The sequence below is a fragment of the Burkholderia sp. AU18528 genome, from assembly GCF_002223215.2.
GTDB classification, from domain to species: Bacteria; Pseudomonadota; Gammaproteobacteria; order Burkholderiales; family Burkholderiaceae; genus Burkholderia; species Burkholderia semiarida.
Genome location: NZ_NKFC02000003.1, coordinates 1 through 55,992, shown reverse-complemented (window position 1 = coordinate 55,992; position 55,992 = coordinate 1). Strand labels below are relative to the sequence as shown.

Below are 55,992 nucleotides of genomic sequence, written 5' to 3'. Positions count from 1 at the left end.
ACGGCCGCCCCTGCGCACGCAGCGCGACACGCGCGCCGAGGCTGCGCGAGAAACCGTGCTCGCCTTCGACGATGCGGGCCTCGATCCGGACCTGCCGCGACGGCCGGTCGATCGCGTCGATCAGGCCGGCGATCTGCGCGATGCGCGGCGCGAGATCGGTCACGAACAGCAGGTTCGTGCGCGGATCGGCCGCCGCGGCGCCGCGCTTCGACAGCAGGCGTTGGCCGGTCGCGCCGGCCAGCAGCCGTTGCACGTCCTGCGCGCGCGGATAGTGCAGCACGAACGTACGGCTCGCGAGCGGCTCCAGATCGGCGGCCCGCGCGTGCATGTCGAAGCGCTCGCGTTCGCGCGCAGCCAGCTCGGCTGCCGGTGTGACCCAGATCACGTTGCCGCGCCGGGACATCGCGAGCCCGTGCGTGTCGAGCAGCGTATCGAATGCGTCGCGCCAGCCGACATTGTTCAGACGTAACGTCACCGTGCCTCGTACCTGTTCGCCGACGACGATGTTGAGCCCCGTGAACCGCGCGATCGCGTCGAACGCAGCCGCGAGCCCGACGCCCTGCAGATTCAGCGAGATCCGCCGTGCGTCGTCCGCATCGCCCGGTTGCCGGGCCGCGGCGTCGCTCATCCGGGCCGGCGGCGCCAGCGGGATCGGCGGTCCCTCCAGCGCGGGGCCCGGTGCAGCGGTTTCCGTCTGCAGCGCCGCACGCGCCGCCTGTTCCAACGGCGGCGGGCCGGCGTCCTGCGCGACCGCGCTGTCCATGCCGTCAGCCACCTGCGGCGGCAAGCGCGGCACCGGCACATCCGTGGATCCGGCAGGCCACACCGCCGGCAGCGGCGGCAACGACGCGCTTGCGCCGGCCGCCATCATGCCGGCCCAGATGGCAAGCGCCCCACAACGGTACTTCGTCACGGCCGGCCTCCGTCGTCCAGGACGAGCCGCTGCGATCCGTCCGCCGTCGCGAGCATCACGGCCGCGCGCTCGACGCGCACCACGCGCGCGGCCCCCAACACCTCGCCCGGCGCAACGGTCGTGAACGTGCCGTCGCCGTCGTCGAACAACGCGAGACCGGCACGCACATCGCGAATCGTGCCGGCAAGGCGCGCGGCGTGCCCCGCCGCCTCGGCCAGGCCAGCCTCGCCGAACGGATCGGCGCCGGGCGCAATGGCGCGAACCGGCGTGTTGCCGTCCGCGGCCGATGTCGCCGGCAGCGCCGGAAACACGTCGATGGACATGTCCACCCGCTCCGCCGACACGCCACGCTCGATACGCAGCGCCGACGGAACGGCCAGCACCGGAAAGCGCGCCAGCCCGCCAACCAGATGCAGCAGCGCACTGAAACCGCCATCCGCGGCGATATGCACGGTGCGCCTGCCGTCCGGTGCCGCGCCATCGGCGCGCTGCGGTTCGATCGACACGCCTTGCAGCCCGCTGGATGCGGCCAGATCGGCCAGTTCAAGCATCAGCGCGGCCCACTCCGGCGCCGGCGGCAAGCGATCGTCGCGCCGTTGTGCGGCGGATGCAAGCATGCGTTGCGCGTCGGCCGCACGCGCCTGCGCCGCGGCAAGCAACGCGCGACTATGGGCAAGCCCGCTCAAGTCGGCCGCATTTACCAGATGAATGCCGCCCGCCAGCACGGCCGCGAATGCCAGCACGCAACCGGCGGCATGCACGGCCGCCGGCGACACCCGCGACAGGCGGCCCGGCGCGGCGCCTTCGAGCGGCGCCGGCCAATGCACGAGCGCCGTCATGCGCCACCTCCCGATACCTTCCGCGACGACGTCGCGTCGTGCCAGCGCAACTGCACGGAGAACCGAAAAGGCATCCCGGCCGTCGAAGCCGGCCCATCCGACGCCGGCTTCAACGTGTCTATATCGATGCGCCAGTCGCGCTGCTCGCGCGCCATCGCGGCGAGCCATCGCGCAGCCGCCCGGTAACTCACGGCGCGCGCATCGAGCACGGCGCCGGTGGACGTCATGCGCAGCGCGTCGAGCCGGACATGATCGGCGCGCACCTGCTTCAGGGTCGCCAGCAACCCCGCCACGCGCCGGTAGGGCGCGGCCAGCGCCGCCGCCTGCGCGTCGCGCCGCGCGACGGCGGCGGCGGCATGGGCGGCGCGCGTCGCGGCAGCCACCTGTGGCTGCAACTGCCGCAGCCGTGCCTCCACGCCGGCGCGCTCGGCGTCCACCCGCCACCGCGACAGCACGGCAGCGCCCGTCCACAGCCCGGCGCCGAGCACGCCGAGCAGCACCGCCACACTGAACTGCGCGGCCCGGCGTCGCCGCAACGCCTGCGCCAACCGCTCGCGGTACGGCAGCAGATTGAAGTCGCCGAGTACCGCCTGTACCGCCTGCCCGGCCGCACTCGCCGCGCCCTCGTTTGCCGCCACGTGACCGGCCATCATTCCCACACCCCGCGCAACGCCAGCCCGAACGCGACGGCAAACGCCGGGCCGCCCCGCACGCCGGCGCGCACGCACGGCTGCCCGTCCCAACCCGTGCAGTCGAACGGAACCACCGCCGTGCCGAGCACATCGCCAATCTCTGCGACGGACGTATCGAACCGGGCGATACATCGCTCGTCTCCGGCGACGAGTACGCAATCGACGGCCCCGAGCGTGCGCCGGCGCAACGCGTCGGGAAGCGCTTCCGGCAACGTGCCGGACAGCGTCAGCACCGGGATGGCCGACGGCCCCTCGATCCGCCAGCCGCGCACGCCCGCGTCGCAGAACCACAGCACGGCATAGGCGCGCTGCGCATCGGGTTCGAACTGCGCGGCATAGCGCAACGCACGCAGCACGGCGGCCGACTCGCCATCGATCACCGTCAGGTCGATACCGGCCTGCGCAGCCACGTCGATCCGCCGCTCGAGCAGCGCCAGCGGCGCCACCGCCACCGCGATCTCGCCGGACCGCACGCCGCCGTAGTGCCGCCAGTCGAACGCGAGACTGTCCGGCGCCAGCCCCGAGAGGCGTTCGGCGGCCTGCCGCGCGGCGTCCGCGATGTCGCCGCGCCCGGCCAGATCGAGCGTCGCGGTGCGCATCTCGTCATCGTGCAGCGCCATCACGCCGCGCGCGTCGCACCGCACATCGGACGCCGACAGCCGCGACACGGCCGCCGCCAGCGATCGCGCGACCGCTGCCCAGCGCGCGTCTTCCGGCCCATCCGCCAGCCCGACCGGTTCCCGCTCGAGCCCCTCGACGCACACCTCCGTGCCCCTGCCGCGCCCGCTGACCACGGCGACCCTCACCTCGTGCGCGCCGACGTCGATTCCCGTCGACCGGTGCCTGCCCTGTACAAACCGCGCCACCCATCGTCCTGCCATCCCAGCCTCCCGAGATCGTCGCGGCCCACGCCGCGTTTCCGAGACCTGATTCTGCAAAGCGGCGCGCGCGGCCGACAGTCGGCCAAACGGCCAGAATCGGTTCGCGGCGGCCGTGCACGGACTATGCTGACGGCACGCCGATCCGCGGCTTTTCGACGGGCGGCCCCCGCGTCAGGGCCGGTCTTACCGGGCAGCTATAATCGCGGGACTGTTTTCCGGTATGCCTATGCAATCCACGACTCCTACGTCCCCGCCTCCCGCTCCGGAGCCGAAGAAGCGGCCCTGGTGGCTCAAAGTCCTGCTCGGCTTCGCCGCGATGTGCGTGGCCCTCGTCGTGGCCGGCGGCCTCGTGCTCGGCTACGCGCTCGTCGTGGCCTGGCCGAACATGCCGTCGCTCGACGCGCTGACCGACTACCGCCCGAAGGTGCCGCTGCGCATCTATACGTCCGATCACGTGCTGATCGGCGAATTCGGCGAGGAGCGCCGCGACGTCGTCCATTTCAAGGACGTGCCCGACTCGCTGAAGAAGGCGATCCTCGCGATCGAGGACGCGCGCTTCTACGATCACGGCGGCGTCGACCTCACCGGCATCATCCGCGCCGGCTTCGTCGCGCTGACGAACGGCCACGCGTCGCAGGGCGCGAGCACGATCACGATGCAGGTCGCGCGCAACTTCTTCCTGTCGAGCGAGAAGACCTACACGCGCAAGATCTACGAGATGCTGCTCGCGTACCGGATCGAGCGCGCGCTGACGAAGGATCAGATTCTCGAGGTCTACATGAATCAGATCTATCTCGGCCAGCGCGCGTACGGCTTCGCGAGCGCGGCGCGGGTCTATTTCGGCAAGGACCTGAAGGACATCACGCTCGCGGAAGCCGCGATGCTCGCGGGGCTGCCGAAGGCGCCGTCCGCGTACAACCCGGTCGTCAACCCGAAGCGCGCGAAGGTGCGCCAGGAATACATCCTCCAGCGGATGCTCGAGCTGAACTTCATCACGCGAGAGCAGTACGACGAAGCCTCCGCGCAGCCGCTCGTCGTCAAGGGGCCGGGCCGCGATTTCAGCGTGCACGCCGAGTACGTCGCCGAAATGGTCAGACAGATGATGTACGCGCAGTATCGCGAGGAAACCTATACGCGCGGCTTCAACGTCGTCACGACGATCGATTCCGCGGACCAGCAGGTCGCATACACCGCGCTGCGCAAGGGCATCATGGATTACGAGCGCCGCCACGGCTATCGCGGGCCGGAGGGCTTCATCGAGCTGCCGGCCGGTGCCGACGATCGCGAACAGGCGATCGACGACGCGCTGCTCGAGCACCCCGACAACGGCGAGCTGATCGCCGCGGTCGTGACGGCCGCGAGCCCGCGCCAGATCACGGTCGCGTTCATCGACGGCAGCAATGCGACGATCGACGGCGACAACCTGCGCTTCGCGTCGAGCGCGCTGTCCGCCAACGCGCAGCCGAACCGCCGCATCCGCCCCGGCGCGATCGTCCGCGTGGTGAAGAGCGATGCCGGCAAGTGGTCGATCACGCAGTTGCCGCAGGTCGAAGGCGCGTTCCTGTCGATCGTCCCGCAGGACGGGGCGATCCGCTCGCTCGTCGGCGGCTTCGACTACAACAAGAACAAGTTCAACCACGTCACGCAGGCGTGGCGGCAGCCCGGTTCGTCGTTCAAGCCGTTCATCTACTCGGCGTCGCTCGACAAGGGCCTCGGGCCGGCCACCGTGATCAACGACGGCCCGCTCTATTTCAGCGCCGCGGAAACGGGCGGCCAGCCGTGGGAGCCGAAGAACTACGGCGGCGGCTTCGAGGGCCCAATGTCGATGCGCACCGCGCTGCAGCGCTCGCGCAACCTCGTGTCGATCCGGATCCTGAACCACATCGGCACGAAATACGCGCAGCAATACATCACGCGCTTCGGCTTCGACGCCGAGCGCCATCCGGCCTACCTGCCGATGGCGCTCGGCGCCGGCCAGGTCACGCCGCTGCAGATGGCCGGCGCGTACTCGGTCTTCGCGAACGGCGGCTACCGCGTCAATCCGTACCTGATCGCCGAGGTCACCGATCCGAACGGCGCGATCGTCGCGCGCGCGCAGCCGCTCGTCGCCGAGCAGAATGCGCCGCGCGCGATCGATGCGCGCAACGCCTACGTGATGAACAGCCTGCTGCAGAGCGTCGCGCAGCGCGGCACGGGCGCGCGGACCAACGTGCTGAAGCGCACCGATCTCGCGGGCAAGACCGGCACGACGAACGACTCGCACGACGCGTGGTTCGCCGGCTACCAGCACACGCTCGCCGCGATCGCATGGATCGGCTACGACAATCCGCGCAGCCTCGGCGATCGCGAAACCGGCGGCGGCCTGTCGCTGCCGGTCTGGATCGACTACATGGGTGCGGCGCTGAAGGGCGTGCCGGAGTTCAAGCCGACGGTGCCTGAAGGCGTCGAGTCGCTCGGCGGCGAACTGTACTTCACCGAGTTCACGCCCGGTCACGGCTTCGTGTCGACGGTCGGCGTGCCGCAGGCGCCGGCCGCGCAGGACGTCGACGAAGCGGTGCCGCACGTCGACGAACAGGAAAAGCAGGACATCATGAACCTGTTCCGCGGCCACTGACGCGCGGCCAAGGCCATAAAAAAAGCGCCCGCGGGCGCTTTTTCTTTTGGTACGGCGTTCGGAGCGCAGCGCCCCGGCCGTCACGCGCTGAACGTGATCGGCAGGCCGGCCTGCTGGGTCGCGTATTCGGTGAGCGCCGAGAAGAACTCGGTGCCCGTGCGCGTATCGCGCCACGCGCCGTCGACGAAACGGTAGTGAAATCCACCCGCCTTCGCCGCGATCCACACTTCCTTCATCGGCGGCTGCAGGTTGACGATGATCTTCGAGCCGTTCTCGAACGTCAGCGTCAGCACGCTGCCGTTGCGCTCCAGATCGATGTCGTGATCGCCGTCGTTCGCGACGTCCACGGTACGCTCGACGGCCGCCAGCACGGCCTCGGCACGGGCCAGGTATTCAGTATCGGACATGCTAAACTCTATCGGTTAAATTGTTCAGGGACGATCATGCGAGTCGTTTTCCGGATGAGCGCGATTGTAGCGGCTTTGGCGATTCTTGCCGGCTGCGGTCAAAGCGGCGCGCTCTATCTGCCCACCGTGCCTCCGATGCCCAAGCCGATCCAGCAGCAGAACACGCCGCCGTCGGATGTGAAACCGACCGACGAAAACGCGTCGTCCGACGAGACGCCCGATACGTCCGGCTCGCCGCTCACGCTGTCGCCCGAGTTGTCGAGCAGCGCATCGACCATGCCAGCCCCGGCATCGGGCCCGGCCGCCACGAAGTAACGACGCGATGCCGCCCGCGCGGCGCTCGCAACAAGGCGATGACCTCCCGGTCATCGCCTTTTGTTTTTCCGGGCCGCACCATCACGCACGCACGCGCCGCCATCCCCACGCAACCAGCCGCCAGCCGAGCAGCACGGCGACGATCGCCGCGTAGAGTTTCGGCTGCGCGAGATCGTGCTTGCCGGCACGCATCCACCAGAAATGCAGCACGCCGAACAGCGCGATCGCGTAGATCGCTTTGTGCAGCGTCGCCCAATGGCGACCGAGCCGGCGCACCATCGCGCGCGGCGACGTCGCGGCGAGCGGAATCAGCAGCACGAACGCCGCGAAGCCGACCGTGATGAACGGGCGCTTGCCGACGTCCTTGAGGATCGCGACGACGTCGAACCACTTGTCGAACCACAGGTAGGTCGTGAAATGCAGCGTCGCGTAAAAGAACGCGAACAGCCCGATCATCCGGCGAAAGCGCAGCAGCGGTGCGAAGCCCGTCATGCGCCTCAGCGGCGTGACGGCAAGCGTGATGCACAACAGGACGAGCGTCCACAAGCCCGTCGAGCGCGTGATGAACTCGAGCGGGTTCGCGCCGAGCCGGTCGGTCAGCCCGAGCAGCACGAGGCGCGCGAGCGGATAGAGGCCGGCCGCGAACACCAGCACCTTGGCCGGTGCGAGCCAGCGCGGCGCGGCGGGACGGACCGCGCCGGCCCGCGCCGTGCGTGCATCGGGCCCGGCGCTTGCCGCGCGCGCGGGCGTGAGCGTCGAAGGAGGCATGTCGTTTCTCACCGTCGCACTCAGAAGTTCTTCTTCAGGTCCATGCCCTGATACATCGATGCGACCAGGTCGCCGTAGCCGTTGAACATCAGCGTCTTGCGCTTCGGCGTGAAGAAACCGTCCTCGCCGATGCGCCGCTCGGTCGCCTGGCTCCAGCGCGGATGATCGACGTTCGGGTTCACGTTCGAATAAAAGCCGTACTCGTTCGCGGCATACGTGTTCCAGCTCGTCTTCGGCTGCTTGTCGACGAAGCGGATCTTCACGAGCGATTTCGCGCTCTTGAACCCGTACTTCCACGGCACGACGATTCGCACCGGCGCACCGTTCTGGTTCGGCAACACCTGCCCGTAGACGCCCATCGTCAGCAGCGTCAGCGGATTCATCGCCTCGTCCATGCGCAGCCCTTCCGAGTACGGCCAGTCGAGCACGGGCGTCGACAGGCCCGGCATCTGCGACGGATCGGCCAGCGTGACGAACTGCACGTATTTCGCGTTGCCGGTCGGCTGCACGCGCCGGATCAGCTCGGACAGCGGCACGCCGATCCACGGGATCACCATCGACCAGCCCTCGACGCAGCGCAGCCGGTACACGCGCTCCTCGAGCGGCGCGAGCTTCAACAACTCGTCGAGATCGAATACCTTCGGATGCTGCACCTCGCCCTCGACACTCACACGCCACGGACGCGGCCGCAGCGTGCCCGCGTTCTGCGCCGGGTCGCTCTTGTCGGTGCCGAATTCGTAGAAGTTGTTATAGGACGTGATGTCCTTGAACGGCGTGACCTTGTCGATCGCGACGAATTTCGGGTTCGTTTTTGCCGCGAGCTTCGCCGCCCGCGCGTCGGGGGACGCATACGCGGCAAGCGCCGCGCCGCTTGCGCCGAACAGGCCGCCGGCGGCCGCGAATCCCGCCGCCTGCAATACGCGCCGCCGGTTCTCGAATACCGCGCGCGGCGTGATCTCGCTCGGCGCGATGTCCGCGCCGGTCAGTACGTTACGCAAAGGGCGTTTGATCCACATCGTCCAGTTCCTCCCGCATGCGCGGCGCGCATGCTTCATCAGCGTTCGACCCGGCCCGTCGCGCGCCGTTCGACGCCTCGATCGCCCGCTCGTTACAAAAGAAAACCGCCGGGCACGCGGTGCACCGGCGGTTTGATAGTCGGACGAACGGCGAAAATCTTACAGCTTGCCGTAGCTGTGCAGGCCAGACAGGAACATGTTGACGCCGAGGAACGCGAACGTCGTGACCAGCAGGCCCGTGAGCGCCCACCACGCGGCCACCGCGCCGCGCAGGCCTTTCATCAGCCGCATGTGCAGCCACGCCGCGTAGTTCAGCCACACGATCAGCGCCCAGGTTTCCTTCGGGTCCCAGCTCCAGTAGCCGCCCCACGCTTCGGCCGCCCACAGCGCGCCGAGAATCGTCGCGATCGTGAAAAACGCGAAACCGACCGCGATCGACTTGTACATCACGTCGTCGAGCACTTCCAGCGTCGGCAGGCGATCGGCGAGGATGCCGCGTTCCTTCATCAGGTACGCGACCGACACCATCGCCGACAGCGCGAAGCTGCCGTAGCCGATGAAGTTCGCCGGCACGTGGATCTTCATCCACCAGCTTTGCAGGGCCGGCACGAGCGGCTGGATCTGCTGCGCGTCGCGCGCGACCGAGTACCACATCAGGAAGCCGACCGCCGCGCTGATCACCAGCAGCACGAACGCGCCGAGCGAACGCGTGCCGTAGTGGCCTTCGTAGTACAGATAAAGCAGCGCGGTGATCAGGCTGAACAGGACGAACACTTCATAGAGGTTCGACACGGGGATATGCCCGACGTCCGCGCCGATCAGGTAGGACTCGTACCAGCGCACCATCAGCCCCGTGAAGCCGATCAGCACGGCGACCCACGTGAGCTTCTGGCCGATCGCGGCGCCCGTTTCCGAGCGCGCCAGCAGGCCGATCCAGTAGAAGATCGTCGCGAGCACGAACAGCGCGCTCATCCACAGGATCGCCGACTGGCTCGACAGGAAGTACTTGAGGAAGAACGCCGAATCGGCGCGCGCGAGATCGCCCTGGTAGATCTGGATCGACAGCAGCGACAGCACGGCGATCGACGCCATCATCAGCCGCGCGGGCTTCCAGCGCCAGCCGAGCGCGACGAGCGCCGGCACGGTGCCGATCATCACCGCCTTGTCGTAGTAATCCATGTGCGCGTTGTAGTGCACGAGCGCATAGCCCGCGCCCGCCACCAGCGCCAGGGCGAACAGCCAGTCGAACAGCGACAGGCGCGCGAGGAACGGACGGTCGTCGAACAGCGGCGACGATGCCGACGCCGGAGCCGACGCCGTACGGGAAGAGGAAACTTGCGTGAGATCCATGATCTTACCGGGTGGAATTCTCGGAATCGGAACCGCCGCCGGCAGGCGGGCGGGCCGTCGAAGCCGCACCGGCGGGCGCGGCGTCGCGAGGTGCGGCGCGCAAGGCGGCGCCGGCCGCGTCGCGCGTCTGCACGAATTCTTTCTCGAAATCGAAGGTCTTGCGGGCCGTGGACATTGCCATCACCACATCGACGCCCGAACCGGCGTCCTTCAGCCAGAACCAGAGTCGCCGCTCGCGTACGTAGAACATCGAGAAGATGCCGGCGACCAGCAGCAGGCTGCCAAGATACACCAGATTCTTGCCGGGCGCGCGCGTCAACTGAAATACCGAAGCTTGCACCTGCTTGAACGAGTCGAGCTGCAAATAGACCGGCGATCCATACAGGAAGCTGTCGGATAGCGCGTTGATCGCGTTCTGCACGAAGCGGATCGTGTCGGTGCCCTGCTGCGCGGCCGGCTCGCCGGCACGCTCGCGCGCGATCTGCCACACCTCCCACATCGAGCCCTCGAGCATCCGCAGCAGCAGGCTCGCGGCCTTCTCCTGCTCGCCCTTCGGCACCGAGCGGTCGATGAACGTCGCCACCGCCTGGAAGCCGCCGACCGGCTGGCCGTCCGCCCCGCGGCCGACGCTGTCGTCGCTCGCCGCAAAAAGGGTCAGCACCTTCGATGCGCTGTCCTGCAGACGGCCGCGCAGCGACGCGTCGCCCGGCAGCGAACGCTGCGCGAAGCGCGCGGCGGCTTCGGTGCGCACGGCCGGATCCTCGAGCGCGGCGCGCAGGCGCATCCATTCGCCGATCGAGTCCTGGCTGTCGGCCGGGATCCGCATGTAGCGGAACGGATCGTTCGGGCTCGCGCGCACGCCGGCGAGGAACACGCGCTCGCCGTTCATGTCGACGGGCAGCATGTAGTTGTTGAATTCGCGCGCCTGGCCGTCCTTGCCGCGGATCTTGTACTGCACCGACGGGCCGATGTTGTGAAGCTGCGTCGGCTTCGACGTCTTCGCGCCCGAGCCGAGCCGCTCGTCGAACACTTCCTTCAGCGAGCTGGTCGTCGCGACGCCGCGTACGTCCGGCTTGCCGTTCGCGTCGGCCATGTTCTCGACGTTGATCGCGCGGAAGTCGGAGAACTCGATCGTCTCGCCGTCGGCGCCCGGGACCTGCAGCGGCGCCGAACTGCCGATCGTGCCCTTCACGGGGACGGTCGCCGCACGGCTGCCCGTCATCGGATAGGCCGTCATCTGCATCTGCGAGCCGCCATCCTGGAAGCTCGACTGGTAGATCGACACGCCCTTGTACGTAAACGGCTTGTTGACCTCGACCCGCGCCGGGATCTTCCGGCCGGTCTCGCGATCGATCACGACGATGTCGCTCGCGAACAGCTTCGGCATGCCCGTCGTGTAGTAATCGACGATGAACTTGTCGAGCTGGATCGAGAACGGCAGGTCCTGGATCAGCGAGCCGCTCGGCTGGTTCAGGATCGCGGTCGACACGAACTGGCCCTCCGGCACCCACGCATAGCCGCGGAACGTCGGGTTCGACGCGGACAGCCGATGGTCGGGCGAGATCTCGCTGATCGTCGCGCTCGTGTTGACCGGGCTCTTGCCGAACATCAGCATCTGGAATTTGATCGGCAGGTTGCTGTCGAGCAGGCCGCCGATACAGATCACGACGATCGCGAGGTGCGCGGAGATGTAGCCCCACTTGGTCATCGCGCCGCGCTTCGCGGAGATCAGCGTCGCGCCGTCGGTTTCACGCACGACGTGCTTGTAGCCGGCCTTCGCGACGAACGTGGCGAGCGTCGCCGCGACGCTCGCGCGCGTGCCGGACGCCGTGTACTCGGCCTTGTGGTGGAATGCGCGCAGGCTGCCTTCGCGGACCTTGTCCTTCCAGCTCTTCGCGTCGGCGAGCATCTTCGGCGCGTTGCGGATCACGCACAGCGAGATCGACACGACGAGGAAGATCAGGATCAGCATGAACCACCACGCGCTGTACACGTTGTACAGGCCGAGCGAGCGGAAGATGTCCGCCCAGAACGGCCCGAACTGGTTCACGTAGTTCGGATACGGATCGTCCTGGGTCAGGACCGTGCCGATGATGCTCGCGATCGACAACACCACCAGCAGCGCGATCGCGAAGCGCATCGAGCTCAGCAGCTCGACCGCGCGTTTCGACGCACCGTGACTCGACTTCGACTGCAACCCCGACGTGGTAACGCTCATTCAAACTCCGACTAAGGGGACACGGCCCCCACGCTTACTATGTTCGCTTCGGGGGCGCAGCCCCGATCGCCTGCATGCCCTTCCATTCCGGCTCGGCCCGGCGAGTGCCGACAAAAAAGAAGGGCGAGGCCACCGCAACGACGCGGCGCCCCACCCTTTTCTTGTTCTGACTCCGGCCGCCCTTCGGGCGCCCGGTCATTCCATTCGCGGCGGACCGCTCAACGCAGGCCCGCGATGTAATCCGCGACGGCCTTGATCTCGGTATCCGACAGCCGCGACGCGATCTGATGCATCGCCTCGTTGTTGTTGCGCGCGCCGGCACCCTGCTGGAACGCGGTCAACTGCGCGACCGTGTAATCGGCCCATTGCCCCGACAGACGCGGGTACTGGACCGGGATCCCCTGCCCCGTCGGCCCGTGGCAGCTCGCGCAGGCGGGGACACCCTTTTCCGCGATGCCGCCGCGATAGATCTTCTGGCCGATCGGCACGGCCGCCGCATCGCGCGCGGTACCGAGCTTCGTCGTCTGCGACCCGTAGTACGCGGCGACATTGCGCATGTCGTCCGCGCTCAACGCGCTCGCGAATCCGACCATCACCGCGTTGTTACGCGCCGGCCCCTTCGCGCCCGGCTGCGCCTTGAAGTCGTTCAACTGCTTGACCAGATATTCGGGATGCTGGCCGGCAAGCTTCGGGAAACTGCCCGACGCGCTGTTGCCGTCGGCGCCGTGACACGACGCGCAAACCTGCCCGGCAATCGCCTTGCCGCGGTCCAGATCCGGTTTGGCCGCATCTGCCGCGTTTGCCTCCGCTACGAAACCTACGAACCCTGCTGCAACCTGAAGCACCATCAGAGACTTGCACAGTCGATTCATTCGCACACCCTGTTTCGTCTTGTGGGAATTTGAGGTTCTGCAAAAAACGACGGCGTTCAGTCTACCGCAGAAGCCACATAAAAGCGCGAGGCAGGCGCCCGGTGGCCTTCGGTAAAACCGCCGTATTGTACAATATCGTGCTGAAAGCTCCCGCGCCTATCGGGGCTACCCCGCCTCCACCAAGCGGCTCGCGCCGCCCGTCCTTCCGGTTCCCATGGCCTTTCTGCTCCATCAAGCCCGCTTCTACACGACCGTCAACCATCTGCGCGACCTGCCGCCGACGGTCCAGCCGGAAATCGCGTTCGCGGGCCGCTCGAATGCCGGCAAGTCGACGGCGATCAACGTGCTGTGCAACCAGAAGCGGCTGGCCTTCGCGTCGAAGACGCCCGGCCGCACGCAGCATATCAACTACTTCTCCGTCGGCCCGGCCGCCGAGCCCGTCGCGAATCTCGTCGACCTGCCCGGCTACGGCTATGCGGAAGTGCCCGGCGCCGCGAAGGCGCACTGGGAGATGCTGCTGTCGTCCTATCTCGCGACGCGCTCGCAGCTCTGCGGTCTGATCCTGATGATGGATTCGCGCCGCCCGCTCACCGAGCTCGATCGCCGGATGATCGAGTGGTTCGCACCGACCGGCAAGCCGATCCACACGCTGCTGACGAAGTGCGACAAATTGACGCGCCAGGAAAGCATCAACGCGCTGCGCAACACGCAAAAGGGGCTCGACGCGTATCGCGACCAGGGTGTGAAGGGCAAGCTGACGGTCCAGCTGTTCTCGGCGCTGAAGCGCACGGGGCTCGACGAGGCTCATGAACTGATCGAGAGCTGGCTGCGGCCGTCCGTCGCCGACGAAAAAGGCGAGCCTGTAGCACAATGAGCGGGCAACGCGCGGCTGGGATCGGCCGTGCGCACCTGACGGCACCTGCGAATTCGGCCGGCTCATAAAAAAACCCGCCGTTGAACGGCGGGTCAAACAGCCTAATCGAAAAACGACAGGCACCCGCTCAGGGAGGAGAAGCGGGGAGCTGCACGCAACGCGGGCCGCTCGATCGCTATCATATACCAACGATCTCGAAAATGACCTAAGGGTTCCGTAAGGTTCTTCTTGCCCTGATTTCTGCCAAATCGCCATGAGCTTCCATCCGCTTCATCGTCCGCGCCGGATGCGCCGCGACGACTTCTCCCGCCGCCTGATGCGCGAAAACCGCCTGACCACCGACGACCTGATCTACCCGGTGTTCGTCGTCGAAGGCACCAACGAACGCCAGCCCATCCCGTCGATGCCCGGCGTCGAACGCGTGTCGGTCGATCTGCTGATGCACGTCGCCGAGCAATGCGTCGAACTCGGCGTGCCCGTGCTGTCGCTGTTCCCGGCCATCGAGCCGTCGCTGAAGACGCCGGACGGCCGCGAGGCGGCCAATCCGGAGGGCCTGATCCCGCGCGCGGTGCGCGAGCTGAAGAAGCACTTCCCCGAACTCGGCGTGCTGACCGACGTCGCGCTCGATCCGTACACGAGCCACGGCCAGGACGGTGTGCTCGACGAGAACGCCTACGTGATCAACGACGACACGATCGAGATCCTGGTCGACCAGGCTCGCGCGCAGGCTGAAGCCGGCGTCGACATCGTCGCGCCGTCGGACATGATGGACGGCCGCATCGGCGCGATCCGCGAGATGCTGGAAAGCGACGGCCATATCCATACGCGGATCATGGCCTACTCGGCGAAGTTCGCGTCGGCGTTCTACGGCCCGTTCCGCGACGCGGTCGGTTCGGCGTCCAATCTGGGCAAGGGCAACAAGATGACCTACCAGATGGATCCGGCGAACAGCGACGAAGCGCTGCGCGAAGTGCGCCTCGACATCGACGAAGGCGCCGACATGGTGATGGTCAAGCCCGGCATGCCGTATCTCGACATCGTGCGCCGCGTAAAGGACGAGTTCCGCTTCCCGACCTACGTGTACCAGGTGAGCGGCGAGTACGCGATGCTGAAGGCGGCCGCGATGAACGGGTGGCTCGACCACGACAAGGTCGTGCTCGAATCGCTGCTCGCGTTCAAGCGCGCGGGCGCCGACGGCGTGCTCACGTACTTCGCGCTCGATGCCGCGCGTCTGCTGAAAGCGCAACGCTGATCGCGCACCGGCACGCACCTGCAAAAAACGGCGGAACACCCCGGTGTTCCGCCGTTTTTTGTTTACCGTCGATCGCGGTTGTCAGCCGGCCCGAATCGTCTCTTCCGCGGTTCGCCTCCGGCGGGTCATCGTCATACCGTCGGAACGGCTGCCCGGTCGAGGCTGCGCAAGAAGGTGTCGGCCGCCTGATAGCCGACCACGCGGCCGATCTCGTTGCCGTTGCGATCGAAGAAGATGATGCCCGGCGGCCCGAACAGGTTGAAGCGCTTGAGGAGCGCCTGATCGTCCGCGTTGTTCGCGGTGACGTCCGCGCGCACGAGGTGAAGCCGCGCGAGCCGCGCCTGCACGCGCGCGTCGGTGAACGTCAGATGTTCCATCTCCTTGCAGCTCACGCACCAGTCGGCGTAGAAGTCGAGCATCACGGGCTGGCCCGATGTCTTGAGCAGCGCATCCAGTTCGCCAATGGAGCGCACCGGCGCGAACGCAGGGCCATCCTGCGCGGCAGCCACGCCGGCCGTCGCCGCGCCGCCGGACGCCACCGTACGCGCCGCCAGCACGGCCAGCGGCTTGACGGGATCGCTCGAGCCCGCGGCCAGGCCGACGAGCAGCGTCGCGGCCCAGATCGCGAGCGCGGCCCCCAAGCCGCGGCCCAGGCGGCGCCAGATCGACGCAGCGCCGGCATTCGGCGTGAACAGTCCGAGCGCCGCAGCCGCGATCAGCAGCCACAACGCCGCGAGCACCATCTTCAGCCCGCCCGCCAACACCGGCCATACGATCCACAGCGCGGCTGCGAGCAGCACGATGCCGAAGAACACCTTCACGCCGTCCATCCACGCGCCCGCGCGCGGCAGCACCGTGCCGGCCCCGACGCCGACGACCAGCAGCGGCACGCCGAGCCCCAGCCCCATCGCGAACAGCGCGGCACCGCCGAGCAACGCATTGCCCGTGTGCGCGATGAACGCGAGCACGGCGAACAACGGCGCCGTCATGCACGCGCCGACGACCAGCGCCGACAACGCACCCATCGCCGCGACCGCGACGAAGTGGCCGCCCTGGCGCGCGCTCGATGCGTCGGCCGCGCCGTTCTGCCAGCGCGCCGGCAGTGCGATGTCCCTGCCCGAGATCAGCGACACCGCGAACGCGGTCAGCAGCACGCCGAATGCGCCGAGCACCCACGGGTTCTGCAACCACGCGCCGAGGCTCTGACCGACCAGCGCGGCGGCGATGCCGAGTACCGTGTAGACCAGCGCCATGCCGAGCACGTAAGTCAGCGACAGCGCGAAGCCGCGTGCGTGCGTCGCGCGCGTGCCCTGGCCGATGATGATCGCGGACACGATCGGAATCATCGGGTACGAACACGGCAGCAGGCTCAGCACGACACCCGCGAGGAAGTAGAGCGCGACGATCGTGAAGAAGCCGTGGCCTTCGAGCAGCGACTGCGCGAAATCGGCGCTCGTGACCTTGTCGAACCAGCTACCCGCGGCAGCCGTGTCGCTGGATGACGATGCGGCGCCGAGCGCGGCGCCGTCGACCTTCACCACGTGCTCGGCCGGCGGATAGCAGATCCCTTCGTCCGCGCACCCTTGCGACGTCACCGCGAGTTCGAACGGCCCGGCCGCCTGCTTCACCGGCACGTGAACGACCACTTCGTCACGATAGGTCTCGACGTCCTTCTGGAACGTCTGGTCGAACTTCACGTGGCCGGCCGGGTACTGCGGCTCGCCGAGCGTCGCCTGGCCGCTCTTCACCGCGAACGCGAAGCGCTCGCGGTACATGTAGTAGCCGTTGGCGATCTTGAAGCGGACGTCGACCTGTCCCGGCGATTCGCTCGCGCTGAACTTGAACGCAACCGACGGATCGAGGAAATCGTCGGCCGCGCGCGCGACGGACAGGCCGCCCAGCACGAGCACGAACGACAACAGGACCGCAAGAAACCGCAGCGCGCGCACGCGCACCGAAAGCGCCATACCGTTAAACATGAAATTGACGTTGAGTTTCGCTGGTCACCCATTGGCCATACGCGGCCGATGCCGTCGTCTGCCACGAGACGATTTCGGGCGTCTCGTACGGGTGATGCGCGAGAATAAATCGCTCCAGTTCGAGCGCCCGGATGGGGCTCGTCTTGAACAGCAACTGGATCTCGTCAGCCGTTTCGACCTTGCCCTGCCAGTGATAGCGCGACTTGATCGTGCCGAGCTCCGACACGCACGCCGCAAGCCGCGCGTCGAGCGCGCCGTCGGCGAGCGCCGCGGCCGTCGCCGCATCGGGGACCGTCGTCAGCATCAGCACCACTATCATCCGCGCTCTCCTCGCTGGTGTGCCGGCTCCTGCCGGCGCCCGTTACCCGTTCAGGAACCGCGCCGGTTGCCCGTATCGTAGCGCAGCCCGCGCGACGCTGCCGGCACCGGCCTGCGACAATCGATCGCAGCCGGCATCTCGAAAACAAAAAGGGCCAAGCAATTGCTCGGCCCCTTTCAGATACTGCTGCGTACCGGAAGCTTACTCAGCTTCTTGCACGTTTTCCGTTTCGTCGACTTCCGGACGGTCGAGCAGTTCGACCAGTGCCATCGGTGCGTTGTCGCCCACGCGGAAGCCGAACTTCAGCACGCGCAGGTAGCCGCCCGGGCGGTTCGCGAAACGCGGGCCGAGGACGTCGAACAGCTTCGCGACCGAGTCACGATCGCGCAGGCGGTTGAACGCCAGGCGACGGTTTGCCAGCGACGGCTTCTTGCCGAGCGTGATCAGCGGCTCGACGACTTTACGGAGTTCCTTCGCCTTCGGCAGCGTCGTCTTGATGACTTCGTGCTCGATCAGCGAGTTGGACATGTTACGGAGCATAGCCAGACGGTGGCTGCTCGTGCGATTCAGTTTCCGCAGACCATGACGATGGCGCATTTCAGTTTCCTTGATTCAAAGTTTTGATCCAGCTCTTCTATCGCACCTCGGAGGGTGCACGGGCCGGTAACGAAAAAAAGCAAGATGCGGATTTTAAAGGAAAATCCGCATCCTTGCCAACTACAGCTATAGCGAGGCTACAACCGGGCTTACTTGTCGAGACCAGCCGGCGGCCAGTTCTCGAGCTTCATGCCCAGCGTGAGACCGCGCGAAGCGAGCACTTCCTTGATCTCGTTGAGCGACTTGCGACCGAGGTTCGGCGTCTTCAGCAGCTCGTTTTCCGTGCGCTGGATCAGATCGCCGATGTAGTAGATGTTCTCGGCCTTCAGGCAGTTCGCCGAACGAACCGTCAGCTCGAGATCGTCCACCGGACGCAGCAGGATCGGATCGATCTGCGGTGCACGCGACGGCGCTTCGGCTGCCGTTTCCGTGCCTTCCAGCGCCGCGAACACGGACAACTGGTCGACCAGGATGCGGGCCGACTGGCGGATCGCTTCTTCCGGCGTGATCACGCCGCTCGTCTCGATGTTCATCACGAGCTTGTCGAGGTCGGTACGCTGCTCGACACGTGCGCTCTCGACAGCGTAGCTCACGCGGCGAACCGGCGAGAACGATGCGTCGAGGACGATGCGGCCGATGATCTTGGCCGTGTCTTCGCCGTAGCGACGGACGTTGCCGGGCACATAGCCGCGACCCTTTTCGATCTTGATCTGAACGTCGAGCTTGCCACCCTTCGACAGGTGCGCAATCACGTGATTCGGATTGATGACTTCGCAATCGTGAGCCAGCTCGATATCGCCGGCCGTCACGACGCCTTCGCCTTCCTTGCGCAGCGTAACCGTCACTTCGTCACGGTTATGCAGCTTGAACACCACGCCCTTCAGGTTCAGCAGCAGGTTGACGACGTCTTCCTGCACGCCATCCAGCGTCGAGTACTCGTGCACCACGCCCGCGATCGTGACTTCGGTCGGCGCGTAGCCCACCATCGACGACAGCAGCACGCGGCGAAGCGCATTGCCCAAGGTGTGGCCGTAACCGCGTTCAAACGGTTCCATGACCACCCTCGCGTGGTTCTCGCCCAGCGATTCCACGGCGATGATCTTGGGTTTCAGCAAACTGGTTTGCATGGGCTTTCCTTTTCAATACCCTCGGCTCGTTACACCGATAAGGCTGACCGGTAACAACCAGAAAATAAACAGCCGAGGCCCCTCCTTGCGCAACGCAATCGGGGTACCTCGGCCGTCAATCGGATTAACGCGAATACAATTCGACGATCAGGCTTTCGTTGATGTCGCCTGCGATTTCAGCGCGTTCCGGCATTTGCTTGAACGTGCCTTCGAACTTCTTCGCATCGACTGCAACCCAGCTCGGCATGCCGCCTTGCTCGGCCAGCGACAGCGCTTCGACGATACGCGCCTGCTTCTTCGCCTTTTCGCGGATCGCGATGACGTCACCCGCCTTCACTTGCTGCGACGGGACGTTTGCGACGACGCCGTTCACGGTGATCGACTTGTGGCTCACCAGCTGACGCGCTTCAGCGCGGGTCGAGCCGAAACCCATGCGATACACGACGTTGTCGAGGCGCGATTCGAGCAGTTGCAGCAGGTTTTCACCCGTGTTGCCCTTGCGGCGATCGGCTTCAGCGAAGTAACGACGGAACTGACGTTCCAGCACGCCGTAGATACGCTTGACCTTCTGCTTTTCGCGCAGCTGCGTACCGTAGTCGGACGTACGTGCGCCCGAGGTACGGCCGTGCTGACCCGGCTTGCTGTCGAGCTTGCACTTGTCGGCGAGCGAGCGGCGCGCGCTCTTCAGGAACAGGTCGGTGCCTTCACGGCGGGACAGCTTGGCTTTGGGGCCGATATAACGTGCCACTTTGCATTCCTTTATCAATCAGTCACGCGGATCGGAATCCGCGCTAGTCCGCTCCCTTTGGGGCGAACGGTGGGCTTAGTCAATCAAAAAAGCAACGCCCGTCGACGCTGAGCGGCGACAGGCAATGCGCTAGCACGAGCGTGCCAGCACATCCTTAGATACGACGACGCTTCGGCGGGCGGCAGCCGTTGTGCGGAATCGGGGTGACGTCCGAAATCGCGGTGATCTTGATGCCGAGGCCGTGCAGTGCGCGCACTGCCGACTCGCGACCCGGGCCCGGGCCCTTGATCCGCACTTCCAGATTCTTCACGCCGTATTCCATCGCGACGCGGCCAGCCGACTCGGCTGCGACCTGAGCAGCGAACGGCGTCGATTTGCGCGAGCCCTTGAAGCCCTGACCGCCCGACGTCGCCCATGCCAGAGCGTTGCCTTGGCGATCGGTGATCGTGATGATCGTGTTGTTGAACGACGCGTGAACGTGAACCACGCCTTCAGCGACGTTCTTCTTAACCTTCTTGCGAACGCGTTGCGCCGCGGTGTTCGAAGCCTTAGCCATTACGTTTTCCTGTAACTGTCAGTTCCGCTTACTTCTTCAGCGCTTGCGCTGCACGACGCGGACCCTTGCGGGTACGTGCGTTCGTACGCGTACGCTGACCGCGCATCGGCAGGCCCTTGCGATGACGGACGCCGCGGTAGCAACCGAGGTCCATCAGGCGCTTGATGTTCATCGTCACTTCACGGCGCAGATCGCCTTCGACGACAAACTTGCCTACTTCTTCACGCAGCTTTTCCAGGTCTGCGTCGGTCAGATCCTTGACCTTCTTCGAAAAATCGACGCCAGCTGCCACGCAGATGCTGCGCGAACGGGTGCGGCCGATACCGAAGATAGCCGTCAGGCCGATCTCGGTATGCTGGTGATTCGGGATGTTAACCCCTGCGATACGAGCCATTGTTTTTCCTCAAACAAAAAGCGCAAACAAACGCGCGGTCAGCCTTGGCGCTGCTTGTGGCGCGGATCCGAGCTGCAGATCACGCGAACGACGCCTTTGCGCTTGATGATCTTGCAATTGCGGCAAATGCGCTTAACCGATGCCATCACTTTCATGATAATACCCTTTTTTCAAATCACTTCGCCCGGAACACGATCCGCGCACGAGACAGATCGTAAGGCGTCAATTCAACCGTCACCTTGTCGCCCGGCAGGATGCGGATGTAGTGCATCCGCATCTTCCCGGAAATATGCCCCAACACGACATGGCCGTTTTCCAGCTTCACGCGGAAGGTCGCATTCGGGAGGTTTTCAATCACCTCACCCTGCATCTGGATTACATCGTCTTTGGCCATAGTCCTTTCAACGCATCGGGATGTTGCCGCCCTTGAAGTTTGCCTTCTTGAGCAGCGACTCATACTGTTGCGACATAACGTACGACTGCACCTGCGCCATAAAGTCCATCGTGACGACGACAATGATCAGCAGCGACGTTCCACCAAAATAAAACGGCACGTTCCAGCGCAGCACCAGGAATTCCGGCAGCAGACACACGAAGACGATGTAGATCGCACCGGCCAGCGTCAGACGCGTGAGGATGCGGTCGATATATCGCGCGGTCTGATCGCCCGGACGGATGCCCGGAACAAACGCGCCGCTCTTCTTCAGGTTATCCGCGGTCTCCCTGCTGTTGAACACCAGTGCGGTGTAGAAGAAGCAGAAAAACACGATCGCCAGCGTGTACAGCAGCACATACACCGGCTGGCCCGGCTTCAGCGCTTCCGCAACGTTATGCAACGTATTGGAAATCCAGCTTCCCGTCGGCTGACCGGTACTGAACCAGCCGAGAATCGTTGCCGGGAACAGAATGATCGACGATGCGAAGATCGGCGGAATCACGCCCGACATGTTCAGCTTCAGCGGCAGATGCGACGACTGCCCACCGTAGATCTTGTTGCCGACCTGGCGCTTCGCGTAGTTCACGAGGATCTTGCGCTGACCGCGTTCGATGAACACGACCAGGTAAGTCACCGCGGCGATCAGAACGACGATGATGATCGCCGAAATGATGCTCATCGAACCCGTACGCACCAGTTCGAACAACCCACCCACGGCATTCGGGAACCCTGCTGCGATCCCGCCGAAGATGATGATCGAGATACCGTTGCCCAGACCACGCTCGGTAATCTGCTCGCCGAGCCACATCAGGAACATCGTGCCCGTTACCAGCGTCACGACCGTCGTCAGACGGAACAGCATGCCGGGATCGGTGACGAGGCCCGGCTGATTTTCCAGCGCAGCCGCGATACCGAACGCCTGGAAGGTCGCGAGCACCACGGTGAAATACCGCGTGTACTGCGTGATCTTCCGTTGCCCTGCCTGCCCTTCCTTCTTCAGCGCCTCGAGCTGCGGCGAAACGATCGCCAGCAACTGCATGATGATCGACGCCGAGATGTACGGCATGATCCCCAGCGCAAAGATCGTGAAGCGGGAAAGTGCGCCACCCGAGAACATGTTGAACATGCCCAGGATGCCGCCCGCCTGGCTCTGGAACAGCTTGGCCAGTTGATCCGGATCGATGCCCGGCACGGGAATGTGCGCGCCGATGCGATAGACGATCAGCGCCAGGAGCAGGAACATCGCTCGCCGGCGCAGATCGCCGAATTTCGCCGTGCTTCGACCGGGTTTTGCAAGACTCGGGCTGTTAGCCAAGTACCTTCTCCGATGAATGCAAGTGACGACGCGCTACGCGTGTCACTCGGCGAACGAACCGCCAGCCGCTTCGATCGCAGCGCGCGCACCCTTGGTGGCACCGAGACCCTTCACGACGATCTTGCGCTTCAGTTCGCCCGTCGCGATGATCTTTGCGCTCTTCGTCAGCTCGCCGACCAGGCCGGCTTGCTTCAGTGCGAGCAGATCGATTTCGTCGACCGGCAGCTTCTCGAGGTCGCCCAGGCGCACTTCACCGACGAATTCCTTCGTCAGCGACGTGAAGCCGCGCTTCGGCAGACGACGTTGCAGCGGCATCTGACCGCCTTCGAAACCGACTTTGTGGAAGCCGCCCGAACGCGATTTCTGACCCTTGTGACCACGGCCAGCCGTCTTGCCGAGGCCCGAACCGATGCCACGACCGACGCGACGCTTGGCGTGCTTGGCGCCAGCGGCCGGCTTCAGGTTATTCAATTCCATATCAACTCCTTGATCCGTAGGGCCGCTTACGCGATGACCTTAACGAGGTACGAGACCTTGTTGATCATGCCGCGGACCGCCGGCGTGTCCTGCAGCTCGCTAACCGAGTTGAGTCGGCGCAGGCCCAGGCCACGCACGGTCGCGCGGTGCGATTCGCGGGTCCCGATCAGGCTCTTGACGAGCTGAACCTTGACAGTTTTTTCAGACATGGTGACCACCCGGGCTTAGCCCAAAATTTCTTCGACGGACTTGCCGCGCTTCGCCGCGATGTCTGCCGGGGTCGACTGCTTGCGCAGGCCGTCCAGCGTGGCGCGAACGAGGTTGTACGGGTTCGTCGAACCGTGGCTCTTCGCCACGACGTTCTGAACGCCCATCACGTCGAACACTGCGCGCATCGGGCCACCGGCGATCACGCCCGTACCTGCCTTCGCCGGAGCGAGGAGGACGGCCGATGCGCCGTGCTTGCCGTGCACTTCGTGTTGCAGCGTGCCGTTCTTGAGCGGCACCTTGAACATGTTGCGGCGAGCTTGTTCCATTGCCTTCTGGACAGCGACCGGCACTTCCTTCGCCTTGCCCTTGCCCATACCGATGCGGCCATCGCCGTCGCCGACCACGGTCAGTGCGGCGAAGCCGAGAATACGGCCACCCTTCACGACCTTGGTCACGCGGTTGACCGAAATCATCTTTTCGCGAAGGCCGTCGTCGCGCTCGTCAGCCTGAACTTTCGCTTGCATCTTTGCCATGACGAATTCCTTCCTTAGAACTTGAGCCCAGCTTCGCGAGCTGCCTCAGCCAGCGCCTTGACGCGGCCGTGGTAGCGGAAGCCCGAGCGATCGAAGGCGACGGATTCGATGCCGGCAGCCTTTGCCTTCTCGGCAATACGCTTGCCGATCAGCGTCGCGGCATTCACGTTGCCGCCCTTGCCCGACTTGTCGGCCAGTTCAGCGCGCACTTCAGCTTCGAGCGTCGACGCGCTGGCGAGCACCTTGGTGCCGCAGGGCGAGAACACTTGAGCGTAGATGTGCGTGTTCGTGCGATGCACGGCGAGACGCGCGACCTGCAGCTCAGCGATCTTGATACGCGTCTGGCGAGCGCGGCGCAGGCGAGATTGAGTCTTATCCATGATTGCGCACCCTTACTTCTTCTTCGTTTCTTTGAGGATCACAACCTCGTCGGCATAACGCACGCCCTTGCCCTTGTAGGGCTCCGGCGGACGGTAACCGCGGACTTCCGCAGCCACTTGACCGACTTGTTGCTTGTTGATCCCCTTGATCACGATTTCGGTTTGCGTCGGGGTTTCAGCCTTGACGCCTTCCGGCATCTGGTGCACCACCGGGTGCGAGAAACCCAGCGACAGGTTCAGCTTGTCGCCTTGCGCTTGCGCACGGTAACCGACGCCAACCAGCGTCAGCTTGCGCTCGAAACCCTTGGTCACGCCGTGCACGGCATTCGCGATGATCGCGCGCATCGTGCCCGACAGTGCATTTGCTTCGCGGCTTTCGTCGACCGGCGACAGATTCAGCGTGCCGTCGTTGTTCGCCACGTTCACGAGCGGATTGATCGCTTGCGTGATGGTGCCCAGCGGGCCCTTGACGGTGATCGCACCGTCGGCCAGCTTGACTTCCGCGCCTTGCAGCGCGATCGGGCTCTTACCTACTCGAGACATGTTTCTCTCTCCTCGGCTTTAAGCGACGTAGCAGATGACTTCGCCGCCGACGCCGGTAGCGCGCGCCTTGCGGTCGGTCATCACGCCCTTCGGCGTCGACACGATTGCCACACCGAGGCCGTTCATGACCTGCGGAATGTCGTTACGGCCGCGGTACACGCGCAGACCAGGCTTCGACACGCGCTCGAGGCGTTCGATGACCGGGCGACCTGCGTAGTACTTCAGCGCGATATTCAGTTCGGACTTCGCACCTTCCGCCTTCACGGCGAAATCGTCGATATAACCTTCGTCCTTCAGGACTTGCGCGATTGCAACCTTGACCTTCGACGAGGGCATCGCGACCGATACCTTCTCGACCATCTGCGCGTTGCGGATGCGAGTCAGCATATCGGCGATAGGATCACTCATGCTCATTTACGTTTCTCCTATTACCAGCTCGCCTTGGTCAGGCCAGGAATCTCGCCACGGAATGCGATTTCACGAATCTTGTTACGCGCGAGGCCGAATTTACGGAACGTGCCACGCGGACGGCCCGTGATCGCGCAGCGGTTGCGCTGGCGGGTCGGGTTTGCGTTGCGGGGCAGTTGCTGCAGCTCCAGGCGTGCTTCGTAGCGCTCTTCTTCCGACTTGCTTTGGTCTTCGACGATCGCCTTCAGCGCTTCGCGCTTTGCTGCGAACTTCGCGACCAGGCGGGCGCGCTTCTTTTCACGTTCGATCAGTGCCAGTTTAGCCACGGTAACCTCAGTTTCTGAACGGGAACTTGAAGCTGGCGAGCAGAGCCTTTGCTTCGTCGTCGGTCTTCGCAGTCGTCGTGATGCTGATGTTCAGCCCACGCAGTGCGTCGATCTTGTCGTAATCGATTTCGGGGAAAATGATCTGCTCTTTCACACCGATGTTGTAGTTGCCACGGCCATCGAAAGCACGACCCGACACACCGCGGAAGTCACGCACGCGGGGCAGGGCAACCGTCACGAAACGGTCGAGGAATTCGTACATCGCGCGGCCACGCAGCGTCACCATCGCGCCGATCGGGTAACCCTGGCGGATCTTGAAGCCAGCGATTGCCTTGCGGGCCTTCGTGACGACCGGCTTCTGGCCGGCGATCTTCGTGAGGTCGCCAACGGCGTTCTCGATGATCTTCTTGTCAGCGATCGCTTCGCCAAGACCCATGTTCAGCGTGATCTTGGTGATGCGCGGCACTTCCATGACCGACTTGTAACCGAACTTCTCGATCAGGCCGGGCACAACCTTTTCTTTGTAAAACTCTTGAAAACGAGCCATTTTTTACTCCGCTGCGTCAGGCGCTCAGTACGGCACCGGTCGTCTTCAGGAAGCGAACCTTCTTGCCTTCCTCGACCTTGATGCCAACACGCGACGCCTTGCCATTCGCGTCGACCAGTGCGACGTTCGAAATATGCAGGGGCATCGTCTTCGCTTCCACGCCGCCCGTCGTACCCTTCATCGGGTTCGGCTTCACATGCTTCTTGACGAGGTTGATACCTTCAACCGTCACATGTTCAGCACCGACAGCCAGCACGACGCCGCGCTTGCCCTTGTCCTTGCCAGTGACGACGATGACTTCGTCACCTTTGCGAATCTTGTTCATCGCGACTCCTTACAGCACTTCCGGCGCCAGCGAAACGATCTTCATGAATCGTTCGCTACGCAGCTCACGCGTCACCGGCCCGAAGATACGGGTGCCGATCGGCTCGAGCTTGTTATTCAAAAGCACAGCGGCGTTGCCGTCGAACTTGATCAGCGAGCCGTCTTGACGGCGCACGCCCTTGGCGGTGCGGACCACCACGGCGTTGTAAATTTCGCCTTTCTTCACGCGCCCGCGCGGCGTTGCCTCTTTGACGCTCACCTTGATGATGTCGCCAATGCCGGCATAACGACGCTTCGAGCCGCCGAGCACCTTGATGCACAGGACTTCACGTGCACCCGTGTTGTCGGCTACTTCGAGCCGAGATTCGGTCTGGATCATGGTTTGTCTTTCCCAACTTAATCCGGATGCACCACCATGATGCATTCGGTCAGTCTTGGTCCCGTCAGCCAATCGGCTGCTTGGGTTGGAACAGCAGCGACGGCAAACGAAACCCGCCATCGCAATTCGGTGAATCTTTCGGACAGGCAGGCGCCAGTCCGCTTCCCCCACCAACTTCGCCCGCGACGGGGCTCCCATAAAGAGGGAAGACCGGGATTATAACAAATAATCCCGGTCACGCAAGCAAAAACTTTGCGATTTCAAGCACTTCGTGACGAAGTGCCCGTTACTGCCTACTGCGCTGCCCGCTTAGATGACACGAGCGGCTTCGACGAGGCGCGACACCGTCCAGGCCTTCGTCTTCGAAACAGGACGCGTTTCCTGGATTTCGACGAGATCGCCTTCGTTGTAGGTGTTCGCTTCATCGTGCGCGTGGTACTTCTTCGAACGCACGACATACTTGCCGTAGATCGGGTGCTTGACGCGGTGCTCGATCAGCACGGTGACGGTCTTGTCCATCTTGTTGCTGACGACCCGACCGACCAGCGTCCGCTTCAGCGAGGTTTTCACGCTATCGTTCATTTCTGGTTCGCCTTCTGAGTCATGACGGTCCGCACACGTGCGATGTCGCGACGAACCTTCTTCAGCTGGCTCGTGTTCGTGAGCTGCTGGGTCGCGAGTTGCATGCGCAGGCCGAATTGCGCCTTCAGCAGGTCCGCCAGCTCCTTGTTGAGCGCGGCCTGGTCTTTCTGGAGAAGTTCGGAAGCCTTCATGTTTTCTCCTTAGGCGCCGAGCTGGCGCACGATGAATGCCGTCTTCAGCGGCAGCTTGGCTGCAGCCAGACGGAACGCTTCGCGTGCCAGTTCTTCGGTTACGCCGTCCATTTCATAGAGCATCTTGCCCGGCTGAATCTCGGCGACGTAGTACTCCGGGTTACCCTTACCGTTACCCATACGCACTTCGGCCGGCTTCTGCGAAATCGGCTTGTCCGGGAAGATCCGGATCCAGATGCGGCCGCCACGCTTGATGTGACGCGTCATTGCACGACGCGCCGCTTCAATCTGACGTGCGGTCAAACGACCGCGACCGATCGCCTTCAGGCCGAATTCACCGAACGACACTGCGTTGCCGCGCGTCGCCTTGCCGGTGTTACGACCCTTCTGCTCTTTACGATACTTTCTGCGTTTCGGTTGCAGCATCGTTATTCTCCAGTCTTGCCGTCTTCGGGCTTGCCGGCGCCACGGCGCGGTGCGCCACGACGAGCACCCGGAGCGCCGCCTTCGCCGTCACGGCGCGGACGACGGTCGCCCGGACGCGCATTGCGACGCGGACGCTTGTCTTCGGCTACTTCTTCCACCACCGGTGCGTCGTTGCGGCCGAGCGTATCGCCCTTGTAGACCCACACCTTGACGCCGATGATCCCGTAAGTCGTCTTCGCTTCCGAAGTCGCGTAGTCGATATCAGCACGCAGCGTGTGAAGCGGCACGCGACCTTCGCGATACCACTCCGTACGAGCGATTTCGATACCGTTCAGACGGCCTGCGCTCATGATCTTGATGCCTTGGGCACCCAGACGCATCGCGTTCTGCATCGCACGCTTCATCGCGCGACGGAACATGATCCGGCGCTCGAGCTGTTGCGTGATCGAGTCGGCGATCAGCTGAGCATCGGTTTCCGGCTTGCGGATTTCCTCGATGTTGACGTGAACCGGCACGCCCATGCGGCGCTGCAGTTCCGTCTTCAGCTGTTCGATATCCTCGCCCTTCTTGCCGATGACCACGCCCGGACGCGAGCTGTAAATCGTGATGCGCGCGTTCTTCGCCGGACGCTCGATGACGACCCGACCGACCGAAGCGTTCTTCAGCTTCTTCTTCAGGTATTCACGAACACCGATGTCTTCCTGCAGCATCGCCGCGAAATTGTTGTTGTTCGCGTACCAACGCGAAGCCCAATTGCGGCTGACAGCCAGGCGGAAGCCAGTCGGATGAATTTTCTGTCCCATCGTATGGCTCCTTAATTCCCGACCGTCACAGTGATGTGACAGGATTGCTTCTCGATGCGGTTACCGCGGCCCTTGGCGCGCGCGGTGAAACGCTTGAGCGATGCAGCCTTGTCGACGTAGATGCTCTTGATCTTGAGCTCGTCGATATCAGCGCCTTCGTTGTGCTCCGCATTCGCGATTGCCGACAGCACAACCTTCTTCACGATGCCAGCCGCCTTCTTCGGCGAGAACGTCAGGACGTTCAGCGCCTTGTCGACCGGCAAACCGCGGATCTGGTCAGCCACAAGGCGCGTTTTCTGCGCCGAGATGCGGGCACCGCGATGAATTGCTTTCACTTCCATCTTGATTGCCCCTTATTTCTTGGCCTTCTTGTCGGCCGCGTGACCCTTGAACGTACGGGTCAGTGCGAACTCGCCAAGCTTGTGGCCGACCATGTTTTCCGAGATGTACACCGGAACGTGTTGACGGCCGTTGTGAACAGCGATCGTCAGGCCGATGAAATCCGGCAGAATCGTCGAGCGACGCGACCAGGTCTTGATCGGCTTTTTGTCGCGCGAAGCTGCAGCCGCCTCAACTTTCTTCAGCAAATGGGCGTCGCAGAACGGACCTTTTTTTACAGAACGTGCCATTGCCTACTCCTTAACGCTTGTGACGGCGCTGGACGATCATCGTCGTCGTGCGCTTGTTGCTGCGGGTGCGGTAACCCTTAGCCGGCGTACCCCACGGGCTCACCGGGTCGCGACCTGCAGCCGTCTTGCCCTCACCACCACCGTGCGGGTGATCAACCGGGTTCATCGCAACGCCACGCACCGTCGGGCGGATACCGCGCCAGCGGTTCGCGCCAGCCTTGCCGATCTGGCGCAGGCTATGCTCTTCGTTGCCGACTTCACCGATCGTTGCACGGCACTCGATGTGCACGCGGCGGATTTCGCCCGAACGCAGACGAACCTGCGCGTAGACGCCTTCACGTGCCAGCAGCATGGCCGACGTGCCAGCCGAACGCGCCATTTGCGCGCCCTTGCCCGGCAGCATCTCGATGCAGTGGATCGTCGTACCGACCGGAATATTGCGGATCGGCAGCGTGTTGCCTGCACGGATCGGCGCTTCCGAACCCGACATCAGCTGTTGGCCGACGGTCAGGCCCTTCGGGGCGATGATGTAACGACGTTCGCCGTCTGCGTAGAGCACCAGCGCGATGTTCGCGCTACGGTTCGGGTCGTACTCGAGACGCTCGACCTTTGCCGGGATGCCATCCTTCGTGCGACGGAAATCGACGATACGGTAGTGCTGCTTGTGACCACCACCCTTGTGACGCGTGGTGATACGACCGTTGTTGTTACGGCCGGCGGTCGAGCTCTGCGAGTCGAGCAGTGCCGCGTACGGCTTGCCCTGGTGCAGGTTCTTGTTGACCACCTTGACCATCGCGCGGCGACCCGGCGATGTCGGCTTAACTTTCACGATTGCCATGATTACTTGGCCTCCGCTTCAAAGTTGATTTCCTGGCCGGGCTTCAGGCAAACGTACGCCTTCTTCACGTCCTTGCGGCGGCCCATCGAACGGCCGAAGCGCTTTTGCTTGCCCTTCTGAACCAGCACGTTGACCGAATCAACTTCAACCTTGAACAGCAGCTCGACAGCCGCCTTCACTTCCTGCTTCGTGGCATCCGGTGCGACTTCGAACACGACTTGCTCGTTCTTGTCGGCAACCAGCGTCGCCTTTTCCGAGATCACCGGTGCGAGCAGGACCTGCATCAAACGATGATCGTTCTTGCGAATCTCGCTCATGACAGCAACTCCTCGATCTGGGCGACCGCAGCCTTCGTGACCAGCACTTTCTTGAAGTAGATCAGCGACAGCGGGTCAGCGTAGCGCGGCTCGACAATCGCCACGTGCGGCAGGTTGCGCGAAGCCAGGTACAGGTTCTCGTCGACCGTGTCCGTGATGATCAGAACGGAGTCGAGACCCATGGTCTTGAATTTGTCGGCCAGCAGCTTGGTCTTCGGCGCTTCGAGGATGATGTCCTCGACGACCGACAGACGGCCTTCACGGGCCAGCTGCGAGAAGATCGAGCAGAGACCTGCGCGATGCATCTTCTTGTTGACCTTGTGCGAGAAGTTTTCTTCCGGCGAATTCGGGAAGATACGACCACCGCCACGCCACAGCGGGCTCGACGACATACCGGCACGAGCGCGGCCCGTACCCTTCTGGCGCCACGGCTTCTTGGTCGTGTGCTTGACTTGCTCACGGTCCTTCTGTGCGCGGTTACCCTGGCGAGCATTCGCCTGGTAAGCGACGACGACCTGGTGGATCAGCGCTTCGTTGTAGTCACGACCGAACACGACGTCCGATGCGTTGACCACTGCACCTTCCTGACCATTTTCGTTCAGGAGCTTGAGTTCCATTATTTCGCCCCCTTGGTCTTGACGGCCGGCGTCACGAAGACCTTGCCGCCCTTCGCGCCCGGAATCGCACCCTTCACGAGCAGCAGCTTGCGCTCTGCGTCGATACGAGCGATTTCGAGGTTCTGCACCGTCACCGTCACGTCACCCATGTGACCCGTCATGCGTTTACCCGGGAAAACACGACCCGGATCCTGCGCCATACCGATCGAGCCCGGCACGTTGTGCGAGCGCGAGTTACCGTGCGTGGCACGGCCGGAGGAGAAGTTGTAACGCTTGATCGTACCGGCGTAGCCCTTACCGATCGACACGCCTTGCACGTCGACCTTCTGGCCCACTTCGAAAAGATCTGCACCGACCACGGCGCCATTCGACAGCTCGGCTGCCTTGGCCGCGTCAATGCGGAATTCCTTGAGGATTTCACCGGCTTCGACACCGGCTTTGGCGAGATGACCTGCCAGCGGCTTCGTCACGCGCGATGCGCGGCGGGAGCCGAATGCAACCTGCACGGCCGTGTAGCCGTCGGTTTCAACAGTCTTGATCTGCGTCACGCGGTTGTCCGACACGTCCAGCACGGTGACGGGAATCGAATCCCCTTCCGCCGTGAAGATACGGGTCATGCCAACCTTGCGACCTACGAGTCCAAGGCTCATCATTTTCTCCATTCCCGACTGCGATTGGTCGGGGCTGATTTACAAAATGCCGGGCACGCAAGGCCCAGCTTTTTTACGCGAATACGCGAAAAGCCAAGCAGTATAGCCCGACTCCGCGATTTCCGCAAGCAATACAAAGACTTAGCGCCACCCGACACGCCGGGCGGCGCTGGAAGCCTTACTGCAGCTTGATTTCCACGTCGACGCCAGCCGGCAGATCGAGCTTCATCAGCGCGTCGACGGTCTTGTCCGTCGGATCGACGATGTCCATCAGGCGCTGGTGGGTACGGATTTCGAGCTGATCGCGCGACGTCTTGTTGACGTGCGGCGAACGCAGGATGTCAAAACGCTGAATGCGCGTCGGCAGCGGCACCGGGCCACGGACGATTGCGCCAGTCCGCTTCGCGGTATCGACGATTTCGGCGGCCGATTGATCGATCAGACGATAGTCGAAAGCCTTCAGGCGAATGCGGATTTTCTGTTGCTGCATGACAATTCCTTGAAAAGAGCGAGGCGATGTTGCATCGCCGGACACTAAAAGAACGTGAAACATGACGCCAGCGGGGAGCGAAGCATCAGGTTCCGGACGGTACTCCCACTGCTAAGCCCGCGATTCTACACGAAAATTCGCGGTGGTGGTGCGCGTTTGTCGATGCTGCGCTTCGTACGCCACAAAGAAAAACCGGGTGCCAGATCGAACTGGACACCCGGTTTCGGCGGTACGCAGTTGCTTACCGCGGAATCGCGGACCCCGGAGGGATCCGCGGATCGTCGATATTACTCGATGATCTTGGCGACGACGCCGGCGCCGACGGTACGGCCGCCTTCGCGGATCGCGAAGCGCAGACCTTCTTCCATCGCGATCGGAGCGATCAGCTTCACCGTGATCGACACGTTGTCGCCCGGCATCACCATTTCCTTGTCCTTCGGCAGCTCGATCGAGCCCGTCACGTCCGTCGTACGGAAGTAGAACTGCGGACGGTAGTTGTTGAAGAACGGCGTGTGACGACCGCCTTCATCCTTGCTCAGCACGTACACTTCAGCCGTGAAGTGCGTGTGCGGCGTGATCGAACCCGGCTTCGCCAGAACCTGGCCACGCTCCACGTCTTCACGCTTCGTGCCGCGCAGCAGGATACCCACGTTGTCGCCTGCCTGGCCTTGGTCCAGCAGCTTGCGGAACATTTCCACGCCCGTGCAGGTCGTCTTCACCGTCGGCTTGATACCGACGATTTCGATTTCCTCGCCGACCTTGATGATGCCGCGCTCGACACGACCCGTCACCACCGTACCGCGGCCCGAGATCGAGAACACGTCTTCCACCGGCATCAGGAACGCGCCGTCAACCGCACGCTCCGGCGTCGGGATGTACGTGTCCAGTGCGTCTGCCAGGTTCATGATCGCCACTTCGCCCAGCTCACCCGTGTCGCCTTCCAGCGCCAGCTTCGCCGAACCCTTCACGATCGGCGTGTCGTCGCCCGGGAAGTCGTACTTCGACAGCAGTTCGCGAACTTCCATCTCGACCAGCTCGAGCAGTTCCGCGTCGTCAACCATGTCGCACTTGTTCAGGAACACGATGATGTACGGAACGCCAACCTGACGCGCCAGCAGGATGTGCTCACGCGTTTGCGGCATCGGGCCGTCTGCTGCCGAGCAAACCAGGATCGCGCCGTCCATCTGCGCCGCGCCCGTGATCATGTTCTTCACGTAGTCAGCGTGGCCCGGGCAGTCGACGTGTGCGTAGTGGCGGTTAGCCGTTTCGTACTCGACGTGTGCCGTGTTGATCGTGATGCCGCGCGCCTTTTCTTCCGGTGCCGCGTCGATCTGGTCGTACGCCTTCGCTTCGCCGCCGAACTTCTTCGTCAGAACCGTCGTGATCGCTGCCGTCAGCGTCGTCTTGCCGTGGTCAACGTGACCAATCGTACCAACGTTCACGTGCGGCTTGGTCCGCTCAAACTTTTCTTTTGCCATGATTCTCTTCTTTCAAAAAATAATCGATTGAGAGCTACAGATTTACTTCGACTTCGCGCTGATGATCGCTTCGGCAACGTTGCGCGGAGCTTCAGCGTAGTGCTTGAACTCCATCGTGTACGTTGCACGACCTTGCGTCAGCGAGCGCAGCGAAGTCGAATAGCCGAACATTTCCGACAGCGGCACTTCGGCGCGCACGATCTTGCCGCCGCCAACCATGTCTTCCATGCCCTGGACGATACCGCGACGGCCCGACAGGTCGCCCATCACGTTGCCCATGTAGTCTTCCGGCGTCTCGACTTCGACAGCCATCATCGGCTCGAGGACGACCGGGTTCGCCTTGCGCATCGCTTCCTTGAACGCCATCGAACCGGCCATGCGGAACGCGTTTTCGTTCGAGTCAACGTCGTGGTACGAACCGAACGTCAGGTGAACCTTCACGTCGACGACCGGGAAGCCGGCCAGCACGCCCGACTTCAGCGTGTCCTGGATACCCTTGTCGACCGCCGGGATGTATTCACGCGGAATCACACCACCCTTGATCTCGTCGAAGAACTCGTAGCCCTTGCCTTGTTCGTTCGGCTCGAGCGTGATGACCGCGTGACCGTACTGGCCGCGACCACCCGACTGCTTGACGAACTTGCCGTCGACATCCTTCGCCGTCGAACGGATCGTTTCGCGGTACGCAACCTGCGGCTTGCCGACGGTCGCTTCCACGCCGAATTCACGCTTCATCCGGTCGACCAGAATTTCGAGGTGGAGCTCGCCCATGCCCGAAATGATGGTCTGGCCCGACTCTTCGTCGGTCTGCACGCGGAACGACGGGTCTTCCTGAGCCAGACGGTTCAGGGCGAGGCCCATCTTTTCCTGGTCGGCCTTGGTCTTCGGCTCGACCGCCTGCGAAATCACCGGCTCCGGGAACACCATGCGTTCGAGAACGATCGGGTTCGCCGGGTCGCACAGCGTGTCGCCCGTGGTGGCTTCCTTCAGGCCGACCGCCGCGGCGATGTCGCCTGCGCGGACTTCCTTGATTTCTTCACGCTGGTTCGCGTGCATCTGCAGAATACGGCCGAGGCGTTCCTTCTTGCCCTTGGTCGAGTTCAGCAGCGTGTCGCCCGAGTTGACGACGCCCGAGTACACACGGAAGAAGATCAGCTGGCCGACGAACGGGTCGGTCATGATCTTGAACGCGAGCGACGAGAACTTCTCGTCGTCCGACGCCTTGCGCTCTGCTTCTTCACCGTTCTCGAGCTCGCCCTTGACCGGCGGGATGTCGACCGGCGACGGCAGGAAGTCGATCACGGCGTCGAGCATACGCTGCACGCCCTTGTTCTTGAACGCGGTACCGCACAGCATCGGCTGGATTTCGCATGCGATCGTACGATCACGCAGCGCCTTGACGATGTCGGCTTCCGGCAGATCGCCTTCTTCCAGGTACTTGTTCATCAGGTCTTCGCTGGCTTCGGCAGCCACTTCGACCATCTTTTCGCGCCATTCCTTGCAGGTCTCGGCGAGTTCGGCCGGGATGTCGACGTAGTCGAACTTCGTGCCTTGCGACGCCTCGTCCCAAATGATCGCCTTCATCTTGATCAGGTCGACCACGCCCTTGAAGTTTTCTTCCGAGCCGATCGGCACCACGACCGGAACCGGGTTCGCCTTCAGGCGCAGACGGAGCTGGTCGTAGACCTTGAAGAAGTTCGCGCCGGTACGGTCCATCTTGTTGACGAACGCGAGACGCGGCACCTTGTACTTGTTCGCCTGACGCCACACCGTTTCCGACTGCGGCTGCACGCCGCCCACTGCGCAGTACACCATGCACGCGCCGTCGAGCACGCGCATCGAACGCTCCACTTCGATCGTGAAGTCGACGTGGCCCGGGGTGTCGATGATGTTGATGCGGTGTTCCGGATAGTTGCCGCCCATGCCCTTCCAGAAGGCCGTGGTAGCAGCGGACGTGATCGTGATGCCACGTTCCTGTTCCTGCTCCATCCAGTCCATCGTGGCTGCGCCGTCGTGGACTTCACCGATCTTGTGGTTCACACCGGTGTAAAACAGAATGCGCTCGGTCGTCGTCGTCTTGCCGGCGTCGATGTGAGCGCTAATACCGATATTGCGGTAGCGCTCGATAGGAGTCTTGCGAGCCACTTTGATCCTCTACTGGGATGACGTGATGCAGCCTTGCCGCATCACGCCTCAACACAAACGGGCGAGGCGCCTGAAAAGCGCACCCGCCCGGAATTTATTTCCGCAAACAGCCCAGCCAGGCGCTTAGAAACGGAAATGCGAGAACGCGCGGTTGGCTTCTGCCATGCGGTGAACTTCGTCGCGCTTCTTCATCGCGCCGCCACGGCCTTCGGCCGCTTCGGAGAGTTCACCTGCCAGGCGCAGGGCCATCGACTTCTCGCTGCGCTTCTTCGCAGCCTCACGCAGCCAGCGCATCGCCAATGCCATACGACGCGACGGGCGCACTTCGACCGGAACTTGATAGTTGGCACCACCAACGCGACGGCTCTTCACTTCGACCACCGGCTTCACGTTGTTGAGCGCAACCGTGAACACTTCCAGCGGGTCCTTGCCACCCTTGGTCTGGATTTGTTCGAATGCGCCATAAACGATGCGCTCTGCGACCGACTTCTTGCCGGACAGCATCAGCATGTTCATGAACTTGGCAACATCAACGTTGCCGAACTTCGGATCCGGCAACACTTCCCGCTTGGGGACTTCGCGACGACGCGGCATGATTCTTCCTTTACTTGTTCAGTTGGAGCTGGATTCAGCTCCGCGGCCACCAACAAACCCGATCACATCTTCACGACTAACCAGCTTGGCCGGGTGACCACTTACTCGACAGCACCGGCAATCCGGCACTCCCGCCTCGACCGCCCTGCGGCGATCCCTGATCAAAAACTGCTTACTTGGCAGCCTTTGCACGCTTCGCGCCGTACTTCGAGCGCGCTTGCTTACGGTCCTTGACGCCCTGGGTATCCAGCGAGCCGCGAACCATGTGGTAACGCACACCCGGCAAGTCCTTCACACGGCCGCCGCGGATCAGCACAACCGAGTGTTCCTGCAGGTTGTGGCCTTCACCGCCGATGTACGAAATCACTTCGAAGCCGTTCGTCAGACGAACCTTGGCGACCTTACGGAGTGCCGAGTTCGGCTTCTTCGGCGTCGTCGTGTACACACGGGTGCACACGCCGCGACGCTGGGGGCAGTCCTGCAGGGCCGGGCTCTTGCTCTTCGTCGTTTCCGACTGACGGCCTTTGCGAACCAGTTGGTTGATGGTTGGCATTGTTTATTCCTGAAATTGAACAAAATCTGCACATCGATTTCGGGCAAAGCGAGAATCGACGCACAGTTGACTTCCGAACCGGCGGATCGGGCGCGAACTTTCGAACGCGACGCGGCCTCCGAATACCGGAACCCAACATGATATTCCGGAAATACCAACGAAGTCAACGGCTTGCGTGATTTGCCGGCCGACCGCGCGGTCTATGGAAGGGGTCGGAACCCTGTGTCAAGCCGATTCGACGACGTCGATGATCTCGTCGCCGAAGCGCTCGAGCTTGCGCACGCCCATGCCTGGAATGTGACGCAGGTCGTCGATCGTCTCCGGCGCGTTGCGCGCGATTTCGGCGAGCGTCGCGTCGTGGAAGATCACGTAGGCCGGCACGCCGTCCGTCTTCGCGGTTTCCGCGCGCCACGCACGCAACGCGTCCCAGCGTGCGCGCTCACGCGCGCCCATGCCGGCCGTCGGGTCGACCCGCGTGCCGCTGCGGCTCGACGACTGGCGCGTGCGCTGCGGCTTCACGTAGCGGCGCAGCGTGACCTTTTCCTCGTTCTTCAGCACCGGCTTCGCGGCCTCGGTGAGCACCAGCGCGCCGAAGCCGCCATGGTCGACCGCCAGGTAGCCGTACGCGACCAGTTGCCGGAAAATCGCGCGCCACTCGGGCTCGGACAGCGACGCGCCGATACCGAACGTGCTCAACTGGTCATGGCCGCGCTGCAGCACCTTCTCGGTGCGGCCGCCGCGCAGGATCTCGATCAGATGGCTCGCGCCGAAGTTGAAGCCGCTCGCGCGCTGCGCGCGGAACACGCACGACAGCGCCATCTGCGCCTCGCGCGTCGCGTCCCATGAATCGGGCGGCTCCAGGCACGTGTCGCAGTTACCGCACGGCTGGCTCGCCTCGCCGAAGTAGTTCAGCAGCCGCACGCGGCGACACGAGATCGTCTCGCACAATCCGAGCAGCGCGTCGAGCTTCGACGTCTGCACGCGCTTGTGCGCGTCGTCCGCATCCGACTCGTCGATCATCTTGCGCTGCTGGACGACGTCGCCGAGGCCATACGCCATCCACGCGTTCGCGGGCATCCCGTCGCGGCCCGCGCGGCCGGTCTCCTGATAGTAGCCTTCGACGCTCTTCGGCAAATCGAGGTGGGCAACGAAGCGCACGTCGGGCTTGTCGATACCCATGCCGAACGCGATCGTCGCGCACATCACGATGCCTTCCTCGCGCTGGAACATTTCCTGGTGCTTCTGCCGCACCTCGAACTCCATCCCCGCGTGATACGGCAGCGCGCGCACGCCCTGCGCCTTCAGCCATTCGGCCGTTTCCTCGACCTTGCGGCGCGACAGGCAGTAGACGACGCCCGCATCCGTCGTGCCGTCGGCATTCGTGTGTTCGGCGCGGATGAAGTCGAGCAGCTGCGAGCGCGCGTTGTCCTTTTCGACGATCCGGTAGCGGATGTTCGGGCGGTCGAAGCTCGACACGAACACGCGTGCGTCGTCGAGCGCGAGCCGATGGATGATCTCGTCGCGCGTGATCGCGTCGGCCGTGGCGGTCAGCGCGATGCGCGGCACCGACGGGAAGCGCTCGTGCAGCACCGACAGCTGGATGTATTCCGGACGGAAATCGTGCCCCCATTGCGACACGCAGTGCGCTTCGTCGATCGCGAACAGCCCGATCTTCGCGCGCTCGAGCAGGTCGAGGAAGCGCCCCGTCATCAACCGCTCCGGCGCGACGTACAGCAGGTCGATTTCACCTTCGCGCAGCGCGCGCTCGGTGGCTGCCGCCTCGGCGCCCGACAGTGTCGAATTCAGGTAAGCCGCGCGCACACCGACTTCGCTCAACGCGGCGACCTGGTCCTGCATCAGCGCGATCAGCGGCGACACGACGATGCCGGCGCCCTGCCCGGCCTCGCGGCGCAGCAGCGCGGGGATCTGGTAGCACAGCGACTTGCCGCCGCCCGTGGGCATCAGCACGAGGCAATCGCCGCCGCCGGCGACGTGCTCGACGATCTCGCCCTGCTGGCCGCGAAAGGCGGAATAACCAAAGACTTCGTCGAGTATTTCGAGGGCGCGGGACATGAATGAGACCAGGGACGGCTGAGCGATGACCGCAATTTTAACAACCCGCTCGCGCGACGCGTGGCGAATCGCAGGATGTTGGCCATTCGGTCAGGGTTCTTTCGCGTGCATCACGATGCCTGTCGCCGCCATGCCGAAGGCGATCGCGGAGCATGCGCCGGCGCGGCACAGGCACGTCATGCGCGTGAACGAAGGACGAAAAAAAACCGCCCGGCAGAACCGGGCGGTTTCGGTGACAGCGATGATAGCAAGGCAACGCGGCTTGCGCCGCCCCGCGCTTACTCGGCTGCCGGGTGTTGCGGCTCTTCCGCCGGCGCGCTCGGCGTGCCGAAGTCGAATGCCTCTTCCGCTGCGATCTGGTCGAAACGCTCGCGATCCGACGATTCCTTCGCCTTGCGTGCCTTGTGGAACGCGAGACCCGTACCGGCCGGAATCAGACGGCCGACGATCACGTTTTCCTTCAGGCCGCGCAGATCGTCGCGCTTGCCCATGATCGCCGCTTCGGTCAGCACGCGGGTCGTTTCCTGGAACGATGCCGCGGAGATGAACGAGTCGGTCGACAGCGAAGCCTTCGTGATACCGAGCAGCACGTTGTCGTACGAAGCCGGACGCTTGCCCTCGGCGATCATGCGGTCGTTCTCGTCCAGCATGTCGGAACGCTCGACCTGTTCGCCCGGGATGAAGCGCGTATCGCCGTTGTCGGTGATCTGCACACGACGCAGCATCTGGCGAACGATCACCTCGATGTGCTTGTCGTTGATCTTCACGCCCTGCAGACGGTACACGTCCTGCACTTCGTCGACGATGTAGCGCGACAGCGCCTCGATACCCTGCAGACGCAGGATGTCGTGCGGATCGGCCGGACCGTCCACGATCATTTCGCCCTTGTTGACGACCTGGGCGTCGTGAACCAGAACCTGCTTTTCCTTCGCGATCAGGAACTCGTGCTGGTTGCCCTCGAGGTCCGTGATGACGAGACGCTGCTTGCCCTTCGTGTCCTTGCCGAACGACGTCGTACCGGTGACTTCCGCGAGAATGCCGGCATCCTTCGGCGAACGCGCTTCGAACAGTTCCGCCACCCGCGGCAGACCGCCGGTAATGTCACGCGTCTTCTGCGCTTCCGTCGGGATACGTGCGAGCACTTCACCGACCTGCACCTGCTGGCCATCCTTCACGGTGATCAGTGCGCCGACCTGGAAGCCGATCTGCACTGCGTGCTCCGTGCCCGGAATCTTCACTTCCTCGCCGTTCGCGTCGAGCAGCTTCACCTGCGGACGCACGCTCTTCGACGCCTGCGAACCGCGGCGCTTCACGTCGATCACGACCAGCGTCGACAGGCCCGTCACGTCGTCGATCTGCTTCGCGACGGTCACGCCTTCCTCGACGTTTTCGAACTTCACCGTACCACCGTACTCGGTGATGATCGGGCGCGTCAGCGGATCCCACGTGGCGAGCTGCGTGCCGGCCTTGATGGTCGCGCCGTCGAGCTGCAGCAGCGTCGCGCCGTACGGCACTTTGTGACGCTCGCGCTCACGACCGAAGTCGTCGGTGATCATCGCTTCGCCCGAACGGGAAATGACGATCTGCTCGCCCTTCGCGTTCGTGACGTAGCGCATCGTCGCCGTGAAGCGGACGATACCGTTGCTCTTCGCTTCGACCGACGAGGCCACTGCCGCACGCGACGCCGCGCCACCGATGTGGAACGTACGCATCGTCAGCTGCGTGCCCGGCTCGCCGATCGACTGCGCGGCGATCACGCCGACCGCTTCGCCGACGTTCACGAGCGAGCCGCGGCCAAGGTCGCGGCCGTAGCAGGCTGCGCACAGACCGTAACGCGTTTCGCAGGTCAGCGGCGTGCGCACGCGCACTTCGTCGATGCCGAGGCGTTCGATTTCCTCGACCGCCGTTTCGTCGAGCAGCGTGCCCGATTCGTACAGCGTTTCCTGCGTTTCCGGGTTCACGACGTCCGCCACCGCGACGCGGCCGAGGATACGGTCACGCAGCGCTTCGACGACTTCACCGCCTTCGACGAGCGCCTTCATCGCCACGCCGTTCGACGTGCCGCAATCGTCTTCCACCACGACCAGATCCTGCGTGACGTCGACGAGACGACGCGTCAGGTAACCCGAGTTCGCGGTCTTCAGTGCCGTATCAGCCAGACCCTTACGTGCACCGTGGGTCGAGATGAAGTACTGCAACACGTTCAGACCTTCGCGGAAGTTCGCGGTAATCGGCGTCTCGATAATCGAGCCGTCCGGCTTCGCCATCAGGCCACGCATGCCGGCCAGCTGACGAATCTGAACCGCCGAACCCCGGGCGCCCGAGTCGGCCATCATGTAGATCGAGTTGAACGACTCCTGGCGCGTCTCATTGCCGTCGCGATCGATCACCGGCTCCGTCGACAGCTGCTCCATCATCGCCTTGCCGACCGCTTCCGACGTTGCCGACCAGATGTCGACCACGTTGTTGTAGCGTTCCTGCGCGGTGACGAGACCCGACATGTACTGGCGGTCGTACTCCTTCACCTTCTTCGCGGCGTCGCCGACGATCGTTTCCTTCTGCGGCGGCACGAGCATGTCGTCCACGCAGATCGAGATGCCGGCACGCGTCGCGAGACGGAAACCCGACTGCATCAGCTGGTCGGCGAACACGACCGTCGCACGCAGACCGCACTTGCGGAACGCCGTGTTGATCAGGCGCGAGATTTCCTTCTTCTTCAGCGGCTTGTTCAGCACCGAGAACGGCAGGCCGTGCGGCAGGATCTCCGACAGGATCGCGCGACCGACGGTCGTCGCGTACAGCGTGATCTTCGGCACGAATTCCGGCGCGCCTTCCGACGTGTCCTCGTTGCGGACCATTTCGGTGATCCGGACGTTGACGCGCGAGGCCAGCTCGACTTCCTTGTTCTCGTACGCGCGGATCACTTCCGACACGCCGGTAAACGACAGGCCTTCGCCCTTGCCGTTGATCGCTTCGCGGGTCGCGTAGTACAGACCCAGCACGATATCCTGCGACGGCACGATCGACGGATCGCCGTTGGCCGGGAACAGCACGTTGTTCGACGCGAGCATCAGCGTGCGCGCTTCCATCTGCGCTTCGAGCGACAGCGGCACGTGAACGGCCATCTGGTCGCCGTCGAAGTCGGCGTTGAACGCCGCGCAGACGAGCGGGTGCAGCTGGATCGCCTTGCCTTCGATCAGCACCGGCTCGAACGCCTGGATACCGAGACGGTGCAGCGTCGGCGCACGGTTCAGCATCACCGGGTGCTCGCGGATCACCTCTTCGAGGATGTCCCACACCACCGGCGTCTGGTTCTCGACTTCCTTCTTCGCAGCCTTGATGGTCGTGGCGACGCCCATCACTTCCAGCTTGTTGAAGATGAACGGCTTGAACAGCTCGAGCGCCATCAGCTTCGGCAGACCGCACTGGTGCAGCTTCAGCGTCGGGCCGACCACGATGACCGAACGGCCCGAGTAGTCGACGCGCTTGCCCAGCAGGTTCTGACGGAAACGACCGCCCTTGCCCTTGATCATGTCGGCGAGCGACTTCAGCGGACGCTTGTTCGCGCCCGTCATCGCCTTGCCGCGACGACCGTTGTCGAGCAGCGAGTCGACGGCTTCCTGCAGCATCCGCTTTTCGTTGCGGACGATGATTTCAGGCGCCTTCAGCTCGAGCAGACGCTTCAACCGGTTGTTCCGGTTGATCACGCGGCGATACAGGTCGTTCAGGTCCGACGTCGCGAAACGGCCGCCGTCCAGCGGCACGAGCGGACGCAGTTCCGGCGGCAGCACCGGCAGCACTTCGAGGATCATCCACTCGGGCTTGATGCCCGAGCGCTGGAATGCCTCGAGGACCTTCAGGCGCTTCGCGTACTTCTTGATCTTCGCTTCCGAGCCGGTGTTCTTCAGCTCAGTGCGCAGCGTCTCGACCTGCTCGTCGATGTTGATCGCGCGCAGCAGTTCACGCACGCCTTCCGCGCCCATTTCGGCACGGAATTCGTCGCCGTATTCCTCGACCTTGTTGTAGTAATCCTCTTCGGTCATGATCTGCCGCGCCTTCAGCGGCGTCATGCCCGGTTCGATGACCACATAGGCTTCGAAGTACAGCACGCGTTCGATGTCGCGCAGCGTCATGTCGAGCACCATGCCCAGACGCGACGGCAGCGACTTCAGGAACCAGATGTGCGCGACCGGCGAGGCCAGCTCGATGTGGCCCATCCGTTCGCGACGCACCTTCGCCAGCGTCACTTCGACGCCGCACTTCTCGCAGATCACGCCGCGGTGCTTCAGACGCTTGTACTTGCCGCACAGGCACTCGTAGTCCTTGATCGGCCCGAAGATCTTCGCGCAGAACAGACCATCGCGTTCCGGCTTGAACGTACGGTAGTTGATGGTCTCCGGCTTCTTCACTTCGCCGAACGACCACGAACGGATCTTGTCGGGCGAGGCCAGACCGATCTTGATCGCGTCGAAAACTTCTTCCTGTTGGACTTGCTTGAATAGATCGAGCAGAGCTTTCATTGCTTTCTCTCCGTAGTCCGATTAATTGCGGTCGAGATCGATATCGATACCGAGCGAGCGGATTTCCTTCACGAGCACGTTGAAGGATTCCGGCATGCCTGCATCGATCACGTGATCGCCCTTGACGAGGTTTTCGTACACCTTCGTCCGGCCGGTCACGTCGTCCGACTTCACCGTCAGCATTTCCTGCAGCACGTAGGACGCGCCGTACGCTTCGAGTGCCCACACTTCCATTTCACCGAAACGCTGACCACCGAACTGCGCCTTACCACCCAGCGGCTGCTGCGTGACGAGCGAGTACGGGCCGGTCGAACGCGCGTGCATCTTGTCGTCGACCAGGTGGTGCAGCTTCAGGTAGTGCATGTAGCCGAGCGTCACGCGACGTTCGAACATTTCACCCGTGCGGCCGTCGTACAGGCGGACCTGGTTCTTCGACGGGTTCATGCCGAGCTGTTCGGCGATGTCGTCCGGGAACGCGAGGTCGAGCATCTTGCCCATTTCTTCCTCGGTCGCACCGTCGAACACCGGCGTCGCGAACGGCACGCCTTCGCGCAGATTCTTCGCGAGTTCGAGGATCTCGTCGTCGGTGAAGCTTTCCAGATCTTCCTGGCGGCCCGACTCGTTGTAGATCTTCGTCAGGAACGCGCGCAGTTCCTCGATCTTCGCCTGACGCTGCAGCATTTCGCCGATACGCCAGCCGAGGCCCTTCGCGGCCCAGCCGAGGTGCACTTCCAGAACCTGACCCACGTTCATCCGCGACGGCACGCCGAGCGGGTTCAGCACGACGTCGGCCGGACGGCCGTCGGCCATGTACGGCATGTCTTCGATCGGGACGATCTTCGACACGACACCCTTGTTACCGTGACGGCCCGCCATCTTGTCGCCAGGCTGCAGACGGCGCTTCACCGCGAGGTACACCTTGACCATCTTCAGCACGCCCGGCGGCAGTTCGTCGCCTTGCGTGAGCTTCTTGCGCTTCTCTTCGAACGCGAGGTCGAACTGGTGACGCTTCTCTTCGATCGAGTTCTTGATCGCTTCGAGCTGCGCCGCCGCTTCGTCGTCCGCGAGGCGGATGTCGAACCAGTGGTAATGGTCGAGGTCTTCCAGGTAAGCCTGGTCGATCTTCGTGCCCTTCGCGAGCTTCTTCGGACCGCCGTTCGCGACCTTGCCCACGAGCATGCGCGCGAGACGCTGGAACGCGTCGCCTTCCACGATGCGCAGCTGGTCGTTCAGGTCGAGACGGTAGCGCTTCAGTTCGTCGTCGATGATCTGTTGCGCACGCTTATCGCGCTGGATGCCTTCACGCGTGAACACCTGGACGTCGATCACCGTCCCGCTCATGCCCGACGGCACGCGCAGCGACGTGTCCTTCACGTCCGAAGCCTTCTCGCCGAAGATCGCGCGCAGCAGCTTCTCTTCCGGCGTCAGCTGGGTCTCGCCCTTCGGCGTGACCTTGCCGACCAGCACGTCGCCAGCTTCGACTTCCGCACCGATGTACACGATGCCCGATTCGTCGAGACGGCCGAGCTGGACTTCCGCCAGGTTCGAGATGTCGCGCGTGATTTCTTCCGGCCCGAGCTTCGTGTCGCGTGCAACGACGTTCAGCTCTTCGATGTGGATCGACGTGTAGCGATCGTCCGCGACCACCTTCTCCGAGATCAGGATCGAATCCTCGAAGTTGTAGCCGTTCCACGGCATGAACGCGATCAGCATGTTCTGGCCGAGCGCGAGCTCGCCCAGGTCCGTCGAGGCGCCGTCGGCCAGCACGTCGCCGCGCGAGACCTTGTCGCCCATCTTCACGATCGGACGCTGGTTGATGTTCGTGTTCTGGTTCGAACGCGTGTACTTGATCAGGTTGTAGATGTCGACACCGACTTCACCCGCGACCGCTTCGTCGTCGTTCACGCGAATCACGATACGGCCTGCGTCGACGTAGTCGACCACACCGCCGCGGAACGCCTGAACCGTCGTACCCGAGTCGACCGCGCAGGTGCGCTCGATGCCCGTACCGACGACCGGCTTTTCCGGACGCAGACACGGCACGGCCTGACGCTGCATGTTCGAACCCATCAGTGCACGGTTCGCGTCATCGTGCTCGAGGAACGGGATCAGCGAAGCTGCCACCGACACGATCTGCGACGGCGCGACGTCCATGTACTGGATCCGGTCCGGCGTGACCATCATCGTTTCGCCGGCTTCGCGCGACGACACGAGTTCGTCGATCAGTCGGCCGTCTTCGTCGATCGCGGCGTTCGCCTGGGCGATCATGTAGCGACCTTCCTCGATCGCCGACAGGTAGTCGATCTGATCGGTCACCTTGCCGTCCACGACCTTGCGGTACGGCGTCTCGAGGAAGCCGTACTCGTTCAGGTGCGCATACAGTGCGAGCGAGTTGATCAGGCCGATGTTCGGACCTTCCGGCGTCTCGATCGGGCACACGCGGCCGTAGTGGGTCGGGTGCACGTCACGGACTTCGAAGCCTGCACGCTCGCGCGTCAGACCGCCCGGGCCCAGTGCGGAAACACGGCGCTTGTGCGTGATTTCCGACAGCGGGTTGGTCTGGTCCATGAACTGCGACAGCTGCGACGAACCGAAGAACTCGCGGATCGCCGACGAAATCGGCTTCGAGTTGATCAGGTCGTGCGGCATCAGGTTTTCGCTTTCGGCCTGGCCGAGGCGTTCCTTGACCGCGCGCTCGACACGCACGAGACCGGCGCGGAACTGGTTTTCCGCCAGTTCGCCGACGCAACGCACGCGACGGTTGCCGAGGTGGTCGATGTCGTCCACTTCGCCCTTGCCGTTACGCAGCTCGACGAGGATCTTGATCGTCGCGAGGATGTCGTCGTCCTGCAGCGTCATCGGGCCGACGATCTCGTCACGGCCGACGCGGCGGTTGAACTTCATGCGGCCGACCTTCGACAGGTCGTACGCTTCTTCGCTATAGAACAGACGGTTGAACAGCGCCTCGACCGCTTCTTCGGTCGGCGGCTCGCCCGGACGCATCATGCGGTAGATCGCGATGCGCGCGGCCGTCTTGTCGGTCGTTTCGTCGACACGCAGCGTCGACGAGATGTACGGACCCTGGTCCAGATCGTTCGTGTAGAGCGTTTGGATGTCCTTGATGCCCGCTTCGCGCAGCTTCTCGAGCACGCTTTCCGTGACTTCGTCGTTCGCGCTCGCGATCACTTCGCCGGTGTCGCCGTCGACGACGTTCTTCGCCAGCACGCGGCCGAGCAGATAGTCTTCCGGCACCGAGATGAACTTGGTCTTCGCGGCTTCGAGGTCGCGAATGTGCTTCGCGTTGATCCGCTTGTCCTTCTGGACGATGACCTTGCCGTCGCGATCCGTGATGTCGAAGCGCGCGACTTCGCCACGCAGGCGCTCGGGCACGAACTCGAGTTGCGCGCCTTCGTCCATCAGCGTGAAGTTGTCGAACACGAAGAAGTTCGCGAGGATCTGTTCCGGCGTCAGGCCGATGGCCTTCAGCAGGATCGTGACCGGCATCTTGCGGCGACGGTCGACGCGGAAGTACAGGATGTCCTTCGGATCGAATTCGAAGTCGAGCCACGAGCCGCGGTACGGAATGATCCGTGCCGAGAACAGCAGCTTGCCCGAGCTGTGCGTCTTGCCCTTGTCGTGTTCGAAGAACACGCCCGGCGAACGGTGCAGCTGCGAGACGATGACACGCTCGGTGCCGTTGATGACGAACGAGCCCGTCGGCGTCATGAGCGGAATTTCGCCCATGTACACTTCCTGCTCCTTCACTTCCTTGACGACCGGCTTGTTCGGCGATTCCTTGTCGAGGATGACGAGGCGGACCTTCGCGCGCAGCGCGGAGCAGTACGTCAGGCCGCGCTGCTGGCATTCCTTGATGTTGAATGCCGGCGACGACAGCGCATAGCTCACGAACTCGAGGCGCGCGAAACCGTTGTGCGAAACAATGGGAAATACCGACGTGAACGCGGCCTGCAAACCCTCGGGCTTACGTTGCGTCGCGGGCACATCGGCTTGCAGAAACGTGCTGAATGATTCAAGCTGAGTAGCCAGCAAGAACGGAACTTGGTGAACGATGGGGCGCTTCGCGAAACTCTTGCGAATGCGCTTCTTCTCGGTGAAGGAATATTGCATACGATCTCCGAATCACGGCGGGTGCTATCGAGGCGGAATACCTGGACGTTTCAAACCCGAGTGTTCACCGACTGAGACCCGATGGCCGTTCGACGGCTTGAACGAGCCGAGAAGCTTGGTGGTTGGCCGCTACCAACCGCTGGCTGACGGCAGCGGATGCCTGTGTTGCCCGCTACCCGACCAAACTTGCCTTCTGCAGTCGCTTCAGAAGACAAAGAGAACCGCCAATCGTGAGTGATGCATCACAACGATCAGGCGGTTTTCTTTGGCTTCTGGGGCCGATTATTCGGGCTCCCGAATGAGTGCCAGAATAACGTCCCCACAAAGCACAAAAAGGCCGGCGGTGAAAATACCGCCAGCCTTCGCACAGCGCGCCGAAACTTACTTGACTTCGACCTTCGCGCCAGCTTCTTCCAGCTTCTTCTTGGCTTCTTCAGCAGCAGCCTTGTCGACGCCTTCCTTGATGGGCTTCGGTGCACCGTCAACCAGGTCCTTCGCTTCCTTCAGGCCCAGGCCCGTCAGTTCGCGAACGGCCTTGATGACCGAAACCTTGTTGGCGCCGGCTTCAGCCAGGACGACCGTGAATTCGGTCTTCTCTTCTGCAGCAGCAGCAGCGCCGCCCCCTGCCGGGCCAGCGACTGCCACTGCAGCTGCCGACACGCCAAACTTCTCTTCGAATGCCTTGACCAGTTCGTTCAGTTCCAGAACGGTCATCCCTTCGACTGCTGCCAGGATGTCTTCTTTTGCGATTGCCATTTGAAATACTCCTAAATTGAATTCGGATACAGCCAGCGATCAATGACGCTGATGCACGTTCGCTTACGCAGCTTCCGCTTGCTTCTTCTCGGCCAGCGCGGCCAGAGCACGCGCGAAGCCCGAAACAGGCGCTTGCATAACGAACAGCAGCTTCGAGAGCAGTTCTTCGCGACTCGGGATGCTTGCCAGCGCTTGCACGCCAGCCTTGTCCATCACCTTGCCATCGAACGAACCAGCCTTGATGACCAACTTGTCATTGCTCTTGCTGAAGTCGTTGACGACCTTAGCAGCGGCAATTGCATCTTCCGAGATGCCGTAGATCAGCGGACCAGTCATCTGCTCTGCCAGCGGAGCAAACGGCGTACCTTCGACAGCGCGACGCGCCAGCGTGTTCTTCAACACGCGCAGGTAAACCTTTTGCTCACGCGCTTGCGCGCGCAGCTTGGTCAGATCGCCAACCGCAATTCCACGATACTCAGCCAGCACAACGGTCTGGGCCTTCGCGACTTGCGCGGAAACCTCAGCGACGACGGCTTGCTTGTCTTCTCTATTAAGCGGCACGGTTAGCCTCCAGAAACGATACGTTCGGCCTTGCCGGTATGGCGAAACCTCACGTACCTCGTTCAACAACGGCGTCCGACCTCGTTAGGAGTATTTCCACCTCATGCCGCGAATCGCTTCGCGGCCTGCGGCTTCACCACTGCAAAACTTTTTCGGGTTCGCCATCTGCGTTGGCTTGAATTAAGGGGATCACCTGACTGCTGCGCCCCACCAACGGTCTTTGATAACCGGTTGCCCGCCCTGCTGCACGAACAACCGCCCAAAGCCCATGTGGACCGCTTCGCGAGCGAAGCGGCCCGAATACTTGCTTACTGTGCTGCCAGCGTAGCCTGGTCGACGCGCACGCCGACGCCCATCGTGCTCGACAGTGCGATCTTGCGCAGGTACACGCCCTTGCTCGTTGCCGGCTTTGCCTTCTGCAGCGCTTCGATCAGCGCCGACAGGTTCGAACGCAGCGCGGTCGGCTCGAACGATGCACGGCCGATGGTCGCATGGATGATACCGGCCTTGTCGACACGGAATTGCACCTGACCAGCCTTCGCGTTCTTGACGGCGGTTGCGACGTCCGGCGTGACCGTACCGACCTTCGGGTTCGGCATCAGGCCGCGCGGCCCGAGGATCTGGCCGAGCGTACCGACGATACGCATCGTGTCCGGCGAAGCGATCACGATGTCGAAGTCCATCTGGCCAGCCTTGATCTGCTCGGCCAGGTCTTCCATACCGACGATTTCCGCGCCAGCTGCACGAGCTTGCTCGGCCTTTTCGCCTTGCGCGAACACGGCAACGCGAACCGACTTGCCCGTACCTGCCGGGAGAACGACCGAACCACGAACGACCTGGTCGGACTTCTTCGCATCGATGCCGAGCTGGACTGCGACGTCGATCGACTCGTCGAACTTCGCGCTCGCGCATTCCTTCACGAGGCTCAGCGCGTCTTCGATCGCGTACAGCTTCTGACGGTCGACCTTGGCGGCAAATGCCTGACGGCGCTTGGAGATCTTAGCCATTTACACGCCCTCCACAGTGATACCCATCGAGCGTGCGCTACCAGCGATGGTGCGAACGGCTGCGTCCAGATCAGCTGCCGTAAGGTCCGGCATCTTGGTCTTCGCGATTTCTTCGGCTTGAGCGCGCGTGATCGAACCGACCTTGTCGGTGTGCGGCTTGCTCGAGCCCTTGTCCACCTTCGCCGCCTTCTTGATCAGGACGGTCGCCGGCGGCGTCTTCATCACGAACGTGAAGCTCTTGTCAGCGAATGCCGTGATGACCACCGGCACCGGCAGACCCGGCTCCATGCCTTGAGTCTGCGCGTTGAACGCCTTGCAGAACTCCATGATGTTCAGGCCGCGCTGGCCCAGTGCCGGACCAACCGGCGGCGACGGGTTGGCTTTACCTGCAGGGATCTGCAGCTTGATAAAGCCGATAATCTTCTTTGCCATTTGAAACCTCATTGGAACGCCGGAGAAGGCGTTCGGTGAGTGATAACGCGCTTTCGCCGCTGGCTACTGACGCTCCTCAACGGCCATGACGCGGGCCGTAAGCGCGAAGGTGGGCAGCCGAGGCTGCCCACCGAATCGGGATCAAACTTTTTCGACCTGACCGAACTCGAGTTCGACGGGGGTCGAGCGGCCAAAGATGGTGACCGACACACGCACGCGCGATTTCTCGTAGTTGACTTCTTCGACGGTGCCGTTGAAGTCCGTGAACGGGCCTTCCTTGACACGCACCATCTCGCCGACTTCGAACAGGGTCTTCGGGCGCGGCTTTTCGACGCCTTCCTGCATCTGCGACATGATCTTCTCGACTTCCTTCGGGGAAATCGGGGTCGGGCGGTTACGCGCACCGCCGACGAAACCAGTTACCTTCGCGGTGTTCTTCACGAGGTGCCACGTTTCGTCCGTCATTTCCATTTCCACCAGCACGTAGCCAGGGAAGAAACGACGTTCGGTCACAGCCTTGTGGCCGCCTTTGACTTCGACCACTTCTTCGGTCGGAACCAGGATCTGACCGAATTTGTCCTGCATGCCAGCACGTTCGATGCGCTCTTGAAGCGCGCGTTGCACGCTCTTCTCCATACCGGAGTAGGCGTGCACGACGTACCAACGCTTTCCGCTCGGGGATGCCGGAGTATCGCTCATATCATTTCCAACCCAGAATCGCCGAGAAAATCACCCATTCGATCGATTTGTCGCTCAACCAGAGGAAAATCGCCATCACGAGCACGAAACCGAACACGACGAGTGTGGTTTGCGTTGCTTCCTTGCGGGTGGGCCATACGACCTTCCGGACTTCCTTGTACGAATCCTTGGCAAACGCGATGAGGCTCTTGCCAGGGGCGGACATCAGCCCGACGGCCACGCCGGCGATGATACCTACCGCCAACGCGGCACCGCGGACATACCACTGCTGATTGGCCAGCCAGAAGAAGCCCACGAATCCGGCCAACACCAGCAATACGCCCAGGGCCAGCATCAGCTTATCGCCGGAGGTATTTACAGTTTCGACGGATGGATTCGCCATAACACCTTAAAACAAATGCCACGTGGGACACGTGGCGATTTTTGGCAGGGGCAGAGGGAATCGAACCCCCAACCTTCGGTTTTGGAGACCGACGCTCTGCCAGTTGAGCTATACCCCTAAACCATGTTGGGGCCGGCTGCTGCCAGCCCCAAAACTGTCGATCAACGAATAACTGGCTTACTCGATGATCTTGGCGACGACGCCGGCGCCGACGGTACGGCCGCCTTCGCGGATCGCGAAGCGCAGACCTTCTTCCATCGCGATCGGAGCGATCAGCTTCACCGTGATCGACACGTTGTCGCCCGGCATCACCATTTCCTTGTCCTTCGGCAGCTCGATCGAGCCCGTCACGTCCGTCGTACGGAAGTAGAACTGCGGACGGTAGTTGTTGAAGAACGGCGTGTGACGACCGCCTTCATCCTTGCTCAGCACGTACACTTCAGCCGTGAAGTGCGTGTGCGGCGTGATCGAACCCGGCTTCGCCAGAACCTGGCCACGCTCCACGTCTTCACGCTTCGTGCCGCGCAGCAGGATACCCACGTTGTCGCCTGCCTGGCCTTGGTCCAGCAGCTTGCGGAACATTTCCACGCCCGTGCAGGTCGTCTTCACCGTCGGCTTGATACCGACGATTTCGATTTCCTCGCCGACCTTGATGATGCCGCGCTCGACACGACCCGTCACCACCGTACCGCGGCCCGAGATCGAGAACACGTCTTCCACCGGCATCAGGAACGCGCCGTCAACCGCACGCTCCGGCGTCGGGATGTACGTGTCCAGTGCGTCTGCCAGGTTCATGATCGCCACTTCGCCCAGCTCACCCGTGTCGCCTTCCAGCGCCAGCTTCGCCGAACCCTTCACGATCGGCGTGTCGTCGCCCGGGAAGTCGTACTTCGACAGCAGTTCGCGAACTTCCATCTCGACCAGCTCGAGCAGTTCCGCGTCGTCAACCATGTCGCACTTGTTCAGGAACACGATGATGTACGGAACGCCAACCTGACGCGCCAGCAGGATGTGCTCACGCGTTTGCGGCATCGGGCCGTCTGCTGCCGAGCAAACCAGGATCGCGCCGTCCATCTGCGCCGCGCCCGTGATCATGTTCTTCACGTAGTCAGCGTGGCCCGGGCAGTCGACGTGTGCGTAGTGGCGGTTAGCCGTTTCGTACTCGACGTGTGCCGTGTTGATCGTGATGCCGCGCGCCTTTTCTTCCGGTGCCGCGTCGATCTGGTCGTACGCCTTCGCTTCGCCGCCGAACTTCTTCGTCAGAACCGTCGTGATCGCTGCCGTCAGCGTCGTCTTGCCGTGGTCAACGTGACCAATCGTACCAACGTTCACGTGCGGCTTGGTCCGCTCAAACTTTTCCTTGGCCATTTTCAACTCCCAAAAGGAATTTCACAGGTTGCGCCGCGCGCAAACAAGACACTGACTTTTTACTGCTGGTGCCCATGGGCAGGATCGAACTGCCGACCTCTCCCTTACCAAGGGAGTGCTCTACCACTGAGCCACATGGGCGCTACGCTTCAACTTAGCGGTCTGGAGCGGGTGAAGGGAATCGAACCCTCGTCGTAAGCTTGGAAGGCTTCTGCTCTACCATTGAGCTACACCCGCACGGGCCACTAACGATTCCTTGCCGCTCACTGCGCTGATATCTTGGTGGAGGAGGTTGGATTCGAACCAACGTAGGCGTAAGCCAACAGATTTACAGTCTGCCCCCTTTAGCCACTCGGGCACCCCTCCGTAGAGAACTGACGATTATGGGGGTGCATCGCACTCTTGTCAAGCATATCCGGAAGATTATTTTCACTTTCTTCCCGACCTCTGCTTCCCGCCGATCGTCGCCCCTGCCCGGCTAAGGCAAGCGCGAGATGTTGCCGACCGGCACCACATCTTCGTCAGACTCCGCCTTCAACGCCGATCTGCATCTGCGCTAAAAACGAAAGACCGCCATCATACGGCCTCTTTCGCACAATGCCAAGCGGGTAAGCACAAAATTTCGGCAAATTTCGTGCCGGGCGAGTTTGGCGAGCCGGCTGGTGGTTGCTCCTGGAGGTTGGGCGCGGTGCCTCCGGAGTGAAATAAAGGCTCTGCAGCCGACGACGGCGCACCCCTTCTGACGATTGCTGTCGGCTCCGTCGCCGGTTTCGACTACTGCTGCGTTCGCCGGCTTCACCGCAAGGCATGAGGCCGTCTCGAGTCGCCCGCCTACCCCAGGTAAAGACCTCCATGCACCCGCCTCTCTGGAACGACACTTTTTGTGGTTGCACCGTAAGCGGTCATCTAATAACGCAGCAGGTGCGCACGACCCGGAGTCAGCTTCGTCGGATGAAACTACTTGGTAGGTTTTGGAAATCGATAGTTTATGAAGTGTTCCTCGGTAGACGTGACTTGAAATTTCATCGATTCGTAGAACGCAACAGCCTCCGAATTTGAGCGGAGGCAAGACAGTGTGATGGCCTTTCCGGTCCGCGCGGCCTCTGACATCAGCGATGTCAGAACGTCTTTTCCAATCCCCTGTCGCTGGAAGCTTGGTTTCAGTATCAGAAGCGACAGGTGAATAGCGTCGTCTAGCATCCTGACGACCGCGTAACCTGCTGTATTGGCGCCAACTCTGACCAATCGTATATCAGAGCGGGTGTAAGACTCTATAAATCGACGCCGTTGAAACTCATCATCCCAACCGAACGCGGAATCGATGTGATCGCGCAGCGCAGCCTCATATTGCGCGAAGAGCTCCTGCGTTTCAGTTGCGCTTTCCTCGAAGGGGACCAGCGCGACCCTGTTCACCAGGCTGTCATTCATCGGGGATGTAAGCTCGTAAGCGGTGCGATCGCTCAGTTTAGGTCAGGGCAATAATTTCCAAGGCAGTAGCTCGGCGTAGTCATCGACAGTCTCGGCCAACGGCAGCCTGGCAAATAGCCAGACGAGATATCGATACGGATTGATGCCGTTCGCGTTGTACGTTTCGACGAGAGAGTACAGGTTGGCGCTGGCTTGCGCACTGGGCAACCGTGTCAACGAACAGTAACCCAGATGCACGAGTTGATGATCGTGGGCGATGCCGTTATAGAGCTCGTACCCGGCAATCATCAGCACGGTGCCAGGCTGCACGCCGGCATAGAGCTTCTGCGTGTGCTGGGCGCCGCGGCCCTGCGAGTACGAGAACATCCGTACTGTGGCCTAGCGCCGTTGACCTGCGCCCACAGATAACTCTTCGCCTGTGTCCTGGCTCCTTCAGCACTTGGAAGGTTGTCTCGTCGCCGTAGATCACGTCCGACTCGAGCAGCGCGTCGCGCATCAAATTGATCATCGGCTGCGTAGCCACTCCCACCTCGCGCTTACGAAGTCGTTATAAAGCCGATATATGGCGCCGGTGCATCGACATCCGACGCGCGCTGCCCGGCAACTTGAGCCGAAGCGGCGATTCAAGAGCGAAGCATGGTGCGCCGACCTTCCCTTGCGGAGCTCTCTGATCGGCGATCCGAATACGGCACGCGCCGACACGGGAATACATCCCTGCGATGGGTGGCCGCGTAGGCGACAGCGCCTATTCGCTCATCGAAGAAATTTACTCGGTACGGGACGGTCCAACGAGCGACCGTCGAAAAGAATCGCGCCGATTGTTGATCCTGTCAGACACGCAATACGCGCACGGCACAGCGGGCCCGTGGGTCGATTCGCTTCTTGCCGCAAGCCAAGCGTGCGCCGCGCCCCGATAGGGCTCTTTAGGGCGAGATGCGGCGAGCTGGATCGAAAATGGCGCTTGATAACAATGTCGCGGCTCTTGTGGCGGAGCAGTACAGTCGCGAGGAACATGCGGCAAGGGAGCCGGGAGCGGCGACATCCTGTCCGCTCTTGCCATTGCCATGGAGACGTTGTTTTCGCCGGCCGAAATGCAAAAACCCCCGCCTTGTCGGGCGGGGGTTTCTGGCTTGAGGGAGCCTGACGATTACCTACTTTCACACGGGAATCCGCACTATCATCGGCGTGGAGTCGTTTCACGGTCCTGTTCGGGATGGGAAGGGGTGGGACCGACTCGCTATGGTCATCAGGCAAAGGGGGTTGTTCTGCTGGCGTGGCCAACAGAACCAATCTGGGAAGAAGCAGTAATCAGGTTGTGTGTATCACACACGAGAATCCAACTTGTCTCGTCTTGCTACGCAGGTCACCGGTACTTCAACCGGCGCGCCGCATCGATCAGCTTCGCTGCTCGACGCTCTGCGTGGGATGCTCGTAAGTGCTGAAGCACTAACGATCATCGACAAGGCAGACTTGTTATAGGATCAAGCCTTACGGGCAATTAGTATCGGTTAGCTGAACGCATTACTGCGCTTACACACCCGACCTATCAACGTCCTGGTCTCGAACGACCCTTCAAGGGGATCTAGTCCCCAGGGATATCTCATCTTAAGGCGAGTTTCCCGCTTAGATGCTTTCAGCGGTTATCTCTTCCGAACATAGCTACCCGGCGATGCCACTGGCGTGACAACCGGTACACCAGAGGTTCGTCCACTCCGG

60 protein-coding genes, 4 tRNA genes, 2 rRNA genes and 1 pseudogene (1 of these 67 only partly in view) are annotated in these 55,992 nt (G+C 62.9%); 4 read left to right on the top strand and 63 right to left on the bottom strand.

Annotated elements, in window-relative coordinates; translation table 11 throughout:
- The 4 genes in view from pilQ to CFB52_RS01765 are tightly spaced (each overlapping or abutting the next) and all read right to left on the bottom strand, a layout consistent with a single transcriptional unit that may run on beyond the window.
- Positions 1–913, bottom strand: the 5' portion of a protein-coding gene (pilQ, locus tag CFB52_RS01780; protein ID WP_099315999.1) for a type IV pilus secretin PilQ. Its footprint begins 713 nt before the window's first position; only the first 913 of its 1,626 coding nucleotides appear in the window; the start codon lies at positions 911–913; its stop codon lies beyond the left edge, outside the window.
- Positions 910–1,752: a pilus assembly protein gene (locus tag CFB52_RS01775; protein WP_099315998.1), complete on the bottom strand. Its 843-nt coding sequence runs from the start codon at positions 1,750–1,752 to the stop codon at positions 910–912. The genes pilQ and CFB52_RS01775 overlap by 4 nt, the downstream gene beginning before the upstream one ends.
- On the bottom strand, positions 1,749–2,402 hold the full coding sequence (locus tag CFB52_RS01770) for a fimbrial protein (protein WP_099315997.1): 654 nt from the start codon (positions 2,400–2,402) through the stop codon (positions 1,749–1,751). Before CFB52_RS01770 ends, CFB52_RS01775 begins: the two co-directional genes overlap by 4 nt.
- Complete coding sequence (locus tag CFB52_RS01765; protein ID WP_099315996.1) at positions 2,402–3,325, bottom strand: competence protein ComA; 924 nt, start codon at positions 3,323–3,325, stop codon at positions 2,402–2,404. The genes CFB52_RS01770 and CFB52_RS01765 overlap by 1 nt, the downstream gene beginning before the upstream one ends.
- 220 nt (positions 3,326–3,545) lie before the next feature.
- Here CFB52_RS01765 and CFB52_RS01760 point away from each other — a divergent pair, with 220 nt between their 5' ends.
- Positions 3,546–5,939 (top strand): penicillin-binding protein 1A, encoded by a 2,394-nt coding sequence (locus CFB52_RS01760; RefSeq protein ID WP_060315544.1) that lies wholly within the window; start codon positions 3,546–3,548, stop codon positions 5,937–5,939.
- An 80-nt stretch (positions 5,940–6,019) separates the two neighbouring features.
- Here CFB52_RS01760 and cyaY read toward each other — a convergent pair whose 3' ends face one another.
- Entirely contained in the window at positions 6,020–6,346 is a 327-nt protein-coding gene (cyaY, locus tag CFB52_RS01755) for an iron donor protein CyaY (protein WP_059577339.1), read from the bottom strand.
- Positions 6,347–6,382: 36 nt separating this feature from the next.
- Here cyaY and CFB52_RS01750 point away from each other — a divergent pair, with 36 nt between their 5' ends.
- Positions 6,383–6,661, top strand: coding sequence for a lipoprotein (locus CFB52_RS01750; protein WP_081066463.1), 279 nt, complete (start codon positions 6,383–6,385; stop codon positions 6,659–6,661).
- Between the two features lie 81 nt (positions 6,662–6,742).
- Here CFB52_RS01750 and msrQ read toward each other — a convergent pair whose 3' ends face one another.
- The 5 genes from msrQ to CFB52_RS01725 form a co-directional block, all read right to left on the bottom strand.
- Positions 6,743–7,429, bottom strand: a complete 687-nt coding sequence (msrQ, locus tag CFB52_RS01745; protein WP_099315994.1) for a protein-methionine-sulfoxide reductase heme-binding subunit MsrQ — start codon at positions 7,427–7,429, stop codon at positions 6,743–6,745.
- A gap of 20 nt (positions 7,430–7,449) precedes the next feature.
- Entirely contained in the window at positions 7,450–8,445 is a 996-nt protein-coding gene (gene msrP, locus CFB52_RS01740) for a protein-methionine-sulfoxide reductase catalytic subunit MsrP (protein ID WP_059577410.1), read from the bottom strand.
- A 159-nt stretch (positions 8,446–8,604) separates the two neighbouring features.
- Entirely contained in the window at positions 8,605–9,795 is a 1,191-nt protein-coding gene (gene ccsB, locus CFB52_RS01735; protein WP_099315993.1) for a c-type cytochrome biogenesis protein CcsB, read from the bottom strand.
- A gap of 4 nt (positions 9,796–9,799) precedes the next feature.
- The gene (locus CFB52_RS01730; RefSeq protein ID WP_059577348.1) at positions 9,800–12,013 is read right to left on the bottom strand and encodes a cytochrome c biogenesis protein ResB; all 2,214 of its coding nucleotides are present in this window, start codon (positions 12,011–12,013) and stop codon (positions 9,800–9,802) included.
- Between the two features lie 218 nt (positions 12,014–12,231).
- Entirely contained in the window at positions 12,232–12,885 is a 654-nt protein-coding gene (locus CFB52_RS01725; RefSeq protein ID WP_059609112.1) for a cytochrome c, read from the bottom strand.
- Between the two features lie 214 nt (positions 12,886–13,099).
- Here CFB52_RS01725 and yihA point away from each other — a divergent pair, with 214 nt between their 5' ends.
- Both yihA and hemB read left to right on the top strand, forming a co-directional pair.
- The gene (yihA, locus tag CFB52_RS01720) at positions 13,100–13,759 is read left to right on the top strand and encodes a ribosome biogenesis GTP-binding protein YihA/YsxC (protein WP_059640226.1); all 660 of its coding nucleotides are present in this window, start codon (positions 13,100–13,102) and stop codon (positions 13,757–13,759) included.
- Between the two features lie 253 nt (positions 13,760–14,012).
- A complete protein-coding gene (gene hemB, locus CFB52_RS01715) occupies positions 14,013–15,011 on the top strand; it encodes a porphobilinogen synthase (protein ID WP_050013164.1) in 999 nt (332 codons plus the stop codon).
- A gap of 131 nt (positions 15,012–15,142) precedes the next feature.
- Here hemB and dsbD read toward each other — a convergent pair whose 3' ends face one another.
- The 53 genes and pseudogenes from dsbD to CFB52_RS01445 all read right to left on the bottom strand — a co-directional run.
- A complete protein-coding gene (gene dsbD, locus CFB52_RS01710) occupies positions 15,143–16,990 on the bottom strand; it encodes a protein-disulfide reductase DsbD (RefSeq protein WP_099315992.1) in 1,848 nt (615 codons plus the stop codon).
- Entirely contained in the window at positions 16,983–17,309 is a 327-nt protein-coding gene (gene cutA / locus CFB52_RS01705) for a divalent-cation tolerance protein CutA (protein ID WP_059640232.1), read from the bottom strand. Before cutA ends, dsbD begins: the two co-directional genes overlap by 8 nt.
- A 201-nt stretch (positions 17,310–17,510) precedes the next feature.
- Positions 17,511–17,906 carry a 50S ribosomal protein L17 gene (gene rplQ / locus CFB52_RS01700; protein WP_006477175.1) on the bottom strand — a complete coding sequence of 132 codons (396 nt, stop codon included), beginning with the start codon at positions 17,904–17,906 and terminating at the stop codon, positions 17,511–17,513.
- Positions 17,907–18,055: 149 nt separating this feature from the next.
- Positions 18,056–19,033: a DNA-directed RNA polymerase subunit alpha gene (locus CFB52_RS01695; protein WP_006477176.1), complete on the bottom strand. Its 978-nt coding sequence runs from the start codon at positions 19,031–19,033 to the stop codon at positions 18,056–18,058.
- Positions 19,034–19,157: 124 nt separating this feature from the next.
- Positions 19,158–19,781 (bottom strand): 30S ribosomal protein S4, encoded by a 624-nt coding sequence (rpsD, locus tag CFB52_RS01690; protein WP_059577365.1) that lies wholly within the window; start codon positions 19,779–19,781, stop codon positions 19,158–19,160.
- A gap of 154 nt (positions 19,782–19,935) precedes the next feature.
- Positions 19,936–20,337, bottom strand: coding sequence for a 30S ribosomal protein S11 (gene rpsK, locus CFB52_RS01685; RefSeq protein WP_004197937.1), 402 nt, complete (start codon positions 20,335–20,337; stop codon positions 19,936–19,938).
- A 28-nt stretch (positions 20,338–20,365) separates the two neighbouring features.
- Entirely contained in the window at positions 20,366–20,731 is a 366-nt protein-coding gene (gene rpsM, locus CFB52_RS01680; protein WP_006400641.1) for a 30S ribosomal protein S13, read from the bottom strand.
- A 38-nt stretch (positions 20,732–20,769) separates the two neighbouring features.
- A complete protein-coding gene (gene rpmJ, locus CFB52_RS01675) occupies positions 20,770–20,886 on the bottom strand; it encodes a 50S ribosomal protein L36 (RefSeq protein ID WP_004199844.1) in 117 nt (38 codons plus the stop codon).
- A 20-nt stretch (positions 20,887–20,906) separates the two neighbouring features.
- Entirely contained in the window at positions 20,907–21,125 is a 219-nt protein-coding gene (gene infA / locus CFB52_RS01670) for a translation initiation factor IF-1 (RefSeq protein ID WP_004521905.1), read from the bottom strand.
- Between the two features lie 7 nt (positions 21,126–21,132).
- Positions 21,133–22,482: a preprotein translocase subunit SecY gene (secY, locus tag CFB52_RS01665; protein ID WP_006482915.1), complete on the bottom strand. Its 1,350-nt coding sequence runs from the start codon at positions 22,480–22,482 to the stop codon at positions 21,133–21,135.
- 42 nt (positions 22,483–22,524) lie between these two features.
- Positions 22,525–22,959 carry a 50S ribosomal protein L15 gene (gene rplO, locus CFB52_RS01660; RefSeq protein WP_006482880.1) on the bottom strand — a complete coding sequence of 145 codons (435 nt, stop codon included), beginning with the start codon at positions 22,957–22,959 and terminating at the stop codon, positions 22,525–22,527.
- Positions 22,960–22,985: 26 nt separating this feature from the next.
- Entirely contained in the window at positions 22,986–23,168 is a 183-nt protein-coding gene (rpmD, locus tag CFB52_RS01655; RefSeq protein ID WP_006400644.1) for a 50S ribosomal protein L30, read from the bottom strand.
- A 15-nt stretch (positions 23,169–23,183) separates the two neighbouring features.
- Positions 23,184–23,702, bottom strand: a complete 519-nt coding sequence (gene rpsE, locus CFB52_RS01650; RefSeq protein WP_006482895.1) for a 30S ribosomal protein S5 — start codon at positions 23,700–23,702, stop codon at positions 23,184–23,186.
- A gap of 14 nt (positions 23,703–23,716) precedes the next feature.
- On the bottom strand, positions 23,717–24,082 hold the full coding sequence (gene rplR / locus CFB52_RS01645; RefSeq protein WP_006477183.1) for a 50S ribosomal protein L18: 366 nt from the start codon (positions 24,080–24,082) through the stop codon (positions 23,717–23,719).
- A 12-nt stretch (positions 24,083–24,094) separates the two neighbouring features.
- On the bottom strand, positions 24,095–24,625 hold the full coding sequence (rplF, locus tag CFB52_RS01640; protein WP_006477184.1) for a 50S ribosomal protein L6: 531 nt from the start codon (positions 24,623–24,625) through the stop codon (positions 24,095–24,097).
- An 18-nt stretch (positions 24,626–24,643) separates the two neighbouring features.
- Positions 24,644–25,039, bottom strand: a complete 396-nt coding sequence (gene rpsH / locus CFB52_RS01635) for a 30S ribosomal protein S8 (protein WP_006477185.1) — start codon at positions 25,037–25,039, stop codon at positions 24,644–24,646.
- Positions 25,040–25,053: 14 nt separating this feature from the next.
- Positions 25,054–25,359 carry a 30S ribosomal protein S14 gene (gene rpsN / locus CFB52_RS01630; protein ID WP_006482884.1) on the bottom strand — a complete coding sequence of 102 codons (306 nt, stop codon included), beginning with the start codon at positions 25,357–25,359 and terminating at the stop codon, positions 25,054–25,056.
- A 7-nt stretch (positions 25,360–25,366) separates the two neighbouring features.
- The gene (gene rplE, locus CFB52_RS01625) at positions 25,367–25,906 is read right to left on the bottom strand and encodes a 50S ribosomal protein L5 (RefSeq protein ID WP_006482882.1); all 540 of its coding nucleotides are present in this window, start codon (positions 25,904–25,906) and stop codon (positions 25,367–25,369) included.
- Positions 25,907–25,922: 16 nt separating this feature from the next.
- Positions 25,923–26,231, bottom strand: a complete 309-nt coding sequence (gene rplX / locus CFB52_RS01620) for a 50S ribosomal protein L24 (RefSeq protein ID WP_006477187.1) — start codon at positions 26,229–26,231, stop codon at positions 25,923–25,925.
- 9 nt (positions 26,232–26,240) lie between these two features.
- Positions 26,241–26,609, bottom strand: coding sequence for a 50S ribosomal protein L14 (rplN, locus tag CFB52_RS01615; protein WP_006482918.1), 369 nt, complete (start codon positions 26,607–26,609; stop codon positions 26,241–26,243).
- 309 nt (positions 26,610–26,918) lie between these two features.
- Positions 26,919–27,191, bottom strand: coding sequence for a 30S ribosomal protein S17 (rpsQ, locus tag CFB52_RS01610; RefSeq protein WP_006477189.1), 273 nt, complete (start codon positions 27,189–27,191; stop codon positions 26,919–26,921).
- Positions 27,188–27,382 carry a 50S ribosomal protein L29 gene (gene rpmC / locus CFB52_RS01605; RefSeq protein ID WP_006400652.1) on the bottom strand — a complete coding sequence of 65 codons (195 nt, stop codon included), beginning with the start codon at positions 27,380–27,382 and terminating at the stop codon, positions 27,188–27,190. Before rpmC ends, rpsQ begins: the two co-directional genes overlap by 4 nt.
- A gap of 9 nt (positions 27,383–27,391) precedes the next feature.
- Complete coding sequence (gene rplP, locus CFB52_RS01600) at positions 27,392–27,808, bottom strand: 50S ribosomal protein L16 (RefSeq protein ID WP_006482873.1); 417 nt, start codon at positions 27,806–27,808, stop codon at positions 27,392–27,394.
- Between the two features lie 2 nt (positions 27,809–27,810).
- Positions 27,811–28,611 carry a 30S ribosomal protein S3 gene (rpsC, locus tag CFB52_RS01595; protein ID WP_006482899.1) on the bottom strand — a complete coding sequence of 267 codons (801 nt, stop codon included), beginning with the start codon at positions 28,609–28,611 and terminating at the stop codon, positions 27,811–27,813.
- A gap of 11 nt (positions 28,612–28,622) precedes the next feature.
- Entirely contained in the window at positions 28,623–28,952 is a 330-nt protein-coding gene (rplV, locus tag CFB52_RS01590; protein WP_004199272.1) for a 50S ribosomal protein L22, read from the bottom strand.
- Between the two features lie 12 nt (positions 28,953–28,964).
- A complete protein-coding gene (rpsS, locus tag CFB52_RS01585) occupies positions 28,965–29,240 on the bottom strand; it encodes a 30S ribosomal protein S19 (protein WP_004199273.1) in 276 nt (91 codons plus the stop codon).
- A gap of 10 nt (positions 29,241–29,250) precedes the next feature.
- A complete protein-coding gene (rplB, locus tag CFB52_RS01580) occupies positions 29,251–30,078 on the bottom strand; it encodes a 50S ribosomal protein L2 (RefSeq protein WP_034209733.1) in 828 nt (275 codons plus the stop codon).
- 2 nt (positions 30,079–30,080) lie between these two features.
- A complete protein-coding gene (rplW, locus tag CFB52_RS01575; protein ID WP_004199275.1) occupies positions 30,081–30,395 on the bottom strand; it encodes a 50S ribosomal protein L23 in 315 nt (104 codons plus the stop codon).
- Positions 30,392–31,012 carry a 50S ribosomal protein L4 gene (gene rplD, locus CFB52_RS01570; RefSeq protein ID WP_006477192.1) on the bottom strand — a complete coding sequence of 207 codons (621 nt, stop codon included), beginning with the start codon at positions 31,010–31,012 and terminating at the stop codon, positions 30,392–30,394. The genes rplW and rplD overlap by 4 nt, the downstream gene beginning before the upstream one ends.
- Positions 31,012–31,662 carry a 50S ribosomal protein L3 gene (gene rplC / locus CFB52_RS01565; RefSeq protein WP_006482922.1) on the bottom strand — a complete coding sequence of 217 codons (651 nt, stop codon included), beginning with the start codon at positions 31,660–31,662 and terminating at the stop codon, positions 31,012–31,014. Before rplC ends, rplD begins: the two co-directional genes overlap by 1 nt.
- Positions 31,663–31,840: 178 nt before the next feature.
- Positions 31,841–32,152, bottom strand: a complete 312-nt coding sequence (gene rpsJ / locus CFB52_RS01560) for a 30S ribosomal protein S10 (RefSeq protein ID WP_004199280.1) — start codon at positions 32,150–32,152, stop codon at positions 31,841–31,843.
- 287 nt (positions 32,153–32,439) lie between these two features.
- Entirely contained in the window at positions 32,440–33,630 is a 1,191-nt protein-coding gene (gene tuf / locus CFB52_RS01555) for an elongation factor Tu (protein WP_034209732.1), read from the bottom strand.
- A gap of 42 nt (positions 33,631–33,672) precedes the next feature.
- Positions 33,673–35,775 (bottom strand): elongation factor G, encoded by a 2,103-nt coding sequence (gene fusA / locus CFB52_RS01550; protein WP_059535572.1) that lies wholly within the window; start codon positions 35,773–35,775, stop codon positions 33,673–33,675.
- A gap of 123 nt (positions 35,776–35,898) precedes the next feature.
- The gene (gene rpsG, locus CFB52_RS01545; protein ID WP_006477195.1) at positions 35,899–36,369 is read right to left on the bottom strand and encodes a 30S ribosomal protein S7; all 471 of its coding nucleotides are present in this window, start codon (positions 36,367–36,369) and stop codon (positions 35,899–35,901) included.
- Between the two features lie 172 nt (positions 36,370–36,541).
- Positions 36,542–36,922 carry a 30S ribosomal protein S12 gene (rpsL, locus tag CFB52_RS01540; RefSeq protein WP_006400662.1) on the bottom strand — a complete coding sequence of 127 codons (381 nt, stop codon included), beginning with the start codon at positions 36,920–36,922 and terminating at the stop codon, positions 36,542–36,544.
- Between the two features lie 225 nt (positions 36,923–37,147).
- Positions 37,148–38,995, bottom strand: coding sequence for a DNA helicase RecQ (gene recQ / locus CFB52_RS01530; protein ID WP_060315563.1), 1,848 nt, complete (start codon positions 38,993–38,995; stop codon positions 37,148–37,150).
- Positions 38,996–39,273: 278 nt separating this feature from the next.
- Positions 39,274–43,515 carry a DNA-directed RNA polymerase subunit beta' gene (gene rpoC, locus CFB52_RS01525; protein ID WP_006482896.1) on the bottom strand — a complete coding sequence of 1,414 codons (4,242 nt, stop codon included), beginning with the start codon at positions 43,513–43,515 and terminating at the stop codon, positions 39,274–39,276.
- Between the two features lie 21 nt (positions 43,516–43,536).
- Entirely contained in the window at positions 43,537–47,643 is a 4,107-nt protein-coding gene (gene rpoB / locus CFB52_RS01520; RefSeq protein ID WP_034209726.1) for a DNA-directed RNA polymerase subunit beta, read from the bottom strand.
- Between the two features lie 381 nt (positions 47,644–48,024).
- A complete protein-coding gene (gene rplL, locus CFB52_RS01515; protein ID WP_006482911.1) occupies positions 48,025–48,399 on the bottom strand; it encodes a 50S ribosomal protein L7/L12 in 375 nt (124 codons plus the stop codon).
- Between the two features lie 63 nt (positions 48,400–48,462).
- Positions 48,463–48,960 (bottom strand): 50S ribosomal protein L10, encoded by a 498-nt coding sequence (gene rplJ / locus CFB52_RS01510; protein WP_006482916.1) that lies wholly within the window; start codon positions 48,958–48,960, stop codon positions 48,463–48,465.
- A 308-nt stretch (positions 48,961–49,268) separates the two neighbouring features.
- Complete coding sequence (gene rplA / locus CFB52_RS01505; protein WP_006482906.1) at positions 49,269–49,967, bottom strand: 50S ribosomal protein L1; 699 nt, start codon at positions 49,965–49,967, stop codon at positions 49,269–49,271.
- Positions 49,968–50,399, bottom strand: coding sequence for a 50S ribosomal protein L11 (rplK, locus tag CFB52_RS01500; protein WP_006477201.1), 432 nt, complete (start codon positions 50,397–50,399; stop codon positions 49,968–49,970). It abuts the gene before it with no gap.
- 141 nt (positions 50,400–50,540) lie between these two features.
- Positions 50,541–51,098: a transcription termination/antitermination protein NusG gene (gene nusG, locus CFB52_RS01495; RefSeq protein WP_006400672.1), complete on the bottom strand. Its 558-nt coding sequence runs from the start codon at positions 51,096–51,098 to the stop codon at positions 50,541–50,543.
- A 1-nt stretch (position 51,099) separates the two neighbouring features.
- Positions 51,100–51,480: a preprotein translocase subunit SecE gene (gene secE / locus CFB52_RS01490; RefSeq protein ID WP_006482892.1), complete on the bottom strand. Its 381-nt coding sequence runs from the start codon at positions 51,478–51,480 to the stop codon at positions 51,100–51,102.
- Between the two features lie 42 nt (positions 51,481–51,522).
- Positions 51,523–51,598: transfer RNA gene (locus CFB52_RS01485), tRNA-Trp, on the bottom strand.
- 59 nt (positions 51,599–51,657) lie between these two features.
- The gene (tuf, locus tag CFB52_RS01480) at positions 51,658–52,848 is read right to left on the bottom strand and encodes an elongation factor Tu (protein WP_034209732.1); all 1,191 of its coding nucleotides are present in this window, start codon (positions 52,846–52,848) and stop codon (positions 51,658–51,660) included.
- A gap of 66 nt (positions 52,849–52,914) precedes the next feature.
- Positions 52,915–52,989, bottom strand: a tRNA-Thr gene (locus CFB52_RS01475).
- A 22-nt stretch (positions 52,990–53,011) separates the two neighbouring features.
- A tRNA-Gly gene (locus tag CFB52_RS01470) sits at positions 53,012–53,085 on the bottom strand.
- A 43-nt stretch (positions 53,086–53,128) separates the two neighbouring features.
- Positions 53,129–53,214 (bottom strand) — tRNA-Tyr (locus CFB52_RS01465).
- Between the two features lie 591 nt (positions 53,215–53,805).
- Positions 53,806–54,276 (bottom strand): N-acetyltransferase, encoded by a 471-nt coding sequence (locus CFB52_RS01460; RefSeq protein ID WP_099315991.1) that lies wholly within the window; start codon positions 54,274–54,276, stop codon positions 53,806–53,808.
- 42 nt (positions 54,277–54,318) lie between these two features.
- Positions 54,319–54,790, bottom strand: a pseudogene (locus tag CFB52_RS01455) (transposase); the annotation flags it as partial.
- A 624-nt stretch (positions 54,791–55,414) separates the two neighbouring features.
- Positions 55,415–55,527: ribosomal RNA gene (rrf, locus tag CFB52_RS01450) — 5S ribosomal RNA — on the bottom strand.
- A gap of 226 nt (positions 55,528–55,753) precedes the next feature.
- Positions 55,754–55,992: ribosomal RNA gene (locus tag CFB52_RS01445) — 23S ribosomal RNA — on the bottom strand; the annotation flags it as partial.

Coding starts and splice junctions, on each gene's coding strand:
- rplW (WP_004199275.1), bottom strand. CDS start 30,395: ATGAGCGAGATTCGCAAGAACGATCATCGTTTGATGCAGGTCCTGCTC.
- cyaY (WP_059577339.1), bottom strand. CDS start 6,346: ATGTCCGATACTGAATACCTGGCCCGTGCCGAGGCCGTGCTGGCGGCC.
- rplX (WP_006477187.1), bottom strand. CDS start 26,231: ATGAACAAGATTCGCAAAGGTGACGAAGTCATCGTCGTCACTGGCAAG.
- CFB52_RS01770 (WP_099315997.1), bottom strand. CDS start 2,402: ATGGCCGGTCACGTGGCGGCAAACGAGGGCGCGGCGAGTGCGGCCGGG.
- rplB (WP_034209733.1), bottom strand. CDS start 30,078: ATGGCAATCGTGAAAGTTAAGCCGACATCGCCGGGTCGCCGCGCGATG.
- secE (WP_006482892.1), bottom strand. CDS start 51,480: ATGGCGAATCCATCCGTCGAAACTGTAAATACCTCCGGCGATAAGCTG.
- CFB52_RS01725 (WP_059609112.1), bottom strand. CDS start 12,885: ATGAATCGACTGTGCAAGTCTCTGATGGTGCTTCAGGTTGCAGCAGGG.
- msrQ (WP_099315994.1), bottom strand. CDS start 7,429: ATGCCTCCTTCGACGCTCACGCCCGCGCGCGCGGCAAGCGCCGGGCCC.
- CFB52_RS01760 (WP_060315544.1), top strand. CDS start 3,546: ATGCCTATGCAATCCACGACTCCTACGTCCCCGCCTCCCGCTCCGGAG.
- tuf (WP_034209732.1), bottom strand. CDS start 52,848: ATGGCCAAGGAAAAGTTTGAGCGGACCAAGCCGCACGTGAACGTTGGT.
- cutA (WP_059640232.1), bottom strand. CDS start 17,309: ATGATAGTGGTGCTGATGCTGACGACGGTCCCCGATGCGGCGACGGCC.
- ccsB (WP_099315993.1), bottom strand. CDS start 9,795: ATGGATCTCACGCAAGTTTCCTCTTCCCGTACGGCGTCGGCTCCGGCG.
- rpmD (WP_006400644.1), bottom strand. CDS start 23,168: ATGTCTGAAAAAACTGTCAAGGTTCAGCTCGTCAAGAGCCTGATCGGG.
- rplL (WP_006482911.1), bottom strand. CDS start 48,399: ATGGCAATCGCAAAAGAAGACATCCTGGCAGCAGTCGAAGGGATGACC.
- nusG (WP_006400672.1), bottom strand. CDS start 51,098: ATGAGCGATACTCCGGCATCCCCGAGCGGAAAGCGTTGGTACGTCGTG.
- rplV (WP_004199272.1), bottom strand. CDS start 28,952: ATGGAAGTGAAAGCAATTCATCGCGGTGCCCGCATCTCGGCGCAGAAA.
- rpmJ (WP_004199844.1), bottom strand. CDS start 20,886: ATGAAAGTGATGGCATCGGTTAAGCGCATTTGCCGCAATTGCAAGATC.
- rplR (WP_006477183.1), bottom strand. CDS start 24,082: ATGGATAAGACTCAATCTCGCCTGCGCCGCGCTCGCCAGACGCGTATC.
- msrP (WP_059577410.1), bottom strand. CDS start 8,445: ATGTGGATCAAACGCCCTTTGCGTAACGTACTGACCGGCGCGGACATC.
- rpsL (WP_006400662.1), bottom strand. CDS start 36,922: ATGCCAACCATCAACCAACTGGTTCGCAAAGGCCGTCAGTCGGAAACG.
- rplN (WP_006482918.1), bottom strand. CDS start 26,609: ATGATCCAGACCGAATCTCGGCTCGAAGTAGCCGACAACACGGGTGCA.
- rplC (WP_006482922.1), bottom strand. CDS start 31,662: ATGAGCCTTGGACTCGTAGGTCGCAAGGTTGGCATGACCCGTATCTTC.
- rplF (WP_006477184.1), bottom strand. CDS start 24,625: ATGTCTCGAGTAGGTAAGAGCCCGATCGCGCTGCAAGGCGCGGAAGTC.
- rplO (WP_006482880.1), bottom strand. CDS start 22,959: ATGGAATTGAATAACCTGAAGCCGGCCGCTGGCGCCAAGCACGCCAAG.
- rplP (WP_006482873.1), bottom strand. CDS start 27,808: ATGCTGCAACCGAAACGCAGAAAGTATCGTAAAGAGCAGAAGGGTCGT.
- rpsG (WP_006477195.1), bottom strand. CDS start 36,369: ATGCCGCGTCGTCGCGAAGTCCCCAAGCGGGAAGTGTTGCCGGATCCG.
- rpsM (WP_006400641.1), bottom strand. CDS start 20,731: ATGGCTCGTATCGCAGGGGTTAACATCCCGAATCACCAGCATACCGAG.
- rpsC (WP_006482899.1), bottom strand. CDS start 28,611: ATGGGACAGAAAATTCATCCGACTGGCTTCCGCCTGGCTGTCAGCCGC.
- rpsK (WP_004197937.1), bottom strand. CDS start 20,337: ATGGCTAAGGCTTCGAACACCGCGGCGCAACGCGTTCGCAAGAAGGTT.
- rpsH (WP_006477185.1), bottom strand. CDS start 25,039: ATGAGCATGAGTGATCCTATCGCCGATATGCTGACTCGCATCCGCAAC.
- rpoC (WP_006482896.1), bottom strand. CDS start 43,515: ATGAAAGCTCTGCTCGATCTATTCAAGCAAGTCCAACAGGAAGAAGTT.
- tuf (WP_034209732.1), bottom strand. CDS start 33,630: ATGGCAAAAGAAAAGTTTGAGCGGACCAAGCCGCACGTGAACGTTGGT.
- recQ (WP_060315563.1), bottom strand. CDS start 38,995: ATGTCCCGCGCCCTCGAAATACTCGACGAAGTCTTTGGTTATTCCGCC.
- CFB52_RS01765 (WP_099315996.1), bottom strand. CDS start 3,325: ATGGCAGGACGATGGGTGGCGCGGTTTGTACAGGGCAGGCACCGGTCG.
- rpoB (WP_034209726.1), bottom strand. CDS start 47,643: ATGCAATATTCCTTCACCGAGAAGAAGCGCATTCGCAAGAGTTTCGCG.
- rplK (WP_006477201.1), bottom strand. CDS start 50,399: ATGGCAAAGAAGATTATCGGCTTTATCAAGCTGCAGATCCCTGCAGGT.
- rplD (WP_006477192.1), bottom strand. CDS start 31,012: ATGGAACTCAAGCTCCTGAACGAAAATGGTCAGGAAGGTGCAGTGGTC.
- rpsQ (WP_006477189.1), bottom strand. CDS start 27,191: ATGAACGATAGCGTGAAAACCTCGCTGAAGCGGACGCTGGTCGGTCGG.
- rplE (WP_006482882.1), bottom strand. CDS start 25,906: ATGGCTCGTTTTCAAGAGTTTTACAAAGAAAAGGTTGTGCCCGGCCTG.
- dsbD (WP_099315992.1), bottom strand. CDS start 16,990: ATGTTTAACGGTATGGCGCTTTCGGTGCGCGTGCGCGCGCTGCGGTTT.
- CFB52_RS01695 (WP_006477176.1), bottom strand. CDS start 19,033: ATGCAAACCAGTTTGCTGAAACCCAAGATCATCGCCGTGGAATCGCTG.
- rpsS (WP_004199273.1), bottom strand. CDS start 29,240: ATGGCACGTTCTGTAAAAAAAGGTCCGTTCTGCGACGCCCATTTGCTG.
- CFB52_RS01460 (WP_099315991.1), bottom strand. CDS start 54,276: ATGAATGACAGCCTGGTGAACAGGGTCGCGCTGGTCCCCTTCGAGGAA.
- hemB (WP_050013164.1), top strand. CDS start 14,013: ATGAGCTTCCATCCGCTTCATCGTCCGCGCCGGATGCGCCGCGACGAC.
- rpsE (WP_006482895.1), bottom strand. CDS start 23,702: ATGGCAAAGATGCAAGCGAAAGTTCAGGCTGACGAGCGCGACGACGGC.
- rpmC (WP_006400652.1), bottom strand. CDS start 27,382: ATGAAGGCTTCCGAACTTCTCCAGAAAGACCAGGCCGCGCTCAACAAG.
- CFB52_RS01750 (WP_081066463.1), top strand. CDS start 6,383: ATGCGAGTCGTTTTCCGGATGAGCGCGATTGTAGCGGCTTTGGCGATT.
- rplA (WP_006482906.1), bottom strand. CDS start 49,967: ATGGCTAAGATCTCCAAGCGCCGTCAGGCATTTGCCGCCAAGGTCGAC.
- CFB52_RS01730 (WP_059577348.1), bottom strand. CDS start 12,013: ATGAGCGTTACCACGTCGGGGTTGCAGTCGAAGTCGAGTCACGGTGCG.
- CFB52_RS01775 (WP_099315998.1), bottom strand. CDS start 1,752: ATGACGGCGCTCGTGCATTGGCCGGCGCCGCTCGAAGGCGCCGCGCCG.
- yihA (WP_059640226.1), top strand. CDS start 13,100: ATGGCCTTTCTGCTCCATCAAGCCCGCTTCTACACGACCGTCAACCAT.
- rplQ (WP_006477175.1), bottom strand. CDS start 17,906: ATGCGCCATCGTCATGGTCTGCGGAAACTGAATCGCACGAGCAGCCAC.
- rpsJ (WP_004199280.1), bottom strand. CDS start 32,152: ATGCAGCAACAGAAAATCCGCATTCGCCTGAAGGCTTTCGACTATCGT.
- infA (WP_004521905.1), bottom strand. CDS start 21,125: ATGGCCAAAGACGATGTAATCCAGATGCAGGGTGAGGTGATTGAAAAC.